General features: G+C 72.5%; 58 protein-coding genes, 2 tRNA genes and 1 pseudogene (1 of these 61 only partly in view). 40 read left to right on the top strand and 21 right to left on the bottom strand.

Going from position 1 to position 55,837, the window contains the following annotated elements; genetic code table 11:
• From otsB to KSK32_RS05130, 4 genes are all read right to left on the bottom strand, one after another.
• Positions 1–1,659: the 5' portion of a trehalose-phosphatase gene (gene otsB / locus KSK32_RS05145; protein WP_216928975.1), read on the bottom strand. The gene continues 939 nt to the left of window position 1, outside the view; the window shows 1,659 of its 2,598 coding nt (coding positions 1–1,659); the start codon lies at positions 1,657–1,659; its stop codon lies beyond the left edge, outside the window.
• Positions 1,656–3,056, bottom strand: coding sequence for a trehalose-6-phosphate synthase (locus tag KSK32_RS05140; RefSeq protein ID WP_216928973.1), 1,401 nt, complete (start codon positions 3,054–3,056; stop codon positions 1,656–1,658). Before KSK32_RS05140 ends, otsB begins: the two co-directional genes overlap by 4 nt.
• Before the next feature lie 141 nt (positions 3,057–3,197).
• Complete coding sequence (locus KSK32_RS05135; protein ID WP_216928970.1) at positions 3,198–3,584, bottom strand: hypothetical protein; 387 nt, start codon at positions 3,582–3,584, stop codon at positions 3,198–3,200.
• A complete protein-coding gene (locus tag KSK32_RS05130) occupies positions 3,577–3,858 on the bottom strand; it encodes a hypothetical protein (RefSeq protein ID WP_216928969.1) in 282 nt (93 codons plus the stop codon). The genes KSK32_RS05135 and KSK32_RS05130 overlap by 8 nt, the downstream gene beginning before the upstream one ends.
• A 214-nt stretch (positions 3,859–4,072) precedes the next feature.
• Here KSK32_RS05130 and ettA point away from each other — a divergent pair, with 214 nt between their 5' ends.
• The 4 genes from ettA (at position 4,073) to KSK32_RS05110 (ending at position 7,560) form a co-directional block, all read left to right on the top strand.
• The gene (gene ettA / locus KSK32_RS05125) at positions 4,073–5,749 is read left to right on the top strand and encodes an energy-dependent translational throttle protein EttA (protein WP_216928967.1); all 1,677 of its coding nucleotides are present in this window, start codon (positions 4,073–4,075) and stop codon (positions 5,747–5,749) included.
• On the top strand, positions 5,742–6,185 hold the full coding sequence (locus KSK32_RS05120; protein ID WP_216928965.1) for a thioesterase family protein: 444 nt from the start codon (positions 5,742–5,744) through the stop codon (positions 6,183–6,185). Before ettA ends, KSK32_RS05120 begins: the two co-directional genes overlap by 8 nt.
• Positions 6,182–6,844, top strand: a complete 663-nt coding sequence (locus KSK32_RS05115; RefSeq protein ID WP_216928963.1) for a hypothetical protein — start codon at positions 6,182–6,184, stop codon at positions 6,842–6,844. Before KSK32_RS05120 ends, KSK32_RS05115 begins: the two co-directional genes overlap by 4 nt.
• 131 nt (positions 6,845–6,975) lie before the next feature.
• Positions 6,976–7,560: a YbjN domain-containing protein gene (locus KSK32_RS05110; protein WP_216928961.1), complete on the top strand. Its 585-nt coding sequence runs from the start codon at positions 6,976–6,978 to the stop codon at positions 7,558–7,560.
• A gap of 7 nt (positions 7,561–7,567) precedes the next feature.
• Here the strand turns inward: KSK32_RS05110 and KSK32_RS05105 are convergent, their stop codons facing one another.
• The 3 genes from KSK32_RS05105 to KSK32_RS05095 form a co-directional block, all read right to left on the bottom strand.
• The gene (locus KSK32_RS05105) at positions 7,568–7,954 is read right to left on the bottom strand and encodes a globin (RefSeq protein WP_216935824.1); all 387 of its coding nucleotides are present in this window, start codon (positions 7,952–7,954) and stop codon (positions 7,568–7,570) included.
• A 78-nt stretch (positions 7,955–8,032) separates the two neighbouring features.
• A complete protein-coding gene (locus KSK32_RS05100; RefSeq protein WP_216928959.1) occupies positions 8,033–9,406 on the bottom strand; it encodes an MFS transporter in 1,374 nt (457 codons plus the stop codon).
• 235 nt (positions 9,407–9,641) lie between these two features.
• The gene (locus KSK32_RS05095) at positions 9,642–10,697 is read right to left on the bottom strand and encodes a mechanosensitive ion channel family protein (RefSeq protein WP_374226692.1); all 1,056 of its coding nucleotides are present in this window, start codon (positions 10,695–10,697) and stop codon (positions 9,642–9,644) included.
• Between the two features lie 228 nt (positions 10,698–10,925).
• Between KSK32_RS05095 and KSK32_RS05090 the strand changes: the two genes are divergently transcribed.
• Positions 10,926–11,465 carry an HNH endonuclease gene (locus tag KSK32_RS05090; protein WP_026268250.1) on the top strand — a complete coding sequence of 180 codons (540 nt, stop codon included), beginning with the start codon at positions 10,926–10,928 and terminating at the stop codon, positions 11,463–11,465.
• A 21-nt stretch (positions 11,466–11,486) separates the two neighbouring features.
• Here KSK32_RS05090 and KSK32_RS05085 read toward each other — a convergent pair whose 3' ends face one another.
• The 3 genes from KSK32_RS05085 to KSK32_RS05075 all read right to left on the bottom strand — a co-directional run bounded on the left by KSK32_RS05085 (position 11,487) and on the right by KSK32_RS05075 (position 13,402).
• Entirely contained in the window at positions 11,487–12,359 is an 873-nt protein-coding gene (locus KSK32_RS05085; RefSeq protein WP_216928955.1) for a class F sortase, read from the bottom strand.
• 14 nt (positions 12,360–12,373) lie between these two features.
• Complete coding sequence (locus tag KSK32_RS05080) at positions 12,374–12,883, bottom strand: hypothetical protein (protein ID WP_216928947.1); 510 nt, start codon at positions 12,881–12,883, stop codon at positions 12,374–12,376.
• Between the two features lie 78 nt (positions 12,884–12,961).
• Positions 12,962–13,402 (bottom strand): Lrp/AsnC family transcriptional regulator, encoded by a 441-nt coding sequence (locus tag KSK32_RS05075; protein ID WP_018786920.1) that lies wholly within the window; start codon positions 13,400–13,402, stop codon positions 12,962–12,964.
• Between the two features lie 142 nt (positions 13,403–13,544).
• Here KSK32_RS05075 and KSK32_RS05070 point away from each other — a divergent pair, with 142 nt between their 5' ends.
• The 14 genes from KSK32_RS05070 (at position 13,545) to KSK32_RS05005 (ending at position 26,510) form a co-directional block, all read left to right on the top strand.
• Positions 13,545–14,429 carry a tryptophan 2,3-dioxygenase gene (locus KSK32_RS05070; RefSeq protein ID WP_216928945.1) on the top strand — a complete coding sequence of 295 codons (885 nt, stop codon included), beginning with the start codon at positions 13,545–13,547 and terminating at the stop codon, positions 14,427–14,429.
• A gap of 14 nt (positions 14,430–14,443) precedes the next feature.
• On the top strand, positions 14,444–15,724 hold the full coding sequence (gene kynU, locus KSK32_RS05065) for a kynureninase (protein WP_216928943.1): 1,281 nt from the start codon (positions 14,444–14,446) through the stop codon (positions 15,722–15,724).
• Entirely contained in the window at positions 15,721–17,058 is a 1,338-nt protein-coding gene (locus KSK32_RS05060; RefSeq protein WP_216928941.1) for an NAD(P)/FAD-dependent oxidoreductase, read from the top strand. Before kynU ends, KSK32_RS05060 begins: the two co-directional genes overlap by 4 nt.
• Positions 17,059–17,078: 20 nt before the next feature.
• Positions 17,079–18,560 (top strand): 2-hydroxymuconic semialdehyde dehydrogenase, encoded by a 1,482-nt coding sequence (locus KSK32_RS05055; protein WP_216935822.1) that lies wholly within the window; start codon positions 17,079–17,081, stop codon positions 18,558–18,560.
• A gap of 53 nt (positions 18,561–18,613) precedes the next feature.
• The gene (locus KSK32_RS05050) at positions 18,614–19,411 is read left to right on the top strand and encodes a 2-keto-4-pentenoate hydratase (RefSeq protein ID WP_216928939.1); all 798 of its coding nucleotides are present in this window, start codon (positions 18,614–18,616) and stop codon (positions 19,409–19,411) included.
• The gene (locus tag KSK32_RS05045) at positions 19,408–20,337 is read left to right on the top strand and encodes an acetaldehyde dehydrogenase (acetylating) (RefSeq protein WP_216928926.1); all 930 of its coding nucleotides are present in this window, start codon (positions 19,408–19,410) and stop codon (positions 20,335–20,337) included. Before KSK32_RS05050 ends, KSK32_RS05045 begins: the two co-directional genes overlap by 4 nt.
• Positions 20,334–21,389 (top strand): 4-hydroxy-2-oxovalerate aldolase, encoded by a 1,056-nt coding sequence (dmpG, locus tag KSK32_RS05040; protein WP_216928924.1) that lies wholly within the window; start codon positions 20,334–20,336, stop codon positions 21,387–21,389. Before KSK32_RS05045 ends, dmpG begins: the two co-directional genes overlap by 4 nt.
• Positions 21,390–21,447: 58 nt before the next feature.
• Complete coding sequence (locus KSK32_RS05035; protein WP_013288060.1) at positions 21,448–22,221, top strand: 2-keto-4-pentenoate hydratase; 774 nt, start codon at positions 21,448–21,450, stop codon at positions 22,219–22,221.
• A gap of 59 nt (positions 22,222–22,280) precedes the next feature.
• Positions 22,281–22,706 (top strand): RidA family protein, encoded by a 426-nt coding sequence (locus tag KSK32_RS05030; RefSeq protein WP_216928922.1) that lies wholly within the window; start codon positions 22,281–22,283, stop codon positions 22,704–22,706.
• On the top strand, positions 22,699–23,223 hold the full coding sequence (locus KSK32_RS05025) for a 3-hydroxyanthranilate 3,4-dioxygenase (RefSeq protein WP_216928920.1): 525 nt from the start codon (positions 22,699–22,701) through the stop codon (positions 23,221–23,223). The genes KSK32_RS05030 and KSK32_RS05025 overlap by 8 nt, the downstream gene beginning before the upstream one ends.
• Before the next feature lie 3 nt (positions 23,224–23,226).
• The gene (locus KSK32_RS05020) at positions 23,227–24,222 is read left to right on the top strand and encodes an amidohydrolase family protein (RefSeq protein ID WP_216928918.1); all 996 of its coding nucleotides are present in this window, start codon (positions 23,227–23,229) and stop codon (positions 24,220–24,222) included.
• Between the two features lie 60 nt (positions 24,223–24,282).
• The gene (locus KSK32_RS05015; protein ID WP_216928916.1) at positions 24,283–25,752 is read left to right on the top strand and encodes an amidase; all 1,470 of its coding nucleotides are present in this window, start codon (positions 24,283–24,285) and stop codon (positions 25,750–25,752) included.
• A gap of 73 nt (positions 25,753–25,825) precedes the next feature.
• Entirely contained in the window at positions 25,826–26,110 is a 285-nt protein-coding gene (locus KSK32_RS05010; protein ID WP_091423144.1) for a hypothetical protein, read from the top strand.
• Positions 26,097–26,510: a DUF5130 family protein gene (locus KSK32_RS05005; RefSeq protein ID WP_216928907.1), complete on the top strand. Its 414-nt coding sequence runs from the start codon at positions 26,097–26,099 to the stop codon at positions 26,508–26,510. The genes KSK32_RS05010 and KSK32_RS05005 overlap by 14 nt, the downstream gene beginning before the upstream one ends.
• Before the next feature lie 61 nt (positions 26,511–26,571).
• Here KSK32_RS05005 and KSK32_RS05000 read toward each other — a convergent pair whose 3' ends face one another.
• Both KSK32_RS05000 and pepN read right to left on the bottom strand, forming a co-directional pair.
• Positions 26,572–27,135: a Uma2 family endonuclease gene (locus KSK32_RS05000; RefSeq protein WP_216935820.1), complete on the bottom strand. Its 564-nt coding sequence runs from the start codon at positions 27,133–27,135 to the stop codon at positions 26,572–26,574.
• 84 nt (positions 27,136–27,219) lie between these two features.
• Entirely contained in the window at positions 27,220–29,766 is a 2,547-nt protein-coding gene (pepN, locus tag KSK32_RS04995) for an aminopeptidase N (RefSeq protein ID WP_216935818.1), read from the bottom strand.
• A gap of 227 nt (positions 29,767–29,993) precedes the next feature.
• Between pepN and KSK32_RS04990 the strand changes: the two genes are divergently transcribed.
• The 4 genes from KSK32_RS04990 (at position 29,994) to KSK32_RS04975 (ending at position 33,013) form a co-directional block, all read left to right on the top strand.
• Positions 29,994–30,617: a disulfide bond formation protein DsbA gene (locus KSK32_RS04990; RefSeq protein ID WP_216928906.1), complete on the top strand. Its 624-nt coding sequence runs from the start codon at positions 29,994–29,996 to the stop codon at positions 30,615–30,617.
• Between the two features lie 191 nt (positions 30,618–30,808).
• On the top strand, positions 30,809–31,138 hold the full coding sequence (locus KSK32_RS04985; protein ID WP_216928904.1) for a hypothetical protein: 330 nt from the start codon (positions 30,809–30,811) through the stop codon (positions 31,136–31,138).
• A 132-nt stretch (positions 31,139–31,270) separates the two neighbouring features.
• Complete coding sequence (locus KSK32_RS04980) at positions 31,271–32,470, top strand: DUF1015 family protein (protein WP_216928902.1); 1,200 nt, start codon at positions 31,271–31,273, stop codon at positions 32,468–32,470.
• Between the two features lie 72 nt (positions 32,471–32,542).
• Positions 32,543–33,013, top strand: a complete 471-nt coding sequence (locus tag KSK32_RS04975; protein ID WP_120573590.1) for a ribose-5-phosphate isomerase — start codon at positions 32,543–32,545, stop codon at positions 33,011–33,013.
• Between the two features lie 16 nt (positions 33,014–33,029).
• On the opposite strand, the gene KSK32_RS04970 is transcribed toward KSK32_RS04975, so the two are convergent.
• Both KSK32_RS04970 and KSK32_RS04965 read right to left on the bottom strand, forming a co-directional pair.
• The gene (locus tag KSK32_RS04970; protein WP_216928900.1) at positions 33,030–33,410 is read right to left on the bottom strand and encodes a hypothetical protein; all 381 of its coding nucleotides are present in this window, start codon (positions 33,408–33,410) and stop codon (positions 33,030–33,032) included.
• Positions 33,411–33,448: 38 nt separating this feature from the next.
• Complete coding sequence (locus tag KSK32_RS04965) at positions 33,449–34,669, bottom strand: GNAT family N-acetyltransferase (protein ID WP_289256499.1); 1,221 nt, start codon at positions 34,667–34,669, stop codon at positions 33,449–33,451.
• Between the two features lie 99 nt (positions 34,670–34,768).
• Between KSK32_RS04965 and KSK32_RS04960 the strand changes: the two genes are divergently transcribed.
• Positions 34,769–35,308 carry a hypothetical protein gene (locus KSK32_RS04960; RefSeq protein WP_216928897.1) on the top strand — a complete coding sequence of 180 codons (540 nt, stop codon included), beginning with the start codon at positions 34,769–34,771 and terminating at the stop codon, positions 35,306–35,308.
• A 54-nt stretch (positions 35,309–35,362) separates the two neighbouring features.
• Here the strand turns inward: KSK32_RS04960 and KSK32_RS04955 are convergent, their stop codons facing one another.
• Both KSK32_RS04955 and KSK32_RS04950 read right to left on the bottom strand, forming a co-directional pair.
• Entirely contained in the window at positions 35,363–35,857 is a 495-nt protein-coding gene (locus KSK32_RS04955) for a hypothetical protein (protein ID WP_216928895.1), read from the bottom strand.
• 202 nt (positions 35,858–36,059) lie between these two features.
• A complete protein-coding gene (locus tag KSK32_RS04950; protein WP_216928894.1) occupies positions 36,060–36,311 on the bottom strand; it encodes a hypothetical protein in 252 nt (83 codons plus the stop codon).
• A gap of 156 nt (positions 36,312–36,467) precedes the next feature.
• On the opposite strand from KSK32_RS04950, the pseudogene KSK32_RS04945 reads away from it, so the two are divergent.
• Positions 36,468–38,347, top strand: a pseudogene (locus KSK32_RS04945) (propionyl-CoA synthetase).
• A gap of 58 nt (positions 38,348–38,405) precedes the next feature.
• Here the strand turns inward: KSK32_RS04945 and KSK32_RS33200 are convergent.
• Both KSK32_RS33200 and KSK32_RS04935 read right to left on the bottom strand, forming a co-directional pair.
• Positions 38,406–38,912: a hypothetical protein gene (locus KSK32_RS33200; RefSeq protein ID WP_254186944.1), complete on the bottom strand. Its 507-nt coding sequence runs from the start codon at positions 38,910–38,912 to the stop codon at positions 38,406–38,408.
• Positions 38,867–41,827 (bottom strand): Hsp70 family protein, encoded by a 2,961-nt coding sequence (locus KSK32_RS04935; RefSeq protein ID WP_216928886.1) that lies wholly within the window; start codon positions 41,825–41,827, stop codon positions 38,867–38,869. Before KSK32_RS04935 ends, KSK32_RS33200 begins: the two co-directional genes overlap by 46 nt.
• A 129-nt stretch (positions 41,828–41,956) precedes the next feature.
• On the opposite strand from KSK32_RS04935, the gene KSK32_RS04930 reads away from it, so the two are divergent.
• From KSK32_RS04930 to KSK32_RS04910, 5 genes are all read left to right on the top strand, one after another.
• Positions 41,957–42,604 carry an MOSC domain-containing protein gene (locus KSK32_RS04930; RefSeq protein ID WP_216928883.1) on the top strand — a complete coding sequence of 216 codons (648 nt, stop codon included), beginning with the start codon at positions 41,957–41,959 and terminating at the stop codon, positions 42,602–42,604.
• 32 nt (positions 42,605–42,636) lie between these two features.
• On the top strand, positions 42,637–43,665 hold the full coding sequence (locus KSK32_RS04925) for a questin oxidase family protein (protein ID WP_216935816.1): 1,029 nt from the start codon (positions 42,637–42,639) through the stop codon (positions 43,663–43,665).
• Positions 43,666–43,680: 15 nt separating this feature from the next.
• Positions 43,681–44,106: a nucleoside deaminase gene (locus KSK32_RS04920; RefSeq protein ID WP_216928882.1), complete on the top strand. Its 426-nt coding sequence runs from the start codon at positions 43,681–43,683 to the stop codon at positions 44,104–44,106.
• 99 nt (positions 44,107–44,205) lie between these two features.
• On the top strand, positions 44,206–44,613 hold the full coding sequence (locus KSK32_RS04915) for a hypothetical protein (protein ID WP_216928880.1): 408 nt from the start codon (positions 44,206–44,208) through the stop codon (positions 44,611–44,613).
• A gap of 140 nt (positions 44,614–44,753) precedes the next feature.
• Positions 44,754–45,524 carry a hypothetical protein gene (locus KSK32_RS04910; protein WP_216928878.1) on the top strand — a complete coding sequence of 257 codons (771 nt, stop codon included), beginning with the start codon at positions 44,754–44,756 and terminating at the stop codon, positions 45,522–45,524.
• On the opposite strand, the gene KSK32_RS04905 is transcribed toward KSK32_RS04910, so the two are convergent.
• Entirely contained in the window at positions 45,525–46,061 is a 537-nt protein-coding gene (locus KSK32_RS04905) for a hypothetical protein (protein WP_216928876.1), read from the bottom strand.
• 181 nt (positions 46,062–46,242) lie between these two features.
• Here KSK32_RS04905 and KSK32_RS04900 point away from each other — a divergent pair, with 181 nt between their 5' ends.
• From KSK32_RS04900 to KSK32_RS04890, 3 genes are all read left to right on the top strand, one after another.
• Complete coding sequence (locus KSK32_RS04900; RefSeq protein WP_216928874.1) at positions 46,243–46,656, top strand: contact-dependent growth inhibition system immunity protein; 414 nt, start codon at positions 46,243–46,245, stop codon at positions 46,654–46,656.
• Between the two features lie 66 nt (positions 46,657–46,722).
• Positions 46,723–47,235: an O-acetyl-ADP-ribose deacetylase gene (locus KSK32_RS04895; protein WP_216928872.1), complete on the top strand. Its 513-nt coding sequence runs from the start codon at positions 46,723–46,725 to the stop codon at positions 47,233–47,235.
• A gap of 475 nt (positions 47,236–47,710) precedes the next feature.
• The gene (locus KSK32_RS04890; RefSeq protein ID WP_216928870.1) at positions 47,711–48,229 is read left to right on the top strand and encodes a PH domain-containing protein; all 519 of its coding nucleotides are present in this window, start codon (positions 47,711–47,713) and stop codon (positions 48,227–48,229) included.
• Positions 48,230–48,549: 320 nt separating this feature from the next.
• On the opposite strand, the gene KSK32_RS04885 is transcribed toward KSK32_RS04890, so the two are convergent.
• Positions 48,550–48,623, bottom strand: a tRNA-Gly gene (locus KSK32_RS04885).
• 271 nt (positions 48,624–48,894) lie between these two features.
• Here KSK32_RS04885 and KSK32_RS04880 point away from each other — a divergent pair.
• The 5 genes from KSK32_RS04880 to clpX all read left to right on the top strand — a co-directional run bounded on the left by KSK32_RS04880 (position 48,895) and on the right by clpX (position 53,477).
• Positions 48,895–48,968, top strand: a tRNA-Pro gene (locus KSK32_RS04880).
• 149 nt (positions 48,969–49,117) lie between these two features.
• Positions 49,118–50,464 (top strand): trigger factor, encoded by a 1,347-nt coding sequence (tig, locus tag KSK32_RS04875; protein ID WP_216928868.1) that lies wholly within the window; start codon positions 49,118–49,120, stop codon positions 50,462–50,464.
• A gap of 174 nt (positions 50,465–50,638) precedes the next feature.
• Entirely contained in the window at positions 50,639–51,280 is a 642-nt protein-coding gene (locus KSK32_RS04870; protein ID WP_018786886.1) for an ATP-dependent Clp protease proteolytic subunit, read from the top strand.
• Positions 51,281–51,294: 14 nt separating this feature from the next.
• Entirely contained in the window at positions 51,295–51,957 is a 663-nt protein-coding gene (locus KSK32_RS04865) for an ATP-dependent Clp protease proteolytic subunit (RefSeq protein WP_013288034.1), read from the top strand.
• Between the two features lie 227 nt (positions 51,958–52,184).
• Positions 52,185–53,477 (top strand): ATP-dependent Clp protease ATP-binding subunit ClpX, encoded by a 1,293-nt coding sequence (gene clpX / locus KSK32_RS04860; protein ID WP_018786885.1) that lies wholly within the window; start codon positions 52,185–52,187, stop codon positions 53,475–53,477.
• A gap of 24 nt (positions 53,478–53,501) precedes the next feature.
• Here clpX and KSK32_RS04855 read toward each other — a convergent pair whose 3' ends face one another.
• Positions 53,502–54,125, bottom strand: a complete 624-nt coding sequence (locus KSK32_RS04855) for a helix-turn-helix domain-containing protein (protein ID WP_216928866.1) — start codon at positions 54,123–54,125, stop codon at positions 53,502–53,504.
• Between the two features lie 41 nt (positions 54,126–54,166).
• Between KSK32_RS04855 and KSK32_RS34500 the strand changes: the two genes are divergently transcribed.
• Positions 54,167–55,000, top strand: coding sequence for an EamA family transporter (locus tag KSK32_RS34500; RefSeq protein WP_216928864.1), 834 nt, complete (start codon positions 54,167–54,169; stop codon positions 54,998–55,000).
• A gap of 39 nt (positions 55,001–55,039) precedes the next feature.
• The gene (locus KSK32_RS04845; protein WP_216928863.1) at positions 55,040–55,837 is read left to right on the top strand and encodes a carbon-nitrogen hydrolase family protein; all 798 of its coding nucleotides are present in this window, start codon (positions 55,040–55,042) and stop codon (positions 55,835–55,837) included.

Raw genomic sequence — 55,837 nt, 5'->3', positions numbered from 1 at the left:
GAGGTCGACAAGCGCGCGGGCGGTCATCGCGGCGTCCCGCAGCCAGCAGTAGCGGTAGTCCCAGTTGCGGACACCGCCCAGCTCCTCCGGCAGCGACGTGGTGGCCGCGGCGAGGATCGAGCCGGTCGGCTCGTGGCAGAGCCCGCGCAGCGTCAGCGCGCTGCGGGCGACCAGGTCCCGGGCGGTGGCGGGCAGCCGCAGCGAGGCCACCCAGTCCTTCCAGGGCTGCTCGGCGGCGGCCTGCCGCTCGTGCAGGGGCAGCCGGTGCGGCTCCAGGCTCTGCGTGCCGAAGCGCAGCTCCAGCACCACCTGGCCGCCGGCCGCCGAGAGGTCGACCACCGCCTTCGCGGTCTCGTACCCGGCGTCGTTGGTGACCTCCCACTCGACGCCGGGGGAGTGCAGCGCGACCGGCTCGTTGGAGCCGAGCACCAGCAGCCCGTCGTCGAGCGGCTGGAGCTGCACCGCCACCTGACCGAACTCGGGGCGCGGCGCGAACTCGATGCGGGCCCGCCCGGTGCCGCTGAGCACCCGGACCAGTGTCGAGTCACCGCTGACCACTGCGGGGTCGTCCGGCGTGGTCTCCCGTACCGGCAGGTCGAGCCAGTCGGTCACGGTCAGGCCGGACCAGCGGGTCTCGACGGTCATGGTGTTGCTGCGGTAGCGCTGGCCCAGCGGGATGCCGCCGCGCTCCGGCCCGACGGTGAAGTGCCCGGCCGGGCTGCCGCCGACCAGGTCGGCGAAGATCGCCGCCGAGTCCGGCTTCGGGTGGCACAGCCAGGTGATCTTGGCTTCCGGCGTGACGAGCGCGACCGTACGGCCGTTGGCGAGCATCGAGTGCCGCTCGATCGGCACCGCCCGCTCGCCGAACAGCCAGTGCCGCCGCGTCTCCAGCAGCAGCCCCAGCGCGCGGGCCGCCTCGATCGGCTCGGCCACCCGGTAGTCGGCCCGGGTCTCCCCGGGACCGATCTTGATGCCGACGTCCGGACCGGTCAGGTTGCCGAAGGCGTTCTCGTCGGTGACGTCGTCGCCGATGAACAGGACCGCGCTCGCGGCGAGCTGGGTGCGGAGCTGGTCGACGGCAGTGCCCTTGTTGGTGACGACCACCGACAGCTCGATGACCTCCTTGCCCTGGGTGACTGTCACGTCCTCCCAGGTCGCGGGGCCGTTGCGGACCGCCTCGACGGCCCGGGCGGCGACGTGCGGGTCGACACCGCGGGTGTGCACGGCGACGCTGGCCGGCTTGCGTTCCAGGCGGATGCCCGGGTGCTCGGCGGCGATCTCGCGCAGCGCCTCGCGGAGCCGGTGCCGGACCGCGATCAGCTCGGGGGTGAGCCGCTCGACGAAACCGATGTCGAACTCGGAGCCGTGGCTGCCGACGAGGTGCACCTCGCTGGGCAGCCGGGAGAGCGTGGCCAGGTCGCGCAGCGCGCGGCCGGAGACGACGGCGACGCTCGTCTGCGGCAGCGCGGCGAGCGCGCGTACGGCCGCCACCGACTCGGGCAGCGGCACGGCCTTGCTGGGATCCTCCACGATCGGCGCCAGCGTGCCGTCGTAGTCGCAGGCGACCAGGAGTTGCGGAACCCGGGCGATACGGCCGATGGCGGCACGCAGTGCGGGATCCAGCACGCCGCCGTGGGCGGCGGGGGCGGGCGAGGTCACGCGGCCTCCGTATCGGGGACGCCGAGCTCGCTGAGGAACGACTTGGCCCAGTGGCCCACGTCGTGACTGCGCAGATGGCGCTGCATGACGCGCATCCGGCGGCGGGCTTCGGGCTTTTCGACATGCACGGCCCGCAGCAACGCGTCCTTCACCGCGTCCGGGTCGTGCGGATTACACAGGAACGCCTGGCGCAGCTCTGTCGCGGCGCCGGCGAACTCACTGAGCACGAGCGCGCCGCCCTGGTCGGCGCGCGATGCGACGTACTCCTTGGCCACCAGATTCATTCCGTCTCGCAGCGGGGTCACCATCATCACGTCGGCCGCGACGTACATCGCGGCCAGTTCGGAGCGACTGTACGACTGATGCAGATAATGCACGGCAGGCACGCCGACCCGGCCGAATTCGCCATTGATCCGGCCAACCTCGCGTTCCACCTTCACCCGAAGTGCCTGGTAGTGCTCCACGCGCTCGCGGCTGGGCGTGGCGACCTGCACCATAACCGCGTCCGGAACTGTCAACTTTCCGTCAGCGAGGAGTTCCCGGAAGGCCTTCAGCCGGAGTTCGATGCCCTTGGTGTAGTCGAGCCGGTCGACACCCAGGATGATCGTCTTCGGGTTGCCCAGCTCCTCGCGGATCTGCTTGGCCCGGGCCTGGATCGCCGGATCCTCGGCCAGCCGCTCCATCTCCCTGGTGTCGATGGAGATGGGGAACGCGCCCGCCTTCACCTGCCGGCCGTCGACCTGGATCATCTGGCCCTCGTAGCGCAGGCCGAGCAGGTGCCGGGCCAGCCGCACGAAGTTCTGGGCCGCCAGCCGCTGCTGGAAACCGACCAGGTCCGCGCCGAGCAGTCCACGCAGGATCTCGGTGCGGAACGGCATCTGCATGAACAGCTCGATCGGCGGGAACGGGATGTGCAGGAAGAAGCCGATCCGCAGGTCCGGCCGCAGCTCGCGGAGCATCGCCGGCACGAGCTGGAGCTGGTAGTCCTGCACCCAGACCGTCGCGCCCTCGGCCGCCACGTCCGCCGCGGCCTCCGCGAACCGGGCGTTCACCAACCGGTACGCCTCGCGCCAGCGCCGCTTGTAGGCGGGCGTCTCCACCGCGTCGTGGTAGAGCGGCCAGATCGTCGCGTTCGACTGGCCCTCGTAGTAGCGCTCCAGTTCCTCGGCGCTCAGCGGCACCGGGTGCAGCCGGATGCCCTCCAGGTCGAACGGCTCGGGCGCGGCGCCGGTGCCACCGGCCCACCCCACCCATGTGCCCTGGTGCTCGGCCAGCACCGGATGCAGGGCGGTCACCAGCCCGCCGGGGCTGCGCCGCCACTGCCGCCCCTCGGGTGTGCTCACCTCGTCGACGGGCAGGCGGTTGGCCACTACGACAAAGGAGCTACGGACGGTCACGATCGGCCACCTCCGGGTACTGACGGGTCCACCGCGATGAGCGTACTGAGCGTAGCTGCGGCGTCTGATCCCCCGTGCCGGAGTTACCTACCCGTCCCAGAACCGCCGAACCCACCGCGTGATCTTGTCGACATCCGGGGCTCAGAGGTCGATGATCGGCCACTCCTTCGGCAGCACCTCACCGAGCAGCTCCCGCCGGTCGCTCATGATCGGTGTGGTGGCCCGTGCGGCCTCCAGCGCCACCTGGGCGAGGTCCATGCTCAGGAGCGTGCGCGACCAGCCGCCGAGGAACATGCACATGTCGTGCGCCACGGCGGTGACGACCACGTGGTCGAGATCGCCGAGGACGTCCAGCAGGCGCCAGCCGTCCACGGCCACGTGCCGGTACGCCTCGGCGAGACACAGCGCCGGCACGATCACCGTCTGCCCCCGGTCCGCGACCGACGCGATCTGCTCCCCGACCGCCTCGGTGCCTTCCGCGTAGGCCAGCAGGCAGGCAGTGTCGAGCACCAGCCCCGCGTCAGTCACGGGTCAGCCGTCCACGTGACGACTCGCTCAGCAACGCGGCGGCCCGGGCGCGCAGCTCCGGGGTGATCTTCGCCTGGGCCTCGTCGAGCGCGTGGCCCGCGTCGGCGAGCCCGCCGTCGGACAGCCGGAAGCCGACCTGCCGGAGCGCGCGCCGGGTGCGCTCTCCCGCCATCCGCTGCCGCACGCTCTCGGTGACGAACGCGGAGACGTTCGGCTCCTGGGCCAGTCGTTCGGCCACGTCGTCGGGGACGCTGATGGCGATCTTCTTGGTCATACTGCAGACGTTAGCGAGTAGTACCGGTGTCGGCAACGCGGCTCGCCGCCGTACCCCTGGGGTGGGGTGATGTGGGCGTGGCGGTCCGTACCTGTCAGGATTGACGGCGGCGTGCGCGCGGCCGGCTCCCGGCCGGCGGCGGCAGGCGCAGACGGCGCCCCCCGCCCCGCACCCGACAAGCCCGCGATCGCAACCGACGGAGGTAGCCCGCACCGTGGCCCAGTTCATCTACGTCCTGGACAAGGCGCGCAAGGCGCACGGCGACAAGGTCGTGCTCGACAACGTGACGCTGAACTTCCTGCCGGGTGTCAAGATCGGGGTGGTCGGTCCGAACGGCGCCGGCAAGTCCAGCCTCCTCAAGATCATGGCAGGGCTGGACCGGCCCAGCAACGGCGAGGCCCGGCTCATGCCCGGCTACTCCGTCGGCATGCTCGCGCAGGAGCCGCCGCTCAACGAGGAGAAGACGGTACTCGGCAACGTCGAGGAGGCGGTCGCCGAGACCAAGGCCAAGCTGGAGCGGTTCAACAAGATCGCCGAGCAGATGGCCACCGACTACTCCGACGAGCTGATGGAGGAGATGGGCAAGCTCCAGGAAGACCTGGACGCGGCCGACGCGTGGGACATCGACTCCAAGCTCGAACTCGCCATGGACGCGCTGCGCTGCCCGCCGCCGGACGCCGACGTCACCAAGCTCTCCGGTGGTGAGCGCCGCCGGGTGGCGCTGTGCAAGCTGCTGCTGGAGGCGCCGGACCTGCTGCTGCTCGACGAGCCGACCAACCACCTGGACGCGGAGAGCGTGCAGTGGCTGGAGCAGCACCTGGCCAAGTACGCCGGCACCGTCCTGGCGATCACCCACGACCGGTACTTCCTGGACAACGTGGCCAACTGGATCCTGGAGCTGGACCGCGGCCGGGCCTACCCGTACGAGGGCAACTACTCCACCTACCTGGAGAAGAAGGCCGCCCGGCTCTCCGTCGAGGGGCGCCGCGACGCCAAGATGCGCAAGCGCCTCTCCGACGAACTGGAGTGGGTCCGCTCGAACGCCAAGGCGCGGCAGACCAAGTCCAAGGCCCGCCTGGACCGCTACGACGAGATGGCCGCCGAGGCGGAGAAGACCCGGAAGCTGGACTTCGAGGAGATCCAGATCCCGCCGGGCCCGCGTCTGGGCAACACGGTCATCGAGGCGCAGAACCTGACCAAGGCGTTCGGTGACCGGGTGCTGATCGACGACCTGTCGTTCTCGCTGCCCCGCAACGGCATCGTCGGCATCATCGGCCCGAACGGCGTCGGCAAGACCACGCTGTTCAAGACCATCGTCGGGCTGGAGCAGCCGACCAGCGGCTCGGTCCGGGTCGGCGAGACCGTCTCGCTGTCGTACGTCGACCAGAACCGGCAGGGCCTCGACGGCGACAAGACCGTCTGGGAGGTCGTCTCCGACGGGCTGGACCACCTCATGGTGGGCAAGGTCGAGATGCCGTCCCGGGCGTACATCGCCGCGTTCGGCTTCAAGGGGCCGGACCAGCAGAAGCCGACGAAGGTGCTCTCCGGCGGCGAGCGCAACCGGCTCAACCTGGCGCTGACGCTGAAGATCGGCGGCAACGTGATCCTGCTCGACGAGCCGACGAACGACCTGGACGTGGAGACGCTGTCCAGCCTGGAGAACGCGCTGCTGGAGTTCCCCGGCTGCGCCGTGGTCATCTCCCACGACCGGATGTTCCTGGACCGGGTCGCCACGCACATCCTGGCCTGGGAGGGCGACGACCAGAACCCGGCCAAGTGGTTCTGGTTCGAGGGCAACTTCGAGGCGTACGAGAAGAACAAGGTCGACCGGCTCGGCGCGGAGGCGGCCCGGCCGCACCGGGTGACCTACCGCAAGCTCACCCGTGACTGACCGCTTCGTCTACCACTGCGCGCTGCGCTGGTCCGACCTGGACGCGTACGGCCACGTCAACAACGCCCGCTTCCTCACGCTCTACGAGGAGGCCCGGGTGGCGATGATGTTCGCCGGCGGTCGGGCGTGGGGAGTGGGCTCGTTCGCCGACGGCGTGGTCATCCGCCGGCACGAGGTCGACTACCTGCGCCCGGTCGACTACGCGCTCGGCCGGGCCAGCGCGGAGGCCGCACCGACGGTGCGGATCGAGCTGTGGGTGGACCAGATCAGGGCCGCCTCCTTCTCGGTCGCGTACGAGCTGTACGACGGCGACACGCTGGCCGGCACCGCCCGGTCGCTGCTGGTGCCGTTCGACCTGACGGCGCAACGCCCGCGCCGGATCTCGCCGGAGGAGCGGGCGTTCCTGCTCCGCTACGCGCCGGGGCTGAGCGCATGACCGGGCACGGGTTGACCGGGACGGCCGACGCTGGGGCCTTCCTGGCCCGGCTGGTCCGGTTCGATCCGGCCACAGTGGTCCGGCTGCGGCCGGTGCCGGGCGCGGGCCGTACCGCCCTCTGGGCGCGGCTGCCGTGGGGCGTGCTCGTGGTCCGTACCGTGCCGGGCACCGCTCCCGGGGACGCCACGGTGGCCGCGGGGGAGCTGCTGGCGGAACTCTCCGCCGGCGGCGCCGCGCTTCCGGTACGCCGGGACGACGGCTGGCGGTGGCAGCTCCCACCGGCGGCGAGCCGGGCGGTGGAGGCGCTGCCCGGCGCCGAGCTGCGCCGGATCGCGGAGGCGGCGGCCGGGACACTGCGCGAGGCGGCCACGCACGGCGTGGCGGGCCGCGCGGTCGGGCAGCGGGTGCTGCGGGACGCTCTGCTGGACCACGTCGCCGTGGTGGTGACCCCGGACGAGGCGCCGCGCACCCCGGTTGAGGTGTCGCAGCGGCTGGTGCAGGCTCTGGTCCGGATGGGTTTCCTCGGCTCCGGCGCGGACGACGTTCAGGTGCGGACGGCCGGCCGATGGGTCGGGCTCGTCGGACCGTTCGGGGCGGCCTGGTCGCGTACCGTCGCCGATCTTGCACTCAGGCCGACGACGGATCACCCGAACGGATGACCCCACTTCGTCCTTCCGGTTTGGGGCGGTCGTTGGGGGGATGCCTCACGCCGTCTGTCCGGGTACCGTCCATCCTCGGATCCAACGCACCGTAGGCGTCCGGATCCGCTGGGGAGTGAGGTGCGCGAGCGATGCCGTGGTGGTCATGGCGCCCTGGTCCCGCCGCTGGCGGGGAGCCGGAGACTCGAAGCGGGACCACAGTGGATGACACCATCCGGGTCGGGCCACCGACCCCTCGCCAGCCGGGGGACGACGTGGCGCCACCCGAGAGGCCGGTCCTCGCGGACATGCCGGCAACCGTCGCGCCGGTCACGCTGAGCCGGGTCTGTGACGCGCTCGACCTGCTCGACGTCCGCTATCTGGCCGACGGCGACGGCAACCTGCTGGCCATGTGGGAGCGGCACGCCGTGCTCATCGCGCTGGAGGGCCCGGAGGACGAGATCCTCGTGATGCGGGCCCGTCCGCACGCGACGGTCCCGCCGGACTGGGCCGACCGGGCCTACCGCGTGGTGAACGAGTGGAACCACACCCGGCGCTTCTGCAAGGCGTACATCGGTGACCCGACCGAGCGCGGTCAGCTCCCGATCTACGCCGAGCTGCAGGTTCCGCTCGGTGCCGGCGCCCACGACGCGCTGCTCGTCGAGATGCTCGACTGCGGCGCCGCCGTCGCCGTGACGTTCGTGGACTGGCTGCACGACGAGGGCGCCCTGCTCTGAGCCGGGCTCAGCCGGCGGCCGGATCCTCCATCACGTTCACCATGAAGTAGGCGGCCCGCTCCAGGTAGTCCCAGAGCGCGGCGGCGAGCTGCGGCGGCAGGTCGAGCGTGTCCACCGCCCGGCGCATGTGGCGCAGCCAGGCGTCCCGCTCGGCCGCGCCGATCCGGAACGGGGCGTGCCGCATCCGCAGCCGCGGGTGCCCGCGCTGCTCCGAGTAGGTGTGCGGGCCGCCCCAGTACTGGATGAGGAACAGGGTCAGCCGGTCCGCCGCCGGGCCCAGGTCCTCCTCCGGGTACATCGGCCGCAGCAGCGGGTCGTCGGCGACGCCGGCGTAGAACTCGTCCACCAGCTTGCGGAAGGCCGGTTCACCGCCGATCGCCTCGAAGAGGCTCATCGACTCGCCTGGGGAAGTCACGCCTCCATCCTGCCAGGTGCGGCCCGGCGCCCGCGCCCGCCCGCCGGGCGGCGCGGATCACGTCACCGCGTGCCGGCGCCGGCCGTGCTCGCGGTTCCGGTCACCCGACGCGGGGCCGTGCGAGGGCGCGTGCGGGGTTCCGGCGCCGGTAGCCGACTCGGCGCGGGCAGCCTCGACGGCCTCGTGGATCACCTGCGGCCGGGGCCAGGCGAGTGCCGCCACGGTCATGATCAGCACTCCGGCGGCGCTCCACACGCCGACCACCGACGGGACCGAGAAGCGCTCGGCGAGGGCACCAGTGGCCAGTACCGCGGCGCCCTGGATGATCTGCGTGCCGCTGGCCATGACGCCGAACGCCCGGGCCCGGAATCCGTCCGGCAGCGCCTGCACGAACAGGCCGTTGGCGACCGGGACGAGCCCGGCGACGGCGAAGCCGCACCCGGCGGCCAGCAGCGCAACCACCGCCGGTGGCGGATTGAGCAGCGCGGGTACGAGTGTCGCCGGCGCGATGATCATCAACGGTCGCACCAGGGTCAGTCGCCGCTCCGGGCCGACGAGCCGGCTGATGGTCAGCCCGCCGAGGATGTATCCGACCGGGACGGCGGCCATGATCAGCCCTTGGGCGGTGCCGGCGTCCATCCGGCCGTCGGTCCGGTCGGCGGCCCAGCCGGCGGCCAGGCCCTCGGGGACGATCGAGAAGAGCATCGCGCTGAACACCAGCACCGCGATGGCGCGCAGCACCGGCCGCTCGAAGACGATCTGGAAGCCCTGGACGGTCTCCCGCAGCAGGTGGCTGCGGTGCACCTCGGTCATCGCCGGTGGCCGCTCGCGGACGCCGAAGCGGACCAGCGCGGCCGACACGGCGAAGGTCACGGCGTTGACGAGCAGTGCGGTGTTCGGGTTGAGCGCCGCCACGGTGGCGCCGATCAGGTAGCCGACGACCTGGGCGGCCTGGCCGGCGCTGGTGAACGCGGACAGGCCCACGACCAGCCGGTCCCCGGTCAGGATGTGCGGCATCAGCGCCGACCGCGCCGCCTGGCTCGGCGGGTTCGCGAGCGTGGCCAGGAAGATCAGCGCGAAGACCGACCAGGTCGGCATCCAGGGCATCGCGACCAGCGCCATCAGCGCCATCCGGAGGAGGTCGCAGACCACCATGACGCGCCGGTAGCGGTGCCGCTCGGCGAGCGCGGAGAGCAGCGGGCCGCCGACCAGCCAGGGAAGGTAGCTGGCGGCGAACGCGGCGGCGGAGAGCGCGACCGAGTCGGTCTCGCGCAGGACGAGCACGGTGACCGCGGCCCGGGCCAGGTAGTCACCCACCCAGGAGAGGGTGTTGGCGGCGAAGATGGCGCGGAACTCCGACTGACCGAAGACGTCCCGGAAGGTGGCCGGGCCCTCCCGGGCGGGTCGCGCGTCGGACACCGTCGCCTCCATCGTTCCTGGTCGACCACTTGTGATGGCCCGACCGGGAACCGTCGTCAGATCAACCGATCAGCGAGGACACGAGCACGCCCCCCGGTGGAGCGTGTGCACCGGATTCTGCCCGATCGTCTGACAACTGGCTAGGGCGAACGGATTGATCGTCGCATCTCCGACTGAACGAACGGACGATACCCGAGGGGCCGCGCGGCGCGCGACCCCCGGAAACTGGTCCGGCTCGTCCGGCGGCTCAGGTGGGTCCGCCGGTGCCCGTACCCTCGGCCGCGGGCGGCGCCGGCGGCTGGACCGGCAGGCCCGGGAACAGCCGGGCGGCCGCGATCTGCGCGACGATCCCGGAGTTCTCCAGCGCTTCCGCGAGGCGTCGGCGCAGCTCGCGACCGACCGCGAACTGCGCGTCCGCGGTGGTCTTGACGACGGTACGGATCACCGCGCCGTCGACAGTCATCTGCTCGACGCCGAGCACCTCGGGCTCGGTCACGATCTGCGGCGCCAACTCGGGGTCGAGCGCAACCGACGCCGCCGCGGTACGCAGCACCGCGAGGGCCTCCTCGGTGCCGGCGAACCCGATCGGCAGGTCGACCACGACCAGCGCCCAGCCCTGGCTCTTGTTGCCGACCCGGACGATCTCGCCGTTGCGGATGTACCAGAGCACGCCCCGGGCGTCGCGGACGTTGGTCACCCGCAGGCCCACCGCCTCCACGACGCCGCTGGCCTCCCCGAGGTCCACCATGTCGCCCACGCCGTACTGGTCCTCGATCAGCATGAACAGGCCGGCGATCAGATCCTTGACCAGGCTCTGCGCGCCGAAGCCGAGGGCCACGCCGGCGATGCCCGCGCTCGCCAGCAGCGGGGCCAGGTCGAAGCTGAACTCCTTGAGCACCATCAGCAGCGCGATGCCGAAGACGAACGCGGTGACCATGCTGCGCAGCACCGACCCGATCGCCTCGGCGCGCTGCCGCCGCCGCTCCGGCACGAACTGCTCCGGATCGAGGGTGGCGCTGGGGATCCGCTCGCGCAGCGGGCGGAGCATGGTCGGCACCGCGCCCTCGGTGGTGGTCCGCACCAGCCGGTTGATGGTGCGGTGCAACGCCCAGCGTGCGGTCACGGCGATCAGCAGGATCAGCGCGACCCGCAGCGGCTTCAGCAGGATCCAGTAGCTGCTCTCGGCGAACCAGGCGGAGTTCGTCACTCGGTACACCCATTCGCATGAGCTGCTGCCCTGGCAGTCCGGCCGTCGGTCGGAGACGGCGGCCAGCACGGCGGAGATCAGGTCGGAGACGTTCACTCTGCTTTCGTACCGCACCGGTGACGGGCGGCGGACACCGCCACCTCGGCGAAGTGTCGCTACCGGCGGGGACAGCCCGGATTAGTACGTGCAATCCGGGGCGCGATCAGGGACTATTGGCGCAACGGACGTCGGTGATCCGGCCGGCGTCGGAGCCGTTCCGCGCTGTCCGCGGGGCGGTTCCGACGCGCACGAGGCGGGAGCGACTGGACCGGGAGGGTGAGCGCGATGCCTGACATACGACCCACGGCGGGCTCCGGTGCACTCGTTCTCAACGCCACCTACGAGCCCCTGTGCGTCGTGTCGGTGCGTCGTGCCGCGATTCTCGTCCTCTCCGCCAAGGCGGTCTGTGTCGCCGACGGCGAGGGGATCCTGCACAGCGCGCGCAACGCGTTACCGGTGCCCTCGGTGGTACGCCTGACCCGCTACGTCCGGGTGCCGTACCGCACCCACATCGGGTTGTCCCGGCGGGCCGTGTTCGCCCGCGACGGGTGGCGGTGCGCGTACTGCCGGGGGCCGGCCGAGACCATCGACCACGTCTTCCCGCGCAGCCGGGGCGGCCGGCACGCCTGGGAGAACGTGGTCGCCGCGTGCGCGCGGTGCAACCACACCAAAGGCGACAAGACGCCGGCCGAGCTGGGCTGGCGGCTGCACCACCTCCCGGCCGCGCCCAAAGGAGCCGCCTGGCGGGTGCTCGGGCACCGCGCCCCCGATCCGCGCTGGGCGGACTGGCTCGACCTGCGCGAACCCGAGACCGAGGCGGCCTGACCGGCCCGCTCACCGGCCCGCTCAGCGCGCCTTGACCAGCGAGGCGTAGACGACCAGGTTGTCCGCGTACCCGGTCTCGCCGCCCACCCAGCGCCCGCCGCAGGTGATCAGCCGCAGGTTGGGCCGGCTGAAGTCGCCGTAGACGTCCTCCACCGGCAGTTTCTCCTTGCCGTACCGCTCGATCGACGTCACCTCGAACACCGCCACCGAGCGGTCCTCGCGGGTCACCTCGATCCGGTCGCCGTCGTCCAGTTCCTTCAGCCCGTGGAAGACGGCCGGACCGCTTGTGGTGTCGACGTGCCCGACGAGCACCGCGGGGCCGTACTGGCCGGGGGTCGGGCCCTGGTCGTACCAGCCGACCTCGCCGGCCCGCTCCACGTCCGGCACCGCGATGCTGCCGTCGGGCGCGATGCCGACCCGGTGCACCGGCGCGCGCAGGTCGAGCTTGCCGATGCTCAGGCCGGTCGGTGGACTGGCCGGCAGCACCGGGAACTTCTTCGGCGGCGGGCGCAGGCCGGCGACGATCCGGTCCGGCAGCACGCTGACCCCGGTCACCCGTTCCACCCCGAGCATGGCCACGATCAGCGCCATCACGCTCGCCACCACGAGCACCGGGACACCGGGGCTGCGGCTCGGGGCGTACCGGCGGGTGGTGGTCCTGGCGGCGCGGGCCCTGACCGGCCGGGACTGCGGGTCGGCGGTGGTGACGCTGGCCGAGAACGCGTGCCCGGCCACGTGGGCGAACCGGCGCGCGGCCGCGGCGGTCAGCCGCAGCGCGGCCCGGAGCCGTACGGCGCGCTCCGGCGACCGGCGGCCGGGGCGTGCGGCGGCGCGGCGGGTGCGGTCCGCCGCCGGGCCGGTACGGTCGTCCCGGCGGCGCGATGAGCGGGCCATTGCGGCACCTCTCGTCAGGCACGGCCGCCGGTCTTGCGGCGGGCGCTCACACCGGCAACCACTGCCACCGCGACCAGACCACCGACAAGCAGCAGCGAGCCGGTACCCCGGCCACCCGCGGTGCCACCGCCGCCGGTCGCCGGCCCCTTGCTCGGCTGCGCCATGTTGAGCACGGTGAGCATGGTCGAGGCGGTGTTGCCGTTGGAGCAGTCCAGGTTCACCGGGTAGTCGCCCGGCTCCTTGTTGCCGGGCACGGTGACCGATCCGGTGAGGAAGCCGTTGTCCGGCCGCAGCACCACCCGCCCGAAGGCGTCCGAGGTGACCTGCGCCTGGCGGTTGTTGCTGTTGTCGCAACCGGCCCGCAGGTTGACCCGGGAACCGGCCTGGACGCTGTTCGGTGTCACCTCGATGAACACGTTCTCCCCGGCCCGGGCCGGCGGCGCGGTGGTCAGGACGAACGTCGCCACCAGGCCGAGCAGGCCCAACAGGGACGACAGCGCACGATGTGACAGGAGCCCTCGCATGGTTCCCCCCTCCCGGCGCGACGGTGCGCCGGACCACTGACGGGCAGCGGCGCCTGCTTTCCCGGGGGACGGGGGAAGCTAACGAGGCGCCTTGACCACGGGGTGCCAGGCCAGCGGGGTGGAGAGCACCATCGTGCTGGACGGCTGCCCGTACGGCGCGAGGCGGTCGATGACCTCCTCGAACTCGCCCATGTCGGCGGCGGCGACCTTGAGCATGCTGCACGCGTCCCCGGTGATCCGGTGGATCTCCATGATCTCCGGCCAGCCCGTGACCTCGGGGTCGTTGAGGATGCAGCGCGCGCCGTAGCAGGACATCCGGATCAGCGCGAGCACTGTGCGCCCGGCCCGGGTGAGGTCGACGTGGGCGTGGTAGCCGGTGATCACGCCTGATTCCTCCAGCCGCCGCACCCGCTCGGCCACAGCGGGCGGCGACAGGTGGACCCGGCGGGACAGCTCGCTGTACGACAGCCGGGCGTCGGCCTGGAGCTCGCGCAGCAGGGCCCAGTCCATGTCGTCCACGGGCGGACCTTCCTTCCGTAAAGACGGCGACGCGAGATGGTTTCGGTTCGCGAAGTGAGACCACCATACCGCCGTTGAACAGGCATTCCATTCGGTCGCCCACCAGCGGGATCATGACGTCTACCCCGCGCACGGACGGAGAATGACTGTGGAACAGACGACGGCGGTGCGCCCGGTAACCCCCCAGGAGCGGGCGGCTCGGGCGGCACGCAACGGCGGCGAGCCGACGCTGGAGTTCGCCGACCGCGTGCCGTACGACGCGTACGTACGGGCCAGCACGCTGCACCGGCTCCAGGAGCCGCTCAGCGACGACCCGGGCGAGATGTCCTTCCTGATGATCAGCCAGATCATGGAGCTGTACTTCGGCCTGACCTGCCACGAGCTGCGGCACGCCAAGCGTGAACTGCGCGAGGACCGGATCTGGGAGGCGTTGCCCCCGCTGCGCCGCGCCGCCCTGCACCTGGAGGGCCTCAACGCCGCCTGGCACGGCCTGCGCTGGATGAGCCCGGCCGACTTCAACCGCTTCCGCGACCGGCTCGGCGAGGGCTCCGGCTTCCAGTCCGCCATGTACCGCCAGCTGGAGTTCCTGCTCGGCCTGCGCGACCGCGCGCTGATCCGCCCGTTCCGCAGGCAGACCGAGGTGTACGACGAGCTGACCGCCGCGCTCGCCACCCCGAGCCTCTGGGACGAGGTGGTGGCGCTGCTGGCCCGCAAGGGCTTCGACGTGCCGGCCGAGCTGCTGTCCCGGGACGTGAACACCGAGCACGAGGCACACCCGGCGGTCGAGGCGGCGTGGGTCCGGATCTACGGTGACAACGGCCCGGACAACCACCTGCGCCTGCTCGGCGACGCGCTCACCGAGATCGCCGAGGAGTTCGGCGACTGGCGCTGGAACCACGTCAAGGCCGTCCAGCGCACCATGGGCGCCAAGGTCGGCAGCGGTGGTTCCGCCGGACTGGCATGGTTGCAGCGCAGCATGGCCCGGGTGGTCTTCCCGGAGCTGTGGTCGGCCCGCACCGCGATGTGACGAGAGAGAACAGCATGCACACCCCCGAGACCGAAGCCCTCCGCCGCGACGCCGCGGACCCCGGCCACCGGCACCTGTTCCACATCCCACCCGCCGACGGCGGGCGCTACCCCGACACGGCGTACCTGGCCGGCAACTCGCTCGGCCTCCAGCCCCGGGCGACCCGGGACGAACTCCTCGCCGACCTGGACGCCTGGAGTCGCCTCGGTGTCGAGGGGCACCTGGAGTCGGAGCGGCCCTGGCTGCCCTACCACGAGCTGCTGACCGCGCCGGCCGCCCGTCTGGTCGGCGCGCTGCCCGCGGAGACCGTGGTGATGAACTCCCTCACTGTCAACCTGCACCTGCTGATGGTCGGCTTCTACCGGCCGGCCGGCGAGCGCACCCGCATCGTCATCGAGGACAGCGCGTTCCCCTCCGACAGCTACGCCGTGCGCAGTCAGGCCCGCTTCCACGGCCTGGACCCGGACACCACTGTGGTACGCCTCAGGCCGCGCCCCGGCTCCGACACGCTCGGCACCGAGGACGTCCTGGACTTCCTGGCCCGCGAGGGCCACACGGTGGCGCTGCTGATGCTCGGCGGCGTGAACTACCTGACCGGCGAGCTGATGGACATCCCCGCCGTCACCGCCGCCGGCCGGGCCGCGGGCGCGGTGGTCGGCTGGGACCTCGCGCACGCCGCCGGCAACGTGCCGCTGGCGCTGCACGACTGGGACGTCGACTTCGCCGCCTGGTGCTCGTACAAGTACCTCAACTCCGGCCCCGGTGCGCTGGGCGGCGTCTTCGTCCACGAGCGGCACCTCGGCGACCCGTCGATCCCGCGCTTCGAGGGCTGGTGGAGCACGGAGGCGGCCACCCGGTTCGAGATGACGCCGGTGTCCCGGCCGCCGGCCACAGTGGAGGCGTGGCAGATCTCCAACCCGCCGATCTTCGCGATGGGCCCGGTGCGGACGTCGCTGGAGCTGTTCGACTCCGTCGGCATGCCGGCGCTGCGCGAGCGCAGCCTGCGGCTCACCGCCTGGCTGGAGCAACTGCTCGACGAGGTGACGCCCGGCCGCCCGCTCACGGTGGTCACCCCGCGCGACCCGGCCCGTCGTGGTTGCCAGCTCTCCGTGCGGATCGGCGTCGGAAGCGCGAACGAGCTGACCAAGCGGCTGCGGCACGAGCACGGCGTGATCGCCGACGCCCGGGAGCCGGACATCGTCCGGTTCGCGCCGGTGCCGCTGTACTCCACGTACCAGGACTGCTGGCGGGTCGCCGAGGCGCTGGCGGTGACTGTGGAGAAGGAGGGCTCATGAGCGCGAGAGGCGAGCGCGACGAGATCGCGGTGGTCGGCGCCGGGCTGGCCGGCTGCCTGCTGGCCTGCTACCTGGCCCGGCGCGGCTACCCGGTGGCCCTCTACGAGCGGCGGCCCGACCCGCGTACCGGCACCGTCGAGCGGGGCCGGTCGATCAACCTGGCGCTGTCCGAGCGCGGCCTGGACGCGCTGCGCCGCATCGGCCTGGAGGACGAGGTGATGGCGGACGCGCTGCCGATGCGCGGCCGCATGATCCACCCGGTCGAGGGTGAGCCGGAGTTCCAGTCGTACAGCGGCTCCGGGGACCGGGCGATCAACTCGATCAGCCGGGGCGCGCTGAACAACGCGCTGCTCGACGCCGCCGCGGCGCTGCCGAACGTGCGCGTCGCGTTCGACCACCGGCTGGTCGGGCTCGACCCGCTCGGCGGCGGGATGACGTTCGAGACCCCGCAGGGCAAGGTCACCGCCACCGCCTCGGTCGTCCTCGGCGCCGACGGCGCCGGCTCCGCGGTGCGCGGGCAACTGCTCGCGTACGGGGGAGTGACCGAGAGCCTGGACTTCCTCGACTACGGCTACAAGGAGCTGACCATCCCGCCGCTGGGCGGGGAGTTCGCGCTCGACCCGGGCGCGCTGCACATCTGGCCGCGCGGCACCTCGATGATGATCGCGCTGCCGAACCCGGACCGCTCCTTCACCTGCACGCTGTTCTGGCCCACCCACGGCACCCGCAGCTTCGCGTCGCTGAGCAGCCCGGCCGCGATCGAGCGGTTCTTCGCCACCCACTACCCGGACCTGGTTCCGCTCGCGCCGAACCTGATCGACGACTACCAGCACAACCCGGTCGGCGTGCTCGGCACGGTGCGCTGCACGCCGTGGCAGGTGGCCGGCCGGGTCGGCCTGATCGGCGACGCCGCGCACGCCATCGTGCCGTTCTACGGCCAGGGCGCGAACTGCGCGTTCGAGGACGTGGTCGAACTGGACCGCTGCCTCGACGAGTGCGACGACGAGTGGGCCGCCGCGCTGCCGCTGTTCCAGCACCGCCGCCAGGACAACGCCGAGGCGATCGCCCGGATGGCGCTGGCGAACTTCGTGGAGATGCGGGACAAGGTCGCCTCGCCGGTGTTCCGCACCCGCAAGCAGGTCGAGCACGCGCTGGAACGGGCGCTGCCGGGCCGCTACGTCTCCCAGTACGAGCTGGTGTCCTTCTCCACCACCCCGTACGCGCAGGTGCGCCGCCGGGTGCGCGCGCAGTACGCGGTGGTCGGCGCGGTGGCGGCCGGAGCGGTCGCGCTGCTGGCCGGTGGTGTCCGCGCGGCGCTGGGGAGGCGGCGATGACGCTCTGGGATCCCCGGCTGATGACCGGCCACGCGCCGGACGGACCCGGACTGCTGCGCAACTTCGTCGGCGGTGAGTTCGTCGACGCCGGCAGCCGGTTCACCAAGCGCAGCCCGGTCACCGGCGAGCCGGTGTTCGAGGTGGCCGAGGCGTCGCGCTCGACTGTGGACGACGCGGTCGCCGCGGCCCGGTCGGCGCTGCGCGGCCCGTGGGGCCGGATGGGGGAGCGGGAACGCGCCGAGGTGCTGCGCCGGGTCGCCGACGAGCTGGAACGGCGCTTCGACGACCTGGTCGCCGCCGAGGTGGCGGACACCGGCAAGGCCATCTCGCAGGCCCGGACGCTCGACATCCCGCGCGGTGCGGCCAACTTCCGGGCGTTCGCCGAGATCGTGGCCACCGCGCCCACCGAGTCGTTCACCACTGTCACCCCGGCCGGGGGCCGGGCGCTGAACTACGCGGTCCGCAAGCCGGTCGGCGTGGTCGCGGTGATCGTGCCGTGGAACCTGCCGCTGCTGCTGCTCACCTGGAAGGTCGCCCCGGCCCTGGCCTGCGGGAACGCCGTGGTGGTCAAGCCCAGCGAGGAGACCCCGGCCTCGGCCACGCTGCTGGCCGAGGTGATGGCCGCGGCGGGCGTGCCCGACGGCGTGTTCAACCTGGTGCACGGCTTCGGTCCCGGCTCTGCCGGCGAGCACCTGACCCGGCACCCGGGCGTGGACGCGATCACGTTCACCGGCGAGTCGGCGACCGGCAGCGCGATCATGCGCGCCGCCGCCGACGGCGTGAAGGCGGTCAGCTTCGAGCTGGGCGGCAAGAACGCCGGCCTGGTGTTCGCCGACGCCGACCTGGACGCGGCGGTCGCCGGTTCGGTGCGGTCCAGCTTCACCAACGGCGGCCAGGTGTGCCTGTGCACCGAGCGCATCTACGTGCAGCGGCCGGTGTTCGAGGAGTTCACCGCCCGGCTGGCCGAGCGCGCCGGCGAGCTGGCGTACGGCTGGCCGGACGACGAGGCGACGGCGAACATGCCGCTCATCTCGCACGGCCACCGGGACAAGGTGCTCGGCCACTACGCGCTGGCTCGCACCGAGGGCGCCGAGGTCCGCGCCGGCGGCGGTGCGCCGCGCTTCGGCGACGCCCGCGACGGCGGGGCGTACGTGCAGCCGACGGTGCTCACCGGACTGGGGGCGGACGCCCGCACCAACCAGGAGGAGATCTTCGGCCCGGTGGTGCACGTCGCGCCGTTCGACGACGAGGACGAGGCGTTCGCGCTCGCGAACGGCACCGCCTACGGCCTGGCGGCGACGGTGTGGACGCGGGACGTGGGCCGGGCGCACCGGGCCGGCGCCCGGCTCGACGCCGGCATCGTCTGGGTCAACACGTGGTTCCTGCGCGACCTGCGCACCCCGTTCGGCGGGGTGAAGGCGTCGGGTGTGGGCCGCGAGGGCGGCGTGCACTCGCTCGACTTCTATTCGGAGCTCACAAACGTCTGCGTGGACCTCACATGAACGGGCGTGGGCAGAATGGCCGGAATCCCCAGCGACGTAAGCGAGGAGCCGCCATGACCGTGGACATCGAGGCCGCCAACCGGGAACTGGCAGTGGCCCGGCAGGACGGGAAGCCCTGCCCGCCGCTGCGCGGCCGGCTGCTGCCCGAGGGCGACATCGAGGCCGCGTACCAGGTGCAGCAGGTCTACACCCGGCAGCGCCTGGGCAAGGGGCACCGCCGCGTCGGCGCGAAGATCGGCCTGACGTCGCGGACCGTGCAGGAGAGCTTCGGCGTCTTCCAGCCCGACTTCGGGGTGCTCTTCGACGACATGGCCGTCGGCGACGGCGTCGAGGTGCCGATCGACCGGCTGCTCCAGCCGCGGGTGGAGGCGGAGATCGCCTTCGTGCTCGGCGCGGACCTGCCGGACGAGCGGGTCACCACAGTCGACCTGATCCGGGCGGTGGACCACGTGCTGCCGGCCATCGAGATCGTCGACTCGCGGATCGCGGACTGGGACATCTCCATCGTGGACACGGTGGCGGACAACGCCTCCAGCGGACTGTTCGTGCTCGGCACCGCGCCCCGGCGGCTCGCCGACGTGGACCTGCGGCTGTGCGGCATGGTGCTGGAGCACGGAGGTGAGCCGGTCTCGGTCGGCGCGGGCGCGGCCTGCCTCGGCAATCCGCTGCACGCGTTGCAGTGGCTGGCCGCGACCATGGCCCGGGCGGGCGACCCGCTCAAGGCCGGCGACGTGGTGCTCTCCGGTGCGCTCGGCCCGATGGTGCCGGTCACGCCCGGTGCCGCGTACGAGGCCCGCATCTCCGGGCTCGGCTCGGTGCGTACCTGTTTCTCGAAGGAGACCAGCTCATGAGCGTCGGAGTGGCGGTGCTCGGGTCGGGCAACATCGGCACCGACCTGATGATCAAGGTGCTGCGGCTCAGTGAGAGCCTGCGCATGGTGGCCATGGCCGGCATCGACCCGGCCTCGGACGGTCTGGCCCGGGCCCGCCGGCTCGGCGTGACCACCACCGCCGAGGGCGTCGACGGGCTGGTCGCGCTGCCCGAGTTCGCCGATGTCCAGCTCGTCTTCGACGCCACCTCGGCCGGCGCGCACAAGCGTCACGACGAGGTGCTGCGGGCACACGGCCGTACCGTCGTCGACCTCACCCCGGCGGCGATCGGCCCGTACGTGGTGCCGCCGGTGAACCTCGACGAGCACCTGCACGAGCCGAACGTCAACATGGTGACCTGCGGCGGGCAGGCCACCGTGCCGATCGTGCACGCGGTCGGCCGGGTCACCCCCGTCGCGTACGGCGAGATCGTCGCCTCGATCGCCTCGAAGTCGGCCGGGCCCGGCACCCGGGCCAACATCGACGAGTTCACCGAGACCACCGCCCGCGCCATCGAGGTGGTCGGCGGCGCCGAGCGCGGTAAGGCCATCATCGTGCTGAACCCGGCCGACCCGCCGCTGCTGATGCGCGACACCGTCTACTGCCTGTGCCCGGACGCCGACGCCGACCGGGACGCGATCGCCGCCTCGGTGGCCGACATGGTCAAGGCCGTGCAGGAGTACGTCCCCGGCTACCGGCTCAAGCAGGACGTGCAGTTCGACTCCGTGGACACGTACGCGCCGGTGCTGGGCCGGCACTTCACCGGCCTGCAGGTGTCGGTTTTCCTGGAGGTCTCCGGCGCCGGGCACTACCTGCCCGCGTACGCCGGGAACCTGGACATCATGACGTCGGCCGCGCTGCGTACCGCGGAGCGGCTGGTGGCGCTGCGGGAGGTGAGTGCGCGATGACCGACCTCTACATCCAGGACGTGACGCTGCGCGACGGCATGCACGCCATCGCCCACCGGTACACCGTCGACCAGGTGCGTACCATCGCCGCCGCGCTCGACGCGGCCGGTGTGGCAGCGGTCGAGGTGGCACACGGCGACGGCCTGGCCGGTTCCAGCGTCAACTACGGGCACGGCGCCGCCGCCGACGCGGACTGGATCGCCGCCGCCTCCGAGGTGCTGACCACCGCGCGGCTGACGACGCTGCTGCTGCCGGGCATCGGCACGATTGCCGACCTGAAGGCGGCGAAGGCGCTCGGCGTGACGAGCGTCCGGATCGCCACGCACTGCACCGAGGCGGACATCTCCGCCCAGCACATCGCCTGGGCCCGGGAGAACGACATGGACGTCTCCGGGTTCCTGATGATGTCGCACCTCAACGACCCGGCCGGGCTGGCCGCGCAGGCCAAGCTCATGGAGTCGTACGGCGCGCACTGCGTCTACGTCACCGACTCCGGCGGGCGGCTGCTGATGTCCGACGTGGCGCAGCGCGTCGACGCGTACCGGCAGGTGCTGGAACCCCAGACGCAGATCGGCATCCACGCGCACCACAACCTGTCCCTGGGTGTGGCGAACAGCGTGCTCGCGGTCGAGCACGGCCGGATCCTCGGCGACGGCCCGCTCGGCTCGCCGTCCGGGCGGACCGTCCGGGTGGACGCGTCGCTCGCCGGCATGGGCGCCGGCGCGGGCAACGCGCCGCTGGAGGTCTTTGTCGCGGTCGCCGAGCTGCACGGCTGGAAGCACGGCTGCGACGTGTTCGCGCTGATGGACGCCGCCGACGACCTGGTCCGCCCGTTGCAGGACCGGCCGGTCCAGGTGGACCGGGAGACGCTCTCCCTGGGGTACGCGGGCGTCTACTCCAGCTTCCTGCGCCATGCGGAGCGGGCCTCGGCCAAGTACGGCGTGGACGTCCGCTCGATCCTGGTCGAGCTGGGCCGTCGCCGGATGGTCGGCGGCCAGGAGGACATGATCGTGGACGTGGCACTGGACCTGGCGGGTAAGGAGAACCGGTGAGCGCGAGGAGTGAGCCGGGTTTGCGAGCCCCGCAGTCGCGAACGAAAGGTGGCACCGCATGATCGGGCCGGACATCGCCGGCATCGCGGAGAAGCTGGGCGCGGCGGCCGACGACGCCACCGCGATCCCGCAGCTCGCCGCCGAGACCGGCCTCGACGTCGACGCCGCGTACGCGGTGCAGACCGCGCTGGTCAAGCGCCGCCTCGACCGGGGTGAGCGGCTGGTCGGCCTCAAGATGGGGCTCACCAGCAAGGCCAAGATGGCGCAGGTCGGTGTGGACGAGGTGATCTGGGGCCGGCTGACCGACGTGATGCGGGTGCCCGACGGCGGGGGCGTCGACGTCGGCGACTTCATCCATCCCCGGGTCGAACCGGAGGTGGCGTTCCTGCTGGACCGGCTGCCCGACCCGGGCGAACCGGTCGGCTCGTTCACCCGGGCCGTGCGCGCGGTCGCCCCGGCGATCGAACTGATCGACTCCCGGTACGCGAACTTCACCTTCTCGCTGCCGGACGTAATCGCCGACAACACCTCCGCCGCCGCGTTCGTGGTCGGGCCGTGGTCGCCGGTGCCGGACGGGCTGGACAACCTCGGCGTGCTGCTGGAGATCGACGGGCGGGTGGCGCAGGTCGGCTCGACCGCCGCCATCCTCGGCGACCCGCGCCGCGCGCTGGACGAGGGCCTGCGGCTGGCCGGCCGGCACGGCGTACGGCTGCGCAAGGGCTGGGTGTTCCTGGCCGGCGCGGCCACCGCCGCGGTGCCGCTGCGTCCCGGTGCGCATGTCCGCGCCACTGTGGAGAAGCTCGGTTCCGCCTCCCTGAAGGCCCTCTCGTGAGCGCGAGGAGTGAGCCGGGTTTGCGAGCCCCGCAGTCGCGAACGGAAAGCGGCTCTGCCATGACCGCCCGGGTGGTGGCCGGGAAGGCCGTGCCGCGGGGCGCGTTCCCGCACGTCAAGGTGGCTGGCGGGTTCGTCTTCGTCTCCGGTACGTCGTCGCGCCGGCCGGACAACACGTTCGCCGGGGTGTCGGTGGACGAGTTCGGCACCACCGACCTGGACATCCGGGAGCAGACCCGGGCGGTGGTGGAGAACATCCGCGACCTGCTGCGCTCGGTCGGCGCCGACCTGAGTGACCTGGTGCAGGTCACCAGCTACCTGGTCAACATGAACGACTTCGGCGGCTACAACGAGGTGTGGGCGGAGTTCTTCGACGCCACCGGGCCGACCCGGACCACGGTCGCCGTGCACCAGCTTCCGCACCCGCATCTGCTGATCGAGATGCAGGCCGTCGCCGTAGTTCCGTCGGGAGGTTCCCATGAGTGAGATCGCCGAGCCGTTCAGCTTCTCCGGCTGGATCGGCGCGAACCAGCACCTGCTCAAGCCCCCGGTGGGCAACAAGGAGATGCTGCCCGGCAGCGACGACTTCATCGTCATGGTGGTGGGCGGCCCGAACCAGCGCACGGACTTCCACGTCGACCCGTACGAGGAGTTCTTCTACCAGGTCAAGGGCAACATGCACATCAACCTGATGCTGCCCGAGGGCCCGCGTACGGTGCACGTGCGCGAGGGTCAGATGTGGATGCTGCCGCGCAACACCCCGCACTCGCCGCAGCGGCCCGAGGCCGGCTCGATCGGCATGGTGATCGAGCGGGTCCGCGAGGAGGGCACGCTGGAGAAGTTCCAGTGGTACTGCGGCGAGTGCCACCACAAGGTGCACGAGGTGGAGTTGCAGGTCCGCGACATCGCCGCCGACCTGCCCCCGGTCTTCGCCGCGTTCTACGCCGACGAGAAGGCCCGTACCTGCGACAACTGCGGCGCGCTGCACCCGGGCAAGGGCTGACGCGTGCCGGTGGTGGACGTGCACACGCACGTCGTACCGAAGGGGTGGCCGGACCTCGCCGCGGCGTGCGGCGGGTCCGGCTGGCCATGGCTGCGGGTGGACTCCGAGCGCGCCGCCATGATCATGGTGGGGGAGACGGAGTTCCGCCCGATCGGGGCGCAGTGCTGGGACGCGCCGACGCGGCTGGCCGACATGGACGCCGACGGCGTGGACGTGCAGGTCGTCTCGCCCACCCCGGTGTTCTTCAGCTACGACCGACCGGCCGACCAGGCGGTCAAGGTGGCCCGGATCTTCAACGACCTCACGCTGGAGGTCACCGCTGCGGGCGGCGGCCGGCTGGTGCCGTTCTGCCAGGTGCCGTTGCAGGACCCGGACGCGGCCTGCGCCGAGCTGGACCGCTGCCTGTCGGCCGGGCACGCCGGCGTGGAGATCGGCAACCACGTCGGTGACCGGGATCTGGACGACGAGGGCGTCGTGCAGTTCCTGACCCACTGCGCCGAGGTCGGCGCGCCGGTGTTCGTGCACCCGTGGGACATGCCCGGCGGCCCCCGGCTGGACCGGTGGATGGCCCGCTGGCTGACCGGGATGCCGGCCGAGACCCACCTGTCGGTGCTCGCGCTGATCCTCGGCGGGGTGTTCGACCGGGTACCGGACACGCTGCGGATCTGCTTCGCGCACGGCGGCGGCAGCTTCCCGTTCTGGCTGGGCCGCGCCGACAACGCCTGGCACCGCCGCGGCGACCTGGTGCGTGGCGCGTCCAGCGCGCCACCCGGCTCCTACGTCGACCGGTTCCACGTCGACTCGGTGGTCTTCGAGCCGGCCGCGCTGCGGCTGCTGGTGGACACCATGGGTGCCGAGCGGGTGCTGCTCGGCAGCGACTACCCGTACCCGCTGGGGGAGCGGCCGGTCGGCCAGGTGGTGCACCGGGCGGACTTCCTCACCGACGCGCAGCGGGACGCGCTGCTCGGCGGCAACGCGCTGCGATTCCTCGGCCGCTGACGGCCGCCTGCCGGACGTGTCGTCCGGCCTTCCGGCCGCCGGACCGGCAGGATGGACGGCATGGCCGAGCCGCACGACCTGACCGCGCTGGAACAGGCCGCCGCGATCCGCCGGGGCGAGCTGTCCAGCCTGGAACTGGTCGAGCACCACCTGCGCCGGGTCGCGGCGCTCGGCGACACCGTCGGCGCGTTCGTCACCGTCACCGCCGACCGGGCCCGGAGCGCCGCCCGGGCCGCCGACGCGCTCGCCGCGGAGGAACGCGGCCCGCTGCACGGGGTGCCGACCGCGATCAAGGACCTCACGCTCACCGCCGGAGTCCGCACCACCTTCGGCTCCGCCGCCTTCGCCGACTTCGTCCCGCCGGTGGACGCCGACGTGGTCCGCCTCCTTGCCGACGCCGGCCTGGTCAGTCTCGGCAAGACCACCACCTCCGAACTCGGCTGCTCGCTCTACTCGGAAGGGCTGGTGGCGCCGCCGGCCCGGAACCCGTGGAACCTCGCGTACACCGCCGGTGGGTCCAGCGGCGGCGCGGCGGCCGCAGTCGCCGCCGGGCTCGTGCCGGTGGCGCAGGGCTCCGACGGCGGCGGCTCGCTGCGCATCCCGGCCGCGCTCTGCGGCCTGGTCGGCTACAAACCGAGCCGGGGCATGGTCTCCGGCGGGCCGCTCGGCTTCGGCGGCTTCGGTCTGCCGGTGAACGGACCGATCGGCCGTACCGTCGCCGACGTGGCCGCGCTGCTCGACGTGCTCGCCCGGCCGGTGCCCGGCGAGCCGTACCTGCCGCCGGCCGCGCCCGCCGGCGGGTACCTCGGCGTCACCCGCACCGCCCGCGTCACCGGCCCCGGCCGGCTGCGCGTCGGCCGCTTCACGACGCCGATGCTCGCCGACGAACCGGTCCACCCGGACTGCGTCGCCGCCGTCGACCGGGCCGCCGCGCTGCTCACCGACGCCGGCCACGAGGTGGTCGACGTCCCCGCGCCGCTCGGCCCCGAGGCGTGGCCGCTGTTCGAGACCGTCTGGTACGCGCTGGCGGTCACCCCGGTCCCGGCCGGGCGGGACGGCGACCTGCTGCCGCTGACCCGGTTCCTGCGCGAGCGCGGCGAGGCGCTCGGCGCGGCCCGGCTCATGGCCGCGCTCGGCGAACTCCAGGCCCAGGTACGCCGTGGCGTACGCCGTACCGCCGGTTGTGACCTGCTGCTCTGCCCGACGCTCGCGAGCCCGCAGGCGTCGGTGGGCGCGTTCGCCGCCCTCGAACCGGCCGAGGACTTCGACGGGCAGCGGCGCTTCTCGCCGTACTGTGCGGTCTTCAACGTCACAGGCGATCCGTCCGTTTCGTTGCCGGTCGGACGGACCGCCGACGGGCTTCCGGTCGGGGTGCTGCTCACCGGCCGGTACGGCGACGACGCGACACTGCTCGCCACTGCCGCGCAGCTGGAGCACCGGAGTGACGGATGGGATCAGCACCCCGCAATCTGGCGGGCCGCCGACTCCGCTAACGTGAACATCACAGAGGTGGGGCGCGACCGGTCCTGACCGGCCACCCGACCCGCACCATTCCTGGTCTCTCTTCCGCCTGGGGGCGTTGGGATTGTCTGTTACCGAGACGTTGGTGGTCTTCGTCGGCATCCCGGCCGCCGCGGTGCTGCTGATCGCCGCCCTGGCGGCCGTCGGCAACCGCGGCAACGGTGGCGGCGCCAAGCGCTACCGGCCGGGCCGGCCCTTCGACTTCACTCCGGTCTGGTTCCTGGGCCGCCCGGAGCAGCTGGCCGACTCGGCCGGCACGGCGCTGGCCGCCGGGGCGCAGGCGCCGGCGTTGACCAGCCGCAAGCAGGAGCAGGCCGGCCGGGAGGCGCCGGCCGGTGGAACCGGAGGCGCAAGTGACCGTTGGTGAAGCGCGGCCCATGACGGGGACGGGCACCCCGCCCGACGTGCTGGACGGGCCGTTCTCGACCCGTCAGCTGCTCCGCATCGACGAGGCGCTGCGCCTCGCCGACCAGGGCACCGGTCTGGTCTTCTCGGTCTACGTAGGCGGCCTCGACGAGCCGATCCGGGAACACGCCGAGCGGCTGCACCGCCAGCTCGCCGAGCCGGACCGCTCGGTGCTGATCGCGGTGTCGCCCAACCAGCGGCAGCTGGAGATCGTCACCGGCAAGTACGCGCGCAAGCGTATCCCGGACACGTACGCCAAGCTGGCCGCGCTCTCCATGGTGGCCTCCTTCGGCGGCGGCGACCTGGCCGGCGGCATCATCCAGGGCCTCGACCAGCTCGCCAGCCACGCCGGCAAGGGCTGATCCGCCCGCACACACGACGAAGCCCGGTCCGCGCTCACGCGGGCCGGGCTTTCTCGTCGTCTCAGCGGGGCCAGGCGGAGGGATCCAGGCGCATCGGCCACGGCTCGTCGAGCTGGACGGGGTCATCCGGCCCGACCGTGCCCATCAGGTTGTAGTGGACACCCTTGACCAGTTGGTAGCGGTAGATCACCGGGCCGAAGTCGCCTCGCTCCACCCGCCAGTAGTGCGGGATGCCGGCCTCGGCATAGAGCGGAGGCTTGATCAGCCGGTCATACCGGCGGCTGCTGGGTGACTCGATCTCGACGACGAGCGCGACATCCGCGGGGTGCGTCCACAGGCCGTCCGGGGGAGCGCTCGGCTTCAGCACGGAGATGTCCGGAATGAGATTGGCGACAGGAGCCCGAAGTCCGGCCTCCCGAATGACCCACCAACCGGTCGGCGCAGTGGCCTGGAGCGCCGATCGGATCTCGTCGGCCAGAAGTTGATGCCCGTACCCCGGGGGTGGGGTCACGTGCAGACTCCCGTCGATGATCTCGTAGCGGCTTCCGTCCTCGGGGAGGTCGGACAGGTCCTGCTCCTGCCACGGGCGCTCCGGCGGGCGCCACTCGTGGGTCGGTTGTGCCATCACGTCCACCTCCTCCGCACACGATAACGGCCGGGGCCGGAGCGGGCTGTCACCCGCGCCGGCCCCGGCCGTCACGCTTCTCGCTCAGGCGCTGGCCGCGTCCCGCTCCCGGGCCTTCAGCGCACGGACCACGCCGTCGCGGCCCTCGGCCACCAGCCGCCGCAGCGACGCCGGCCGGCCGTCCTGGGCCAGCCACGCGTCGGTGGCCGCGACGGTGTCCTCCTCGACCAGGTACGCCGGGTAGGCGAGCTGCACGAACTCCTGCGCCGGCTCGCTGTCGCGCTGCGCCCACACCTGGTCCACCGTGGCGAAGTACCGCTCCCGGTAGGGCGCGGTCAGCTCGACCTGCGCCGAGTGGGTGAAGCCCTGCAACAGCGCCCGGTTGCGCCAGTTGGGCAGCGCGTCCGGGCCGGTGAGCAGCGCCCACACCGCGGCCTTGTTCTCGACTGTCGGCACCAGCGCGTGCGCGTACGCGGCCTCCCGCTCACCGCTGGCGGTACGGTCTCCGGCCAGTTCCGCGTCCACGTCGGCGGCACCGGCAGCGCCGTTGGCGACCAGCGCCTGGAGCACCGTCCAGCGCAGCTCCGTGTCGACGGTCAGCCCCTCCGGCACCCCGTTGCCGTCCAGCCAGCCGCGCAGCGTGGCCAGGTCCTCGCCGGAGCGGGCCGACGAGGCGTACGCCCGGGCCCAGGCGAGCTGGAAGCCGCTGCCCGGCTCGGCCGCCGCGAGCGCGGTCCGCGCGGTACGGGACAGGTCGGCCCAGCCGGTCGGCGCCCACGCCGGGTCGGCGTAGTAGGTGAGCGCCGTGGTCGCCTGCCGCAGCGTCGCCGTGACCAGGTTGATGTCGGTCTCGGCGGTCAGCCCGGCCAGCACCAGCGCCACGTAGTCGCGGGCCGACAGCTCGGCGTCGCGGGTCATGTCCCAGGCGGCGGTCCAGCACAGCGCCCGGGCAAGCGACGAGTCGAAGCCGGCGATGTGCTGCACCACAGTGGCCATCGACCGCTCGTCCAGCCGCAGCTTGGCGTACGTGAGGTCCTCGTCGTTGAGTAGCAGCACGTCGGCGGCCGGCTTGCCGTGCAGCGCGGACAGTTCGGTCAGCTCGCCGGTCACGTCCGTCTCGATCAGCTCGCGGCGCACCAGCCGGCCGTCGGTCAGGTCGTACAGGCCGACGCCGATGCGGTGGGTACGCAGCGTCGGGTAGCCCGACGGCGCCTCCTGCCGGACCACCACCCGCTCGTACGTGCCGTCGGCGCCGATGGTCACCTCCGGGCGCAACGTGTTGACCTGCGCGGTCTCCAGCCACTGGGCGGCGAACTTGCGCAGCTCCCGGCCGGAGGCCGACTCCAGCTCGGACAGCAGGTCGTCGAAGGTGGCGTTGCCCCAGGCGTACTTGCCGAAGTAGGCGCGCAGGCCGGCCAGGAACGGTTCCTCGCCCACGTACGCGACGAGCTGCTTGAGCACGCTCGCGCCCTTGGCGTACGTGATGCCGTCGAAGTTGACCTCGACGGCCTCCAGGTCCGGCATCTCGCAGTAGACGGGGTGGGTGGAGGAGAGCTGGTCCTGCCGGTAACCCCAGTTCTTGCGGATCGACAGGAACGTGGTCCAGGCGTCGGTGAAGCGGGTGGCGTGCGTGTTGCACCAGTGGCTGGCCCACTCGGCGAACGACTCGTTGAGCCACAGGTCGTTCCACCAGCGCATGGTGACCAGGTCACCGAACCACATGTGCGCCAGCTCGTGCAGGATCGTGTTGGCGCGCTGCTCGTACTCGAAGTCGGTGACCTGCGACCGGAAGATGTAGTGCGACTCGGCGTGCGTGACGCAGCCGAAGTTCTCCATCGCGCCGGCGTTGAAGTCCGGCACCCAGAGCTGGTCGTACTTGGGCAGCGGGTAGCGCACGCCGAACTTCTCCTGGAAGAAGTCGAAGCCCTGCGTGGTGATCAGGTGCAGGTCGTCGGCGTCCATGTGCGGGGCCATGCTGGCCCGGCAGAAGTAGCCCATGTCGATGCCGTCGTGGGTGTGGCGCACCTCGTGGTACGGCCCGGCGCAGAGCGCCGTGATGTAGGTGCTCATCCGCTCCGAGACGGTGAAGTGCACCGTCTTCAGGCCCTCACCGGCGGCCTCCTCGCGGGCCACCGGCATGTTCGACACGACCCGCCAGTGGTCCGGGACGGTGGCGTGCCAGGTGTAGACGCTCTTCAGGTCGGGCTGGTCGAAGCAGGCGTAGACCTTCTGCGCGTCGGCGGTCTCGAACTGGCTGTAGAGGTAGGTCTCGCCGTCCACCGGGTCGACGGTCCGGTGCAGGCCCTGCCCGCTGTTGGAGTAGCCGAAGTCGGCGTCGACCACCAGCACGTTCTCGGCGGCCAGGCCGCTGAGCGTGAGTCCCTTCTCGGCGGACCAGCCGGACAGGTCCACCGGCTCGCCGTTGAGCGTGGCCGACCGCAGCGACTCGGCGGCTGTCTCGATGAACGTGGTCGCCCCCGGCTCGGCACAGCGGAACCGGACCTCGGTCACCGAGCGGAACGTGCGACCGGTGGGCTGCACCGCGGTCGACAGGTCAAGGCTGATGTCGTACCCGGTCACCTCGAGCAGGCGGGCCCGCTCCGTCGCCTCGACCTGGGTCAGGTTGCGCACTCCCGGCACTGTTCGTCTCCATCCCACTCGTCTCGCCGCGCCCCGCGGCGCCGGTTCTGCCCGGCCGCTCGTGACGGCCCGTCGGGAACCGAGTCTTCCATGCACCGACCGCTCCCGGTGGTCGAGGTCACGCTCTCATTCCGGTACCGGGCGCCGGGGTACGGGGTGAGGATCGGAGGTGACCGCGCCGGGTCCCCGGCGCGACGATGTCGTGAAGGGAAATCACCGTGACCGAACGTGTCACCGCGGACATGTGGTTCGACCCGTTGTGCCCGTGGGCGTGGATCACCTCCCGTTGGCTGCTGGAGGTCGAGCAGGTCCGGGACGTGGACATCCGGTTCCACGTGATGAGCCTGTCCGTGCTGAACGACGGCCGGGAACTGCCGGAGGAGTACCGCAACCTGATGCGCGACGGATGGGGCCCGGTGCGGGTGTGCATCGCCGCCGAGCAGGCGCACGGCGCCGAGGCGCTGGCGAAGCTCTACACCGCGATGGGCACCCGGATCCACCTCGGCAAGGAGGGCCTGGGCCGGGACATGCTGGTGGGCGCGCTCACCGAGGTGGGCCTGGACCCGGCGCTCGCCGACGCGGCCGAGTCCACCCAGTACGACGAGGCGCTGCGGGCCAGCCACGAGGCGGGCATGCGCCCGGTCGGCACCGACGTGGGCACCCCGGTGATCCACGCGCCGGGTCCGGACGGGCGGCAGGTCGCCTTCTTCGGCCCGGTGATCACCCCGGCGCCGAAGGGCGAGGCGGCCGGCCGCCTCTGGGACGGCGTGCTGCTCGTCGCCAGCACCCCCGGCTTCTACGAGCTGAAGCGCACCCGGGAACAGGGCCCGATCTTCGACTGAGGGGGGTAAGGAAGGGCCCCTTCTTAACGCCTCAGGTAGAGGAAGGGCCCCTTCTTAACACCCCGAGCCCTCGCGGCGACGCGCCCCGAGCCCCGCACCGCCCGTCACCGGCCGGTGCGGGGCTCGTTTCACCGGGTGTCCCAGCCGGCGGCCTGCGGGGCCGCAGCACGGCAGCTCCTGGAGGCGTTCCCATGGCCAAGCACCGCCGCATGTCCGACGACGCGCCCCAGCAGGCGACCGAGGACTCCGGTGCGACGTACTGGTCGGTGACTGAGGGTGACTGGCCAGCCGGCCCGGCCGAGGTGGCCGACCTGCTGGCCCCGCCGATCGTGGTCGGCGTGGCCCGGGTGGTGGCCACCTCGCGGATGACGCCGCCGGGCGAGGCAGGCCGGCCCGGCCGCACGCCGTCGCGGCCCGGCGCCACCGCCGGCGCGACGACGGTACGCCTCACCGCCGGCTCCCGCCCAGCCCCGCCGGTGCGCCGCCCGGCTCCGGGCCGGCACCGCAACTCCACCGCCTGAGCCGCCCTCCCGGTGTTAAGAAGGGGCCCTTCCTCTACCGGAGGCGTTAACAAGGGGCCCTTCCTTTCACCTGGTGGTAAGCGGGTGAGTCCGGCGGCGGCGCCGATCGGGGCCCGGGTAGCGTCAGCGGGCATGACGGTCGTGCATCCGATCACCCGGGCCTGGATCACCACTGGCGGCACCGGCGCGCAGAACTACGACGAGTTCGCCGACGACGCGGAGATCACCTCCATCGTCGAGGCGAATCCGCACAGCGCCCTGGGCATCGAGATGCCCCACCGGGCGCCCGGCAGCCTCGGGAAGTCCTTCCTCGACGCGCTGCCCGACGCGGTGGCGCGCCTGGCCGAGGCGAAGGCGGACGGCAGCTACACGCCGGCCGAGCAGGTGGTGGTGCTCTACCGGATCAGCGCGCCGGGCGAGGAGAGCGCGTACGGGCTGTGGGCCATGGTCGACACCGACCAGATCTCCACCCGCGCCGACGAGCCGGGCCTGGTGATCCGCAACGAGGACGTGTTCATCGCCAAGGTGCGCGAGCGCGTCGCCCTGGCCGAGGCGCTCGGTCACCTGCTCTCGCCCGTACTCCTGCTCCAGACCGGCAAGGGCGACGAGCTGCACGCCGCGCTCGCGGCGGCGACCGACGCGGCCGGCGCGCCCGCCGCGACTGACGTCGACCAGTCCGGCCGGACGCACGCGATCTGGCTGCTCGGCCCGGGGACGGCGCAGGACGAGCTGACCGCGCTCGCAGGCGGCGGGGAGCTGGTGGTCGCGGACGGCAACCACCGCAGCCTGGCCGCGCAGACCGGCGGGTTCCCGCGCTTCCTGTCGGTGATCACCACGCCCGCGTCGGTCGCCATTCAGCCCTACAACCGGCTGGTGAGCGAGCTGACCACCACGCCGGACGAGCTGCTCGACCGGCTGCGGGCGGCGGGCGCGGAGATCACCCCGGCGGACGGGCCGGTCGACGTCCCGGCCACCGGCGGCGTCGTGCACCTCTACCTCGGCGGCCGGGGGTACGCGGTGACGCTGCCGCACGTCGGCGCCGGCCAGCTGGAGAACCTGGACCACGCGCTCGTCGAGCGCCTGCTGCTGCGCGACGCGCTGGGCCTCGACCCGGGCGACAAGCGGATCACGTACGTGGGCGGCGACTACCCGGCGAGCTGGCTCGTCGGTGAGGTCGACGCCGGCCGGGCCGAGCTGGCGGTGCTCGTCGCGCCGGTGACTGTCGACGACTTCGTCGCGGTGAACCTGGCCCGGGAGAAGATGCCGCGCAAGAGCACCTGGTTCACCCCGAAGGCGCGGGCCGGCCTGGTGGTGGCCGAGCTGCCGCACTGACCGTGTGACGAATCCGCCTCGCAGCCGCCGCCCGCGCGCCGGCTGCGAGGCGGGCCTGTCAGACTGCGCGGTATGCGCGTCTACCTGGGATCCGACCACGCCGGTTTCGAGTTGAAGGTGCACCTCGCCAACCACCTGGCCAAGCAGGGCTACGAGGTGGTCGACGTGGGACCGCACGTCTTCGACCCGGACGACGACTACCCGGCGTTCTGCCTGCACACCGGTGACCGGGTGGTCGGTGACCCGGGCAGCCTCGGCGTGGTGATCGGCGGCTCCGGCAACGGCGAGCAGATCGCCTCGAACAAGGTGGCGGGCGTCCGGGCGGCGCTCGCCTGGAACGTCGACACGGCCCAGCTCGCCCGCGAGCACAACGACGCCAACATCGTCGCGATCGGCGCCCGGCAGCACACGCTGGACGAGGCGACGGCGCTCGTCGAGGCGTTCCTGACCACGCCGTTCTCCGGCAACCCGCGGCACAGCCGGCGCATCGAGCAGGTGGCGGCCTACGAGCAGAGCCGCCGCCTGCCCGAGCTGCCCGCCTGAGCGGGCACCTCCGGGCTCACCGCCCGTTGCGGGGCAGCTCCTCGCGCGGCACCCAGTTGCGGCGGATGAGCACCACCCGCTGTTCGGCCTCGGCGAGGTCGTCCTCGGTGGGGCGGGCCGCGTCGCGTGCCCGCAGCGCGGCCGTCACGCTCACCTGCGACGAGCCGGAGCCGACCAGCCCGCGCAGCCCGCGCTCGCCCTCCTCGGCGGGCGCGGCGGGGCGGCGTCCCCGGGGCTCCGGCTCGCCGGGCCGGCCACCGCGCGCGGACCGGGGCGCCACGTCGTCGTGTACGGGGGCGGTGCCGGCGGTGGTCCCGTCGGCACCCGTGGCGTCGGCCGGTGTGCCGGCCTCGCCGTGATGCCGCAGCCGCCGTCGCCGTCGTTCCGCCTCACCCATCCTCCGACCGTACCGCCCCGCACGCGCCCGCGGAGCGGTCAGAAGACCTCCATGGGGGAGGGCGTGCGGTGCCACGTGAAGGCGGGCGTCAGGGCGGTCAGCGTGTGCGGGATCAGCTCCCGGATGCGGCCGGCGGCAGCAAGCGCGTACGGGTTCGCACCGCCGAGGTACAGCTCGCCGAGCGCGCGTACGTCACACGCCAGCCCGGCCGGGGCGGCGGTTGGCGTGCACTGCGCGCCGTCGCGCCCGCCGACGAGCCGCCAGCGGCCGGTGTTCTCCTTCAGCAGCTCGTCGGTGACCTCGATCACCACGTCGACGTCGGTGGCGTAGCGCCGGGCGGCGAGTGCGGCCGGCACGTCCACCACCCGTACCCAGAGCGCGTCGGCGAGCTGCGGGGAGAGCTGACGGGGCTCGTCCACCAGCCGCAGCAGCGGCTCGTCCAGGGCCGCGATCGGGAACGACAGCCGGCGGGTCAGGTCGACCGAGAGCAGCAACCGCCACAGCGCCGTGTACGCCTCCGGCGTCACCGCCACCACCTCGCCGACCTGCATCTCGGCCTGCGGTCCGGTGGCCGACCAGCTGTCCTTCGTCCGGTAGAGCGCGTACCCGTCGAGGCCGTCGGCGCCCTCGTGCAGCAGCAGCCGGCGCTCGGTGGCGCCGCCCCGGTGCGCCTTGAGATCCGCCAGCACGTACGACCACCAGCGCTCGTCGCGCCGGGACCAGCCGGGACGCTCGGTGCGGACCCGCTCGTACAGCCGGGCCAGCTTGTCCCGGTGGGTCTCCGGACGGTCCAGTCGCAGCCTGCCCTCGGCGGGCGACGGGGCGGGCAGCCGCAGGCCGGTGGTGTCCACGGACAGCACGTACCGCGGGGCCGCCGAGCCGTAGCCGAAGCGGGGATAGATGCGTCCCTCGCTGGCCCAGAGCACCGCGATCGGCTCCCGTCCGGCGTCGCGGACGTCCCGCAGCTGGCGCTGCATCAGCGTGGTGAGCAGGCCGCGCCGCCGGTGCGTCGGCGCGACCGCGACCATCGTCACGTGCGCGGCCGGCACGTCCGCGCCGGGCACCGCGAGGTCGCGGCTGAACGCGGCGGCGTGTGCCACCGCCGTTCCGCCGTCGCGGACCAGCAGTGACCGGTCCGGCTCGAAGATCGGGCGTTCCAGCGCCTGCACCTCGGGGTCGAGGTCGCCGTGGAAGGCCAGCGCCAGCAGCGCCGCGATGTCGTCGAAGTCCTCGGCCCGGGATACCACCACGTCAGTCACGGCAAGTGTGTATCGCACCGTGACGGGGGTCGGCACCCTATTTGCGGGCTGGCTACCCTCGGAACGGAGGCCGGTATCGGTCGAGGGGGAGGACGGAAGATGGCGGACCAGACACAGCCGTGGGCCGAGCGCACCGTGGAGGTGCCGCCCCAGCCGGGGGCGGTGCCCCAGCAGCGGGACGCGTTCCAGCGCGGGGTGGCGGCGGTCGGTCAGTCCCGCCCGTCGCGTACGCCCCGGACCGAGCAGTTCCCCACGGTCGAGCACGGCGACTGGGCGGCGGAGCCGGCGCCCCGCCGGCCGATGAGCTGGCACCTGGCCCAGGCGCGCAAGGGCGGGGAGCTGAGCGCCGCCGGTGCGCTGTTCGCGTTCGTGTGCTGGGGCATCTGGGCGATCTCCGGCCGGGGCAACCTGGTCGCCCCGCTGCTCACGTTCGTGCTCAGCCTGCTCACCGCGGTCGGCCTGTTCGCGCTGGCCCGGCTGCTCGGCCGGCTGATCCTGGAGCGGCAGTTCGGCCGGGTGCGCCGCAGCGCCAAGGGTGCCCACCTGGTGACCGCGTTGTTCCTGGCCGGCGTCGGTGTGGCGTACCTCCAGCAGACCGAGTGGGTGGTCTCCGCCTGGAACTGGGTGACCGGCAGCTGAGCCGATCGGTCGTCCGTCCGGTACGCGCCGGACGGACGACCCGGGGCGTCGGCGTCAGAAGGTGGTCGGCGCGCCGGCCGTCCGGCAGGCGGCGTTGATGTCCTTGCCGGCCTTCTCCATGGCGGGGTTGTCGGCGGCGGTGCCCGGGTCGGCGGCCGAGCCCGCCTTGCCGGCCTGCGCGCCGAACTCCTTCAGAGCGACGGCCGCCTTGCCGTCGCCGGCGGTTGCGGCGAGCGTGGTCACCCGGTCACCGAGTTCGGTCAGGATCGCACCGGTCTGCTTCGTCAGGTCGCCGCCCGTCTGCACGACGGTCATCAGCTTCGCCCGCATGTCCTTGTTGATCTTCTCTGCGGCGGTGCAGAGTTCCTTGTCGCTCCTCGCGGCCAGCGACGGCGAGGGGGCCGTGGAGGAGGGGGCCGCCGAGGAGGGGGCGGCGGAGGCCGAGGTGGCCGCCGGCCCGGCCGTGGCCGAGGGCTCCTCGTCGCCGCACGCGGCGAGGCCCAGCACGGCACAGGTCAGGAGGATCGGGAAGATCCGGTTGGTTGTCACGCCCGGGCACGCTAGCCGACGCCCGTCATTGATCAAACTCGGTTCGCCCGGGCCGGCCCCGGGATGCGCGGGCGGGCGGCGTTCGCGCCGCCCGCCCGCGTGCCCGGCCGCGGTGCGCCGCGACACCGGTCGTCTCTCCACCAGGACCGTGCTGCCTTACCCCGCCCCACGGGCTTCATCCGTCGCCCGTTGGGCTGAGCCGTCACCGCTGCTCGTCGGCCTTCGGCGACGCGACTCGGGCCGCCGGGTCCTCGACGCCCGGCTCGCCACCGCCGGGCGCCACCATGCCGTCGTAGTTGTAGACCACGCCGTCGTCGCCGTGCTGCTTCGTGGTCCGGACGTAGCGGTGGATCATCCCGTCGAGCTCGATCTCCACCAGGGCCTTGCCGTCCGCGTCCTGGCTGCTGCCGTCGCGGGGACCGCCCACCAGGTACGCCTTCGTGTTCGTCTCCATGTGCCCGCCCTACCCTCGTCCGGGCCGCCGGAAACGGCCGCGGGCCGCTACCGCTGACCGCCGTGAGCGGCCGTTCAGCGAGCCGGGGCGTGCTTCCGGCGCACCGGACCCGCCCGGCCGTCGTGCCGGCCCGGCACCGCGGCGCAGCATGACGGCATGGGCGCGTATCGATCAGCGTACGAGCGGAGCATCGCCGACCCGGCCGGCTTCTGGCGGGACGCGGCGGCCGGCATCGACTGGGTCATCCCGCCGGAACGCATCCTCGACGAGGAGGCGGCGCCGCTGTACCGCTGGTTCCCCGACGGGGTGCTGAACACCTGCCACAACGCGCTCGACCGGCACGTCGCCGCCGGGCGGGGCGACCAGCCCGCGCTGATCCACGACAGCCCGGTGACCGGCACGGTCCGCACGCTCACCTACGCCGGACTGCTCGCCGAGACGGCCCGGTTCGCCGGTGCGCTGCGCCGACTCGGCGTCGGCCGGGGCGACCGGGTGCTGCTCTACCTGGCGATGGTGCCGGAGGCGGTGATCGCCATGCTGGCCTGCGCCCGGATCGGCGCGGTGCACTCGGTGGTCTTCGGTGGCTTCGCCGCGCACGAGCTGGCCGTCCGGATCGACGACGCGCGGCCGAAGGTGGTGGTGGCCACCTCCTGCGGGATCGAGGCCGACCGGGTGGTCCCGTACCACCCGATCCTCGCCGCCGCGCTCGACGAGGCCGCGCACGCGCCGGAGCGCTGCGTGGTGGTGCAGCGCCCGCAGGAGCCGGCCCCGCTGGTGCCCGGCCGCGACCTGACCTGGGCCGAGGTGATGGCGGACGCGGAACCGGCGCCGTGCGAGCCGGTGGCCGCCACCGACCCGCTCTACGTCCTCTACACCTCCGGCACCACCGGGCGGCCCAAGGGCGTGGTGCGGGACAACGGCGGGCACGCGGTGGCGCTGCGGTGGTCGATGCGCCACGTCTACGGCATCGAGCCGGGCGAGGTCTTCTGGGCGGCCTCCGACGTGGGCTGGGTGGTCGGCCACTCCTACATCGTGTACGCGCCGCTGCTCACCGGTGCGACCACCGTGCTCTACGAGGGCAAGCCGGTCGGCACCCCCGACGCCGGGGCGTTCTGGCGGGTCGCCGCCGAGCACCGGGTGGCCGCCCTGTTCACCGCGCCCACCGCGATCCGGGCGATCCGCCGCCAGGACCCGGACGGCGAGCACATCACCCGGTACGACCTGAGCGCGCTGCGTACCCTGTTCCTCGCCGGTGAGCGGCTGGACCCGGACACCTGGGCCTGGGCGGGCCAGCGGCTCGGCGTACCGGTGGTGGACAACTGGTGGCAGACGGAGACCGGCTGGCCGGTGGCGGCAACCCGCGCGGCCTGGAGCCGCTGCCGATCAAGCCGGGGTCGCCGACGGTGCCGGTGCCCGGCTACGACGTGCGCGTGGTCGACGGCGCGGGCCGGGACGTGCCGCCCGGCACTGACGGCTCGATCGTGATCCGGCTGCCGCTGCCGCCCGGCTGCCTGCCCACGCTCTGGGGTGACGACGAGCGGTTCGTCCGCTCCTACCTGTCCACGTTCCCCGGCCACTACCTCACCGGCGACGGCGGCCGGTTCGACGAGGACGGCTACCTGTACGTGATGGGCCGCACCGACGACGTCATCAACGTGGCCGGGCACCGCCTGTCCACCGGCGCGATGGAGGAGGTTCTGGCGACGCACCCGGCGGTGGCCGAGTGCGCGGTGATCGGCGTTGCCGACGCGCTCAAGGGGCAGGTACCCAGCGGGTACGTGGTGCTCAAGGCCGGCGCCGACGTGGATCCGGACGCGCTCGCCGCCGAACTGGTCGCGCTGGTCCGGCAGCGGATCGGCCCGGTGGCCGCCTTCCGCCGGGTGACAGTGGTGCCGGCGCTGCCGAAGACCCGCTCCGGGAAGATCCTGCGCCGCACGATGCGGGGCCTGGTGGAGGGGCGTGACGAGCCGGTCCCGGCGACCATCGACGACCCGGGCGCGCTGGCCGTCTTCCGCGACCTCGGCGCCGCGGGCTGACCACCCCGGCGCGGTCGCGGCCGGACGAGCCGGACGGACCGACGCGGTGCTGGCGCGGTCAGCGCCGGGCCGGGTTGCCGGCGGCGTAGTCGCGGACGACCCGGACCAGTTCCACCAGGCCGCCGGCGTACTCCTGCGCCTCGGCGTGCGCCTCGTCGAACGGCGGCTGGAAGCCGACGCCCTCCCACTGCCCGGTGGCCTCGTTCCACCTGTACTGGCGGCCGAGCCGGGCGAGGCGCGCCTTGATGTCCGCCGACGTCAGGTACGCGTCGATGAAGTCCTTCTGGTAGCCGGCCGGCGGCGGGGTCGCGTCCGGCCAGAGCGACGGCGTCACCGGCCGGCTCGGCACCGGCTGCGGCAGCGCGTAGTGGTACCGGTACTCGCCCGAGTCCTCGAAGCAGTACAGCGGGAACGAGCCGGTGGCGCCGTCGGCCGTCCGCCAGCTCACCGTGATCTCCACGTCCGGGTCGTCGGTGGCGGTGGTGGCGACCTGGGCCTGGAGGAACGTCCGGCTTCCGGTCAGCCGGCGAACCGGTACAGCCGGAACTCCTTCTCCGCGCCGCACACCAGCATCTCGGTGTTCCAGGAGCAGGACTCGCTGCGGATCTGCTTGAGCTGCCCCATCTCGACCGGCTTGCCGTCCACCGCCGTCCCGGCGAGGACGCGGTCGTCCTCGTACGCGCTCGGCGCCTCGGAGAAGATCAGCAGGTTGCCGGCGTCCAGCCGGACCGCCGTGCCGTCCCGGTCGCGCAGCACCGCAGTGCCGTCCGGCGCGAACAGCGTCACCGCGTCCGGCGAGTCCCGTCCGGCCAGCACGTGCTCACCGACCGGCACCAGCGTCTCGGCGCGCGGCGCCGGCCACTGCCGGGTGCCCTCACCCTCGGTCGCCGCCACCACCCGGGTGTCGTCGGCGCCGCCGCCGGGCGTCTCCAGCAGGCAGGCGCGACGCTCCCCGCAGGTGACGAGATCCTTCACCCGGCCGCCCTGCTCCGGCGCCTCGTACAGCACGCTCGGTGTGCCGAGCCCGGACAGGTCGTAGGAGAGCAGCCGCAGCCCCCTGTCGTTCTCCGCCACGTACAGCCGGTCGTCGCGGGCGGCCATCGGATCGTCGAGGCCGGCCACGTTGCCCCGCTCCTTGAGGATCTTCCCGCTGCGCATGTCCAGAACCCGGACCGACCGGTCCGCGCCGACCTGCACGAGCCGGTCCGCCTTACCCGCCCACGGGGCGAGCGGCGAGCCCTCGGCGTCGGCGGGCCCGTCCAGTGCCGCGCCGGTGCCGACCGGCACCACCCTCGTGCGCGCGTCGCCGTACTCGGTGCGCGGGTTGGGCCGCTCCCACCGCTGCCGCCCGTCGTCCAGCCGCAGCCCGGCCAGGCGTTCGCCGGTGCGGTCCAGGCGGACCACCGTGTCCGGCCCGAGGTAGAGGGTGTCGTCGCGGCCGACGTCGGTCCGCCAGCGCTGCTTGCCGGAACCGCCGTCGAGCACCGCGAGCACGCGGGGGGTGTCACTGCCGGTGGCGTCGCCGAGGACGAGCAACCCGTCGGGCAGCGCCCGGATCCCCGCCCACCGCGGCGCGCTCGCGTCGGTCCGCTTCTCCCACACCGTCTTGCCGGTGGCCGCCTCCACGGCTGTCACCTGGAGGTGGTCGTCGGGCAGCGAACGGGCCAGGTAGGCGCGCTCCCCGAGCGTCGCGGTGAACATCTGGTCCGGCCGCGTGTCACCGGCGGCCACCGTGGTCACCAGCTCGGCGGTGTGGAAGTCCAGCGCCGGATGCCGGTCCCGGAACACCCAGAGCAGCACCGACGCCGCCACGGCGACGACCACCAGACCCGCGCCGAGCGCGATCCACCGGCCGCGCCGTGGCCGGCCGCCGCCGGGCCGGACGCCGCCCGCAGCGGGGGAGAAGGGCGCCCCGGGTACGCCGGGACCGGGCCCCGCCGGCGGCCATCCTCCGCCGGGCGGGGACGGCATCATCCCGGGTACGCCGGATCCGGCGTGGTGCGCGGCGGGCGGCACGAAACCGGAGGCGCCCGGGTCGTACCTCGGGTGCGGGGCCGGACCACCGGCGAGCGGCCTGCCGTCGTACCTCGTGGGGGACGTCTGCGGGACGGTGCCGTCGGCGACCAGCGTGCCGTGCGGTCCGGCGGACGCCGCGTCCGCCCCGCCGAGCGGCGCGGTCGGGTTCGTCCTCGTCGCACCGGCGGCGACAGTGGCCGCGTCGGTGTCCGGCTCGCCCGCGGGCGGTGCGGGCTGGGCCGATCCGGGCCGGACCGGCGCGGATCCGGCCGGCGCGGGTGGTGCCGACGCCGGCTGGGCCGGCACGGCGGGGCGGCCGGACCGCCGGGGCAGCGGCAGGTCGGTGAGCGCGCCCTCGGCGACCGGCATCTCCGGCTGTTCCAGCACCGTGGGCGCGATGCCCAGCTCGGCGTGCAGCAGCCGGGCCACGAGCGGCACCCGGGTCGACCCGCCGACCAGGAACAGGCCGGAGAGCTGCTCGGGGCGCAGCCCGGCGGCGGCGGTCACCTCCCGGGTCTCCGTCACCGCCCGGGCCAGCAGCGGCGCGGCGAGGTGTTCGAAGTCCTCCCGGGACAGCGGCACCGCCGCCTCCACCCCCGGTACGGCGACCGGCGCCACCATGGCCCGAGACAGCATCTCCTTGGCGCCGCGCACGTTGTCCCAGAGCTGCTGGCGGTCCCGCCGCTCGGCGGTGGTCGCCGGATCGGTCAGCCGGGCCCACTCGCGCGGGTGGGCCGGGCCGACCAGCTCGCCGAGCCGTCCGAGCAGGGCCGCGTCCAGGTCGAGACCGCCGAGGTCGGGGATCCCGCCGGTGGCGACCAGCTGGAAACCGGAGTCGCCCCACGGGTCGGCGCCCTCGTTGCGCAGCACCGCCACGTCGAGCGTGCCGCCGCCGAAGTCGAACACCGCCACCGCACCGCCCACCGGCACCGGCCGGCGCAGCACCTGCGTGAAGTAGCGCGCCGCGGCTACCGGCTCGCGCAGCAGGCGGGTGCCGGGCGCGATCGGTCCGGCGAGCGTGTGCTCGGCCGCCGCCGGCCAGCCGGCGAGTTCCAGCGCGTCGTGCAGCACCTGACGCCGGGCCGGCGTCCAGGCCGCCGGGTGGGTGACCACCGCCGGGGGCAGCATCCCGACCGCCGCCACCGCCGCGTCCGCTACCGCGCGCAGCGTCGCGGCCAGCAGCTCCGCCGGCCGGTACGCCCGCCCGCCCAGCTCCACGGTCTCCTCGTCGACCCGGCGCTTCGGGTTCGGCTCGAAGCCGGCCGGGTCGGCCTGGGCCAGGCGCTGCGCGTCCCGCCCGACGTGCAGGTGACCGTCGGCGTCGGCGTACACGCCGGACGGCATGATCGGGTGGCCGTCGACGAGCACCGGCCGGGTCCGCCCGTCCGGCCAGCGCAGCACCGCCACGGTGTTCGAGGTGCCGAGGTCCACGCCGAGGGCGAAACCGTCCTGCTGGTCTGCCATCCGCGGCTACCTCCACCACCCGACGAGGATGTCCGGCCCGCATCGTACGCAGCCCGCGCCGCCGCGCCGCCCACCCGGCCCGGGGAATGGACTGGCCGGGACGGCCCCCTGCCGCATACCGTCGCCGGCATGAGGGTGATCTCCGTCAACGTGGGCCGACCGCAGCCGAACCCGTGGAAGGGAATCGGCGCCACCGGCATCGACAAGCGTCCCGTGGACGGCCGGGTCGCCGTCACCGCGCCCGGTCCCAAGGGCACCGGCGCGGTCGGGCTCGCCGGTGACCGGGTCTACGACGTGGCCCACCACGGCGGCACCGACCAGGCGGTCTACGCGTACGCGCGGGAGGATCTCGACCACTGGGAGGCCGAGCTGGGCCGCCCGCTCGCCGACGGCAGCTTCGGGGAGAACCTGACCACCACCGGGCTGGACGTCAACGGCGCGCTGATCGGCGAGCGGTGGCGGATCGGGCCGGACCTGGTGCTGGAGGTCTCCTGCCCGCGCATCCCCTGCGGCACGTTCCAGGGGTGGCTGGGCGAACGCGGCTGGATCAAGCGGTTCACCGAGGCGGTACGGCCCGGGGCGTACCTGCGGGTGATCACGCCGGGCAGCGTCGGGGCCGGAGACCCGGTCGAGGTCGTGCACCGGCCCGACCACGACGTGACGGTGGCGCTGGTGTTCCGGGGGACGACACTGGAGACGGGCCTGCTGCCCCGGCTGCTGGTGGCCGACGCGCTCCCCGAGGAGGACATGGCGCGGATCCGCCGCCGCTTGACCTGAACCGCACTTCAGGTCGGACGCTTCCCGGTGTGCTGGACTCCGTACTCGACGAGGCGTACGAGCGCGTACGTGACACCGGTCCCGAGCGCGACGGGTGGCTGTCCAACCACGTGCCGATGGCGGCGGAGGCGCTGGTGCGCCACGGCCACGAGCGGGCGGTGCACCGCTGGATCGACGCGTACTCCGACCGGCTGGAGGAACGCCCGCGCGGCATCGGGCGCATCGCTCCCGAGGAGTGGCGCGACCCGCTCGGCGACCCGGTGCGTACCGGCGACTGGCTCGACCTCTTCGACCGTGAGCTGACCGGCGACCCGTGGCGCGACGTGCTGGCCCGCTGGTGGCCGCGCCTGCTGCCGGGCATCGCCGCCGGGGCCACCCACGGCGTCATCCGGGTCGGGCACGCCGTACGCGCGCTGCTCGACGCCGAGACCGCACCACGTGTGGCCGAACTCGGCCATGGGCTCGCCTACTGGGCCGCCCGCTGGCAGCCGCTGGCCCCGCCCGGCGCCGGGCCGTACCCCGGAACCGACGCCCGGTCCGCGCTCGACGCCGTGCCCCGCGTACCCGATCAGCGGTTCGGCATCCGGTCCCGACTGGCGCAGCTCGCCGACCTGGACCGGTGGCCGGCCGTGGCGGCGGCGGTGCCCGGCGACGCCGCCGCCGACGTGCCCACCCGGCTCGCCGCTGTGGTCGACGCCGCGGTGCTCCGGCACGGCACGCACGGGTACGCCAGCCCGGTGATGCTCGTGCACGCGTCGACCGCGCCGAACGCCGTCCTGCGTACCCTGCCGGCCCTGCCGCCGACGCTGTGGCAGCCGAGCCTGGCCGCCGCCTGGGCGGCGACCGCCGCCGTCACGGCCGCCTACGCCCCGGCCGGGGCCCGTTTCCTCCCGCCGGCCGCCGGGCCGGAACTCGACGAGGTCATGGCGCGGGCGCTGGACACCGGGGACGCGCACGCGATCAAATTCGTCGACACCCTGAGCGACGCGTACGCCCGCAGCGGCGACCCGGCCCTGCTCGCCGTCGCCGCCCGATCCGTCGAGCAGATCGCCGCAGACTGAACACGTGGAGGGCTGATGACACCCGACGACGAGGCGTTCCTGCGCCGCGCCGTGGAACTCGCCGACCGGGCCGGCGCGTCCGGCGAGCGGCCGTTCGCGTCGCTGCTCGTCGGCGCGGACGGCGCCGTCCTGATCGAGGACCACAACACGGTGGTCTCCGACAAGGACGTCACCGCCCACCCGGAGCTGAAACTGGCCCGCTGGGCCGCCCGGCAGCTCGCCCCCGAGGCGGCGGTCGCGACCACGATGTACACCAGTTGCCAGCCCTGCCCGATGTGCACTGTGGCGATCGACGCATCGGGCCTCGGCCGGGTCGTGTACGCGCTCTCCACCGAGCAGTTCGAGCAGGTCAAGCCCGCCACTGCGGCACCACGCCCGGTCCGGTACGACGGGCCGGCGCTGTTCGACGAGGCCCGCCGGCCGATCGAGGACCACTACTAGGCACGCCGGCGCGGACCCGTTGACAGCGATCCGTCGGATGCCGACACTCACAGCCCGGCGCGGGTGCCGGCCGCGAGGCGAGCACGGGTGGAGATGATCGTGTCAGAGGCATCGGTGGAGGTTCCACGGCGGAGCGCCCGCTCAAGGGGTCTGCTGTCCGTCGGCGTCGGTACGGCCCTGCTCGGTCACGCGCTGGTGGCCGCCGCCGTGCCCGTCGTCATCTGGCGGATGGGCGGCTACAGCGACGTGGATCTGGAGGCCGGGGGCAGGTTCGCCGTCAACTTCGAGGCGGTACGCACGTTCGTGCTCGCCCACGCCGCTCTCGGGCTCACGATTCTGGTGGCGTCCCTGGGCCTGGCCTTCTTTCGGCGGTGGCTGAGCCTGGGCCTGCTCGTGGGGTGGGCGGGCGGCTGGCTGCTGAACGCCGCCGCCCTGGGTCTCGACATGGCCGTGTGGTGGCCACCGCTGCTGCAGGGCGACGGCCTGACCCAGATCTGGCGGTGGTAGAACCGTGATCCCACTCGAACCCGCCCGGCAGACCACCGAATAGTCGTGGATACCTGCGAGGCGGCGACCGTCCTCGCACGGGGCACCGCGGACGGCGTGCGACGCCTACGCTGTGCCGCACGGCGACAGGGGGTGGGCCGGTGGGGCGTCGGCTGGGGTACGTCGCGATGACGCTGCTCGGTGCGCTGCTGTTCGGCACGGCCGGGCTGGCCGTCGGCTCCTGGTACGGCGGCCGGGGCGCCGAACCGCTGAGCCCCGAGAAAGCTCGGAGTGCGGCCGGTGAACTGCTCCCCGGTGCCGAGCCGAGCGGCTCGATGACGATGCGCGGCTACCGGTACGGCGTCTTTCTGGCCGCCGATGACGTCGGCGGCAGCCGGGTCGAGTTCCAGTACGGCGACGGCCCCGACTGCACGCTGTCGGAGCAGGTGCGGCGTGCCGCCGAGACGCGCGGGTGGCGGGAACTCCGTCCGGTGCCGGGCGCCGCGTGCGACGGCTGGCGGGCCGAGCGGGACGGCTTGACGGTCACGCTCACCCATACGAGGTACGCGTCGAGGCTGAGCATCACGCAGTCCGCTCCCGGCGGATTCCGCGCCGCCACGATCACCGGCACCCTGCTCGGCGCCGCCGCCGGTGCGGCGCTGTTCTGGGTGGTGGCGCGGAGTCGTCGGCCCGTACCGCTGGTGGTCGGCACGCTGGTGACCGCCAGTCTTTTCCCGGCTGCCGTCGTCACCTGGACGGACCTGGCCGTGCACCGGCTCGCCGAGCCGGTGTGGCCCGTCTGGCGCGGGTTCGTCCCCGTGCTGGTGCCCTTGTGGCTCGTGCTCCTTCCGATCGGCGTGATCGTGTTCGCGAGGCGACGGGATCCGGCAGTGCCCGCCACCGACCCGGTCGCGACCAGCCGAGCCGGCTGATCAAGGGACGCCCGACTCGTCGTACGGCACGCAGTCCCACAGGGTGTTCGCGCGCTCGCGGACGACCGCGAACACCGGCCGGGACAGCACGACGTCGCCCGCCCGCTGGACGATCCCCAGGTCGTCGGAGGCCGGATCGCCTTCCGGGGCGTACTGCGGCGCGATGCCGCGAGCCAGCACGTAGCTCAGGAACTGCTCCTCCAGCCGGGACGGCACACGTCCGACCAGCCTGATCCCGTCCAGCGTCAGCTGTGGTCCGTACCGGGCATCGACGACCACGCAGAACAGGCCCTCTGAGCTGCTGAAATAAGCCGTGACCGCTGTGGCGTGGGCAGGGACGCACGCGTTGCGGAACTCCGCCTTCGTCGGCCGGTCGAAGTCGCGGTGTGCGACCGAAACCGACGCGGCGAACCCGGGCAGCGCCTCGGCCGCCTCGTCGTGGCTCATCCCGAACCGCAGAGGTCCCACGCCGACCGACGGCGTGTACGTCCACTGCTCCCGCTCAGCCTCGGTCAGGACATGCCAGCGGCTCGTCATGAGTCAACCACTCCCATCTCGTTCGTGGCCGCAGGGTTCGTGCTCGGCCCGGCTCGCCACCAGCGGGTGCCGATGGGTCTTCGGTTGTTCGTCCATCCTCCGGACGGCTGCGTTGCGCCGAAGCCCGGAAGCGGTCCGGGAAGTGGAAGACAGTTGCGGGACGCGGGCTAGCCTGACCGCCGTGACGACGATCGAGCAGCTCGAACGGGACGTCTGGCCGGACCCCGGCCGGGACGCCACGTCTCTCGTGCGGCGCTGCGTGGAGCTACGACGCAAGCCGCTGGCTGAGTTCACGGTCGAAGACCTGCGGATCATGCTCGGGCAAGAAATCGGCGTGCCTGCTCTGCTGCCCCTCGCGTCGCAGGTTCTGCTTCGCGATCCGTTGGCGGAGGGTGACTGCTACCCGGGCGACCTGCTCGCCAACGTGCTGCGGCTCCCCGAGTCGGCGTGGTCTGGCCTGGGAGCCGAACGGGAGGGGCTGCGATGCGTTCTGGCCGAGCTCGTCGCCGGTCGCCCGTTCTCCGGCCCGGACCGTGAGCCGCGTGTGCCGGACCGGCAACTGCGCGAAGCCATCGTGCGGTTTCTCGGTCGGTGAGAGCGGACAGGATCGAAGCGGCGGAGGCCGTCTGCCGGGGAAGCGCTCTGGTGGCATCATCGATCGGTGCCTGTGATCGAAGTTGTCCTTGGTGACATCACCCACGAGGACGTCGATGCCATCGTTACCGCGGCGAATGAGTCACTGCTGGGCGGCGGCGGTGTAGACGGGGCAATCCATCGTGCAGCCGGACCGCGGCTGGCCCAGGCGGGTGCTGCGCTGGCACCGTGCGATCCGGGCGACGCGGTCGCCACGCCGGCGTTCGATCTGGACCCACCGGTACGCCATGTCATTCACACCGTCGGTCCGGTGTGGGAAGGCGGCGGCTACGGTGAGGCCGATGTCCTGGCGTCGTGCTACCGGCGCAGCCTTGAGGTTGCCGATGAGGTCGCCGCTCGCCGCGTCGCCTTCCCAGCCATCGCTACTGGCGTTTACGGGTTTCCGGCCGACCAGGCGGCGAGGATCGCAATCTCGACCATGAGAGCAACACCTACGAACGTCGAGCACGTCCGCCTGGTCGCCTTCGACCAAGCCACGTACGAACTGCTGGCTTCGGCGCTCCAGGGGTCCGGCCGTTGAGTTCGTGAGGCGGATCCCGGGGCAGGCGCCAGACCTTCCGGTGAGGGTGGTAGCCCTTGCTGGCGGCGTTGATCTGTCAGCACGCGTCCAGCGAGGGGGACAGCGATGTGCCTCGGCTATGCAAGGCGGATCGCCCGGCAGACCTGAGGCAGGGGCGGCCCGAACCGGGTCGGAGGCCGGTGGAGCGGGCGACGGGAATCGAACCCGCACCGTCAGTCCTGAAGAGCGCGCTCAACGGGCCGTGATGCCCGAAACACCTGCGGCAGGCGGCATCGCCGAACGCCGCTCGTGCCCGCTCACGACCGCTGTGCGCCACGGTTACCGGCCCGTGGGTTGCCCGGCACAGCCACTGCCTTGCAAGGATCAAGGCTGCTGCCGGCCGGTATCGAACACTGCCGCTAGCCTGGATCACCGACGCTGACCGGCGCACCCTGTCACGTGTGGCAGTGAGCGGGGCTGGTGAGGAGTTGAGCCCATGATCCGGCGGATGGACCCCCTCGCCCTGTCAGCGATCGCCATGCTCGTTCCGACCGGCATCTGGGGGCTGTGGGAGGGCGGTATCCAGACCGCGATGCTGGTCCTTCCGGTGATCGGCACGCCGGTGCTACTCGTGTACCTCGCGGGGCCGGCTGCCTTCGTGGCGGTGACCCGCACGCATGTAGTCGTGGCCAACCCGCTCGTCAGATACAGCGTTCCGCGGTCACTGGTCGACGGCGTCCGGATCGACGGATTCAGCATCGAGCTGCAGATTTCCGGGCACTCGCCTGTTCCGATTGCCGCCCTGACCCCTGGCGCGGGCCCTCCCAACCGGTGGTCCCGGGTCGCGCGCTTGAGAAGGATAGCGACGCTCTTGGAGTACACGCCGGCGACGCTCATGGCCGGCACGATGGTGCGCCGGTACCGGTGTGTACACCTCGTCCTCTTGGCGGTGGACGTGCTGGCTCTGGTCGGAATGGTGATTCACCTGAGCGCCGGCACGTTCACCCCTGCATAGGTCCGAACCCGGGAGGTACGTCCCGAGAGACACCAGCCCTGCATGAGCTAGTGAGGCCGATCTCCTCGTCGGGCAGTCGTAGGCCGCCCGGGGAGGCTGGTAGCCCTTGTGGTGCCCGGCGAGGTGATCCGCCCGCCGATCCACCAGCACGCCACCAGCGAGCGTGACCGCGCGATAGCGCAGGCAATGGACCGTCGCATCGCCGGAAACGGCCGCCGCCGAGCGTGAACGGCACGCGGATGGCACGCAAGATCCAAGATGGGGGAGAAGGTGAAAGGCCCAGGCGCCGCGATCATGCGGTCCACCTGGGCCTTCGTGGGTGGAGCGGGCGACGGGAATCGAACCCGCACCGTCAGTTTGGAAGACTGAAGCTCTGCCATTGAGCTACGCCCGCGCGCACCCCGCCATCGCGGGACGCGCCGACAGCGTACCGAATCCCGGTAGACGTCGCGAAGCGCATACCCCGCGCACGGCGTCGACCGGCAAGATCCACACCACTTCGGCGAGGTGGCGCCTTCCCGCGCCCTCGGACCCAGCCACTTACCCGAGCTGGCGTCCGGCCGCCGCCCGACGGCGTCCGGCCGCCCGACGGCGCGGGGCCGCCGCCACGCCGCGCCCCGGTCACCCGCGCGGAGGACCGGACGGCATACACTCTTCGTCGCCACCGGGGTGTGGCGCAGCTTGGTAGCGCACTCGCTTTGGGAGCGAGGGGCCGTGGGTTCAAATCCCGCCACCCCGACTGTCGTTCGCGACCGGATCGTCCCGGGAACCGCCGGTTTTCTCCGCGCGGTACCCGGGCCCTGCCGATGCCGTCGGCCGGCTCGCCTACACTCGATGCGCGCAATCACGCCCCAGACTCAACACCCAGATCCGTCAAGGAGTACGCCTGTGAAGAGCACCGTCGAGACTCTGAGCCCGACGCGCGTGCGGCTCGCCATCGAGGTGCCGTTCGTCGAGCTCGAGCCGAGCCTCAAGAAGGCGTACCGGGAGATCGGCCAGCAGGTCCAGGTTCCCGGCTTCCGCCGGGGCAAGGTCCCGTCCGCCGTGATCGACCAGCGGGTGGGCCGGGGGACCGTCCTCAACGAGGCGATCCAGGAGGCCATCCCGCAGAACATCCTCGCCGCGGTCCGGGAGCACGACCTGAAGACGCTCGGCCGTCCCGAGGTCGACATCACGGAGTTCAACGACGGCGACTCGCTCAACTTCACCGCCGAGGTGGACGTCCGGCCGGAGATCACCCTGCCGGACCCGGCCACCATCGAGGTGACCGTCGACGAGATCGAGATCGCCGACAGCGAGATCGACGAGCAGATCAACAGCCTGCGCGAGCGGTTCGCGACGCTGAAGACCGTCGAGCGGGCCGCCCAGGAGGGCGACTTCGTGCAGATCGACCTGAACGCCACGGTCGACGGCGAGGAGGTCCCGGGCGGTTCGGCGAGCAACATCTCGCACGAGGTGGGCAGCAAGCAGCTCCTGCCGGGTCTGGACGAGGCGCTGGTCGGCCTGGCCGCCGGCGACAGCACCACCTTCACCACGCAGCTCGTCGGCGGCGACTACGCCGGCCGTGACGCCGATGTGGCGGTGACCGTCCGCACGGTCAAGGAGAAGGAGCTCCCCGAGCTCAACGACGACTTCGCGCAGATGGCCAGCGAGTTCGACACCATCGAGGAGCTGCGCGGCGACCTGCGGGAGCGGGTCACCCGGGGCAAGCAGGTCGAGCAGATCTACGCCGCCCGTGACAAGGCCCTGGAGCAGATGGTGGCCGCCGCCGAGGTGCCGGCGCCCGAGGGCGTCGTCAAGGAGGAGGTCGAGAGCCGCAAGGCCGCGATGGTCGACCAGCTCGAGCGTATCGGCGCCTCCCTGGAGGAGTACCTCGCGGCGGAGGAGAAGACCGAGGAGCAGATCGACGCCGAGCTGACCGAGGCGGCGACCGACGGCGTCAAGATCCAGCTCCTGCTGGACACCCTGGCCGACGCCGAGGACGTGCAGGTCTCCGACGACGAGTTCGGTCACGAGATCGTGCACCGGGCGCAGCGCGCCGGCATGGCCCCGCAGCAGTACTACGACCAGCTGGTCCGCTCCGGCGCCGCCGCGGCCGTCTTCGGCGACGTCCGCCGGGGCAAGGCGCTCGCCGCCGTGATGGAGAAGATCAAGATCAAGGACTCGGCGGGCAACGAGGTCTCCCTCGACGCGCTGCGGGCCCAGAACGAGGCCGAGCACGACCACCAGCACTGACCGTGAGGGTGTCGGCCGCCGTCCCGCGCTGCGCGCCGGGAGGCGGCCGAAACCCTTTCCGGGGTACGCCGTGCGGGTGACTGCGCTGAGAGCGAACAGTGCCCCGACCGGGAGTGCGCCTCCCGGCTGAGCGGTTAGTGTCGGGTAGGACGGTACGGAGAGCGAAGGGCTGCCATGACCGACATGCACATCCCCAAGAAGTCGCTCCGGGTGAACGAGGCCCGCGGTGGCGACTCCATTGGCAACCTCGACGACTCGGTCTACAACCGGTTGCTCAAGGAACGGATCATCTTCCTGGGCAGCGAGGTGAACGACCAGGTGGCCAACCGCATCTGCGCGCAGCTCCTGCTGCTCGCCGCGGAGGACCCGGACCGCGACATCTTCCTCTGGATCAACTCGCCGGGTGGCTCGGTCTACTCCGGCATGGCCATCTACGACACCATGCAGTACATCGACAACGACGTGTCGACCGTGGCGATGGGCATGGCCGCCTCCATGGGCCAGCTGCTGCTCTGCGCGGGCACCAAGGGCAAGCGCTACGCCCTGCCGCACGCGCGGATCATGATGCACCAGCCCTCGGGCGGTCTCGGCGGCACCGCGTCGGACATCGCGATCCAGGCCGAGCAGATGCTCTACACCAAGCGGATGTTCCAGGAGCGGGTCGCGTTCCACACCGGCCAGTCCCAGGAGCAGATCGAGGCCGACTCGGACCGCGACCGTTGGTTCACCGCCCAGGAGGCCATGGACTACGGCTTCATCGACAAGGTGATCATCGGAGCCGCCCAGGTTCCGGATGGCGCCGGGACCCTGAGCTGAGCGAGGAGCTGACGATGACCGACCTGAGCCTGCCGCCCCAGTTCGCGGCCGTGCACAACCGCTACGTCCTGCCGTCGTTCGTCGAGCGCACGTCGTACGGGATGAAGGAGTCCAACCCGTACAACAAGCTCTTCGAGGACCGGATCATCTTCCTCGGCGTCCAGGTGGACGACGCGTCGGCCAACGACGTGATGGCCCAGCTGCTGACGCTGGAGGGCACCGACCCGGACCGCGACATCATCATGTACATCAACTCGCCCGGTGGCTCCTTCACCGCCATGACGGCGATCTACGACACCATGCAGTACGTCCGCCCGGACATCCAGACCGTCTGCCTCGGGCAGGCGGCGAGCGCGGCGGCGGTGCTGCTCTCCGCGGGCACCCCGGGTAAGCGGATGGCGCTGCCCAACTCCCGGATCATCATCCACCAGCCGGCCACCGAGGGCGGCTACGGCCAGGGCTCGGACATCGAGATCCAGGCGCGGGAGATCCTGCGGATGCGGACGCAGCTGGAGGACATGCTCTCCCGGCACTGCAACCGGCCGATCGAGCAGGTCCGCAAGGACATCGACCGTGACAAGATCATGACGGCCGAGGAGTCCAAGGAGTACGGGCTGGTCGACACGATCCTCACCAGCCGCAAGAAGGGTCTGCTGGCGTCGCACGCCGCGGGCTGAGCAACGTGTGGTCGGAGGTCGATCGGGGTATCGTTCCCGGTCGACCTCTGACACACCCGTTTTGGGGGTCGGAGAAAACCCGGCCACCGGGTAACGTCGGGTCTGTACCGCTCCGCCGGTCGGATCGGGTGGAGCCGACAGCATGGTGGGACGACAGGACGGACGGGCGCTCCGGCGCCCGCAGGTCAGGGCCGGCGTTCCGGCCGACGAGTGCAGGGAGAACGTAGGTGGCACGGATCGGTGACGGCGGCGACCTACTGAAATGCTCCTTCTGCGGCAAGTCGCAGAAGCAGGTCAAGAAGCTCATCGCGGGGCCTGGTGTCTACATCTGCGACGAGTGCATCGATCTCTGCAACGAGATCATCGAAGAGGAGCTGGCCGAGTCCGGCGAGGTGAAGTGGGAAGAGCTTCCCAAGCCGATGGAGATCTGCCAGTTCCTCGACAACTACGTCGTCGGTCAGGAGCAGGCCAAGAAGGCGCTCGCCGTCGCGGTCTACAACCACTACAAGCGGATCCAGGCCGAGGCCGCAGGCGCGCCGGGCTCCGGCACCGACGGGGTGGAGCTGGCCAAGTCCAACATCCTGCTGCTCGGCCCGACCGGTTGCGGCAAGACGCACCTGGCGCAGACGCTCGCCCGGATGCTCAACGTGCCGTTCGCGATCGCCGACGCCACCGCGCTCACCGAGGCGGGCTACGTCGGTGAGGACGTCGAGAACATCCTGCTGAAGCTGATCCAGGCTGCCGACTACGACATCAAGCGCGCCGAGACGGGCATCATCTACATCGACGAGGTCGACAAGATCGCCCGCAAGTCGGAGAACCCGTCGATCACCCGTGACGTCTCCGGCGAGGGCGTGCAGCAGGCGCTGCTGAAGATGCTCGAAGGCACTGTGGCCAACGTGCCACCGCAGGGCGGGCGCAAGCACCCGCACCAGGAGTTCATCCAGATCGACACCACGAACGTGCTGTTCATCTGCGGTGGCGCGTTCGCCGGGCTGGATCAGATCATCGAGGCCCGCACCGGCTCCGGCGGCACCGGCTTCGGTGCCCGGCTCCGGTCGGTGTCCGAGCGGTCGACGGACGACATCTTCAGCCAGGTCATGCCGGAAGACATGTTGAAGTTCGGGCTCATCCCCGAGTTCATCGGCCGGCTTCCGGTGATCACCAACGTGCGCAGCCTCGACCGCACCGCCCTGGTGCGGATCCTCACCGAGCCGCGTAACGCGCTGGTCCGGCAGTACCAGCGCCTGTTCGAGCTGGACGGCGTCGAGCTGGAGTTCGAGCAGCCCGCACTGGAGGCCATCGCCGACCAGGCCATGCTCCGCGGCACCGGCGCTCGCGGCCTGCGGGCGATCATGGAGGAGGTCCTCCTCTCCGTGATGTACGAGGTGCCGAGCAACCCCGACGCCGCCCGGGTGCTGATCACCCGCGAGGTCGTCCTGGAGAACGTCAACCCGACGATCGTGCCCCGCGAGTTCACCGGCCGGCGCCGGCGGGACCGCGAGGAGAAGTCGGCCTGACCGCCGTTCGCGACCGCGCCCGGATCAGCTCGGGCGCGGTCCGCGTGACCGGGTCCGCCGGTCCCACTCGCCCGACGGGGTGACCACCACCATCATCAGGCGCACCGGCCCGTCACCGGCCGTGCGGTAGCCGTGCTCCCGGTCGGCGTGGAACTCGACCGTCTCGCCGGCGCGTACCTCGTGGTCGGCGCCGTCCACGGTGACGGTCGCCGCCCCGTCGAGCACGTGCAGGATCTCCCGGGTGCCGTGAGCGTGGTCGGAGGACTGCAACGCCTCCCCGGGTTCCATCCGCCAGTCCCACAGCTCGACCAGGTCGGGTTCGCCGAGTCCGCTGAGCAGACGCGCCAGGCCGCCGTGCGGGCCGCGCCACAGCACCGGCGCCTCGTCGGCCGCGCTGACCCGTACCGTGCTCTGTTCGGCGGGCTCCAGCAGCCGGGCGATGCTGACGCCGAACGCGTCGGCGACCCGGCAGAGCGTGCCGATGCTCGGGTTGGTCCTGGCTCCCTCGATCTGCACCAGCATGCCCTTGCTGACCCCGGACCGGCCGGCCAGTTCCTCGAACGACCAGCCGCGGGCCGCTCGTAGCTCACGTACCTGGCGGGCGACCGCGGAGGTCACCGCGCCGACCCGTCCACCGGTATCGGTCATCACACTGTCCTTAGCGGTCACTATTATGGTACGACTGCGGGGTGCTCCCCATTGTCCTCGCCGCCGTCTCCGCGCTCGCCTTCGGCACGGCCGACTTCGCCGGCGGCAAGGCGTCCCGGCGCGCCGACCCGATCGCCGTGACTGTGGTGTCGCAGATCCTCAGCGTCCCGCTGCTGCTCGTCCTCGTTCTCGTGGTGCCGGGCATCCCGAGCCCGGTCGACCTGGGATGGGGACTGCTCGCCGGGGTGGCGGGCGCGGGCGGCGTCATGCTGCTCTACCGCGCTCTCGCCACCGGCGTGATGGCTGTCGTCGCGCCGGTCACCGCGATCACCGCGGCGATCGTGCCGATCGTCGCCGGCCTGGTCCTCGCACACTCGCCGGGCGTTGTCGCGCTCGGCGGTGCCGTGCTCGCCGTGGTCGCCATCGGGCTGGTCAGCCTCGGGGAGCGCGGTGCGGCCCGCCGCGTCTCCGGCCGCGTGATCGGCATGGCGCTGGCCGCCGGGATGCTCTTCGGCGTCTTCTTCGCGCTGCTCGGCCAGGCCGACGAGGCCGCCGGCATGTGGCCGGTTCTGGCGGTACGCGTCAGCTCGATCGCGTTCGGCCTCGCGCTCGCCGTCCGCACCGGTGCACGCCTGCGGCTGGGGCGGAGTGTGCTCGGCTGGGCCGCGGCCGCCGGTCTGCTCGACTCCGCCGCGAACGCGCTCTTCCTCGCCGCGGCAGGCCGGGGACACCTGAGCGTGGTGGCCGCCATCGCCTCGCTCTATCCGGCGAGCACCGTCCTGCTCGCGCTCGCCGTCGACCGCGAACGACTCCGGCCGGCACAGGTCGCGGGGCTCGGCTTCGCCGCGGCAGCGCTCGTCCTGTCCAGCGTCTGAGCCCTGTCGCACGCCCGCATCCGCCCGTACCCTCGGGTCATGCGCGTCGCCGTCTGCCAGCTCAACGCCCGCGACGACCGGGCGGCGAACCTCGCCGCCGCCGAGGCCCTGCTGGTCAGGGCCGCGGCGGCCGGGGCGGATCTCGCCCTCCTTCCGGAGTACGTCGACTACCTCGGTCACGCCGACCGGATGCCGCCGGCCGAGCCGGTCGACGGCACGGTGGGGCGGTTCTTCGCGGAGGCCGCCCGCCGGCTGGGCATGTGGGTGATCGCCGGCTCGTTCCACGAGGCCGGTCCGGACCCGGCGCACACCTGGAACACCTCGCTGGTCTTCGACCGCGAGGGCGCGCTCGCCGCCGCCTACCGGAAGATCCATCTGTACGACGTGGAGATCCCCGGCCGCGTCTCCTACCGGGAGTCGGCGAGTGTCGCGCCCGGCGACAAGCCCGTGGTGGTCGACGTCGAGGGCCTCCGGGTGGGCCTGTCCATCTGTTACGACCTGCGGTTCCCGGAGTTGTACCGCCAGCTCGCGACCGACGGCGGCGCCGAGCTGCTCGTCGTGCCGGCGGCGTTCATGATGCACACCGGGCGGGACCACTGGGAGGTGCTCCTGCGGGCCCGGGCGATCGAGAACCAGTGCTTCGTGGCGGCGGCGGGCCAGACGGGTGACCACGACCCGGGCCGGACCTGCTTCGGACGAAGCATGGTCGTCGACCCCTGGGGGACGGTGCTGAGCCAGGTCGCCGACGGTCCGGGGCTGACGGTCACCGAGATCGACCTGGAGCGGCTGCGGACCGTCCGTACCGAGCTGCCCAGCCTGGCCAACCGCCGGCTGTGA

The sequence above is a fragment of the Micromonospora sp. WMMB482 genome (genome assembly GCF_019038635.1).
GTDB lineage: Bacteria > Actinomycetota > Actinomycetes > Mycobacteriales > Micromonosporaceae > Micromonospora > Micromonospora marina.
This window is presented reverse-complemented; position numbering and strand designations above follow the sequence as displayed.

Bases quoted from the DNA above. Each gene is read 5' to 3' on its own strand.
- KSK32_RS05100 (WP_216928959.1), bottom strand. From the start codon at position 9,406: ATGGAGGCGACGGTGTCCGACGCGCGACCCGCCCGGGAGGGCCCGGCC.
- KSK32_RS04930 (WP_216928883.1), top strand. From the start codon at position 41,957: ATGAGGGTGATCTCCGTCAACGTGGGCCGACCGCAGCCGAACCCGTGG.
- KSK32_RS04855 (WP_216928866.1), bottom strand. From the start codon at position 54,125: ATGACCGATACCGGTGGACGGGTCGGCGCGGTGACCTCCGCGGTCGCC.
- KSK32_RS04935 (WP_216928886.1), bottom strand. From the start codon at position 41,827: ATGGCAGACCAGCAGGACGGTTTCGCCCTCGGCGTGGACCTCGGCACC.
- KSK32_RS04870 (WP_018786886.1), top strand. From the start codon at position 50,639: ATGACCGACATGCACATCCCCAAGAAGTCGCTCCGGGTGAACGAGGCC.
- KSK32_RS05035 (WP_013288060.1), top strand. From the start codon at position 21,448: ATGATCGGGCCGGACATCGCCGGCATCGCGGAGAAGCTGGGCGCGGCG.
- KSK32_RS05080 (WP_216928947.1), bottom strand. From the start codon at position 12,883: ATGCGAGGGCTCCTGTCACATCGTGCGCTGTCGTCCCTGTTGGGCCTG.
- KSK32_RS04980 (WP_216928902.1), top strand. From the start codon at position 31,271: ATGACGGTCGTGCATCCGATCACCCGGGCCTGGATCACCACTGGCGGC.
- KSK32_RS04985 (WP_216928904.1), top strand. From the start codon at position 30,809: ATGGCCAAGCACCGCCGCATGTCCGACGACGCGCCCCAGCAGGCGACC.
- KSK32_RS04905 (WP_216928876.1), bottom strand. From the start codon at position 46,061: ATGACGAGCCGCTGGCATGTCCTGACCGAGGCTGAGCGGGAGCAGTGG.
- KSK32_RS05030 (WP_216928922.1), top strand. From the start codon at position 22,281: ATGACCGCCCGGGTGGTGGCCGGGAAGGCCGTGCCGCGGGGCGCGTTC.
- KSK32_RS04920 (WP_216928882.1), top strand. From the start codon at position 43,681: ATGACACCCGACGACGAGGCGTTCCTGCGCCGCGCCGTGGAACTCGCC.
- KSK32_RS05015 (WP_216928916.1), top strand. From the start codon at position 24,283: ATGGCCGAGCCGCACGACCTGACCGCGCTGGAACAGGCCGCCGCGATC.
- KSK32_RS05130 (WP_216928969.1), bottom strand. From the start codon at position 3,858: ATGACCAAGAAGATCGCCATCAGCGTCCCCGACGACGTGGCCGAACGA.
- kynU (WP_216928943.1), top strand. From the start codon at position 14,444: ATGCACACCCCCGAGACCGAAGCCCTCCGCCGCGACGCCGCGGACCCC.
- KSK32_RS05025 (WP_216928920.1), top strand. From the start codon at position 22,699: ATGAGTGAGATCGCCGAGCCGTTCAGCTTCTCCGGCTGGATCGGCGCG.
- KSK32_RS04970 (WP_216928900.1), bottom strand. From the start codon at position 33,410: ATGGGTGAGGCGGAACGACGGCGACGGCGGCTGCGGCATCACGGCGAG.
- KSK32_RS05060 (WP_216928941.1), top strand. From the start codon at position 15,721: ATGAGCGCGAGAGGCGAGCGCGACGAGATCGCGGTGGTCGGCGCCGGG.
- KSK32_RS04865 (WP_013288034.1), top strand. From the start codon at position 51,295: ATGACCGACCTGAGCCTGCCGCCCCAGTTCGCGGCCGTGCACAACCGC.
- KSK32_RS05045 (WP_216928926.1), top strand. From the start codon at position 19,408: ATGAGCGTCGGAGTGGCGGTGCTCGGGTCGGGCAACATCGGCACCGAC.
- KSK32_RS04960 (WP_216928897.1), top strand. From the start codon at position 34,769: ATGGCGGACCAGACACAGCCGTGGGCCGAGCGCACCGTGGAGGTGCCG.
- KSK32_RS04845 (WP_216928863.1), top strand. From the start codon at position 55,040: ATGCGCGTCGCCGTCTGCCAGCTCAACGCCCGCGACGACCGGGCGGCG.
- KSK32_RS04950 (WP_216928894.1), bottom strand. From the start codon at position 36,311: ATGGAGACGAACACGAAGGCGTACCTGGTGGGCGGTCCCCGCGACGGC.
- KSK32_RS05000 (WP_216935820.1), bottom strand. From the start codon at position 27,135: ATGGCACAACCGACCCACGAGTGGCGCCCGCCGGAGCGCCCGTGGCAG.
- KSK32_RS05050 (WP_216928939.1), top strand. From the start codon at position 18,614: ATGACCGTGGACATCGAGGCCGCCAACCGGGAACTGGCAGTGGCCCGG.
- KSK32_RS04975 (WP_120573590.1), top strand. From the start codon at position 32,543: ATGCGCGTCTACCTGGGATCCGACCACGCCGGTTTCGAGTTGAAGGTG.
- KSK32_RS05090 (WP_026268250.1), top strand. From the start codon at position 10,926: ATGCCTGACATACGACCCACGGCGGGCTCCGGTGCACTCGTTCTCAAC.
- KSK32_RS05070 (WP_216928945.1), top strand. From the start codon at position 13,545: ATGACTGTGGAACAGACGACGGCGGTGCGCCCGGTAACCCCCCAGGAG.
- KSK32_RS05085 (WP_216928955.1), bottom strand. From the start codon at position 12,359: ATGGCCCGCTCATCGCGCCGCCGGGACGACCGTACCGGCCCGGCGGCG.
- KSK32_RS05115 (WP_216928963.1), top strand. From the start codon at position 6,182: ATGACCGGGCACGGGTTGACCGGGACGGCCGACGCTGGGGCCTTCCTG.
- KSK32_RS05055 (WP_216935822.1), top strand. From the start codon at position 17,079: ATGACCGGCCACGCGCCGGACGGACCCGGACTGCTGCGCAACTTCGTC.
- KSK32_RS05105 (WP_216935824.1), bottom strand. From the start codon at position 7,954: ATGAGCCTCTTCGAGGCGATCGGCGGTGAACCGGCCTTCCGCAAGCTG.
- KSK32_RS04890 (WP_216928870.1), top strand. From the start codon at position 47,711: ATGATCCGGCGGATGGACCCCCTCGCCCTGTCAGCGATCGCCATGCTC.
- KSK32_RS05110 (WP_216928961.1), top strand. From the start codon at position 6,976: ATGCCGTGGTGGTCATGGCGCCCTGGTCCCGCCGCTGGCGGGGAGCCG.
- dmpG (WP_216928924.1), top strand. From the start codon at position 20,334: ATGACCGACCTCTACATCCAGGACGTGACGCTGCGCGACGGCATGCAC.